This window comes from Endozoicomonas atrinae, from assembly GCF_001647025.1.
Taxonomy (GTDB): Bacteria; Pseudomonadota; Gammaproteobacteria; order Pseudomonadales; family Endozoicomonadaceae; genus Endozoicomonas; species Endozoicomonas atrinae.
In genome coordinates, this window is record NZ_LUKQ02000021.1 from 1 (window position 1) to 41,008 (window position 41,008).

A 41,008-nucleotide genomic window follows, 5' to 3' on the forward strand; every position below is an offset into this window, starting at 1 on the left:
TTTTATGTCTGAATATCTGAGATGTAAGCAATAGTTGTGATGTTAAATAAATATATGCCGTCACGTTTGATCTAAATGGTTCAAATTTTTTACTGGACACAAATAGCAATAGATGAGCCATTATTTACCACCTCAGTAGAAAGGCTATCCTTTGCCACAGAAAAACCTAAAATAATCTGTTTTAAAGTAGTTATCTCTCTTGTTGAGAAAACTTTTTATATATTTTAAACGAATTTAATGTTTTTTTATCATAATTAATTGAGATATTTTTTTTGTTTTTATTTCATTTATATTTCTCATAAACATATTAATTGATGCTTATATGTGATTTTTGAAAAAGGCTCTATGAGTTAATTCATGGTTTTGACAGGGCAGGGAGCTAATTTTCAGTAAATATATCTATGCGGTAACGGATCGTATCCGCCAGGAAATATTCAGACCAGCTTTCGGGTTCTGCTTCCATATATTGAAGTATTGGTTTTTGTATAGAGTGTGCTGCCCAAATACCATATCTTTGGAGAACGGGTGATATCAAGTGGGTAACGGCACCAAGCACCATCCCTTCATAGGCGGTGTCAAACAGCTTAAAAACTGGGGATGACACATCATAACCGGCAGCAACATTAGCAACTTTAAATACACCATATAAAACAGCGGGTATTGTGACACCAAGAGCCAGCAGCTGAAGATCAGATAACTCAGGAAATGCCAGGCTTTTATTAATTGATACGCCTATTGCTTCGGCTCGCTTGGTGAATGAATGAATCTGATGAGCCTGGTCCCGGCCTGTCATGCTCTGTTGAGCATACAACCTCAACAGGATTTCAATAACACCAGCGCCGGTGGCAAGTGGCAGAGCGTAGTGCTCACTGAGGTTGTGATATTTAAGCTGACCTTTGAAGAAATCTTCATAGCCTGCTTGAAGGGTATATTGGGCCGCTTTAACGATTGACCGGTCCAGGTCCGTCTGCAACGAAAGATCGTTAGCGGCATTAGAAAAACCAATGGTTTTCTTTAGTACTTTGAAGAAGTCTCCAGCTTCAAAAGCAAACGTATTAAAGCCATATCCGACCATGATTTTTGAAAGGCCATTGATTGATTCTTTGTTCAGTTCTTTCAAATATCGCCACTCATCACCTATTTGATTTTTCTGAATATCAAGAAGTGTTGATGATACCGTGTTTGACATACAGTCCATGAGCCTTTTGAATGGTGCGCTCATAACATACGCCCGGAATGTTTGAGTTTTTGTTCTTATAGATGCTGAAGTTTCACCATAATTAGCCGCTTCGAAAAGCAGGAAGCCTTCGATAAAATCAGCTGAACATTGCGCTAATAAAGGCTTGTTTTTGCCAAATGTTTGATTCAGAACAAGGTTTCGAATCGATTTAACAATATCACTTCCTAATACTTTATAATTCCATCTCATCAGTGCGTCATAGAAAATCACTGGCTTCGGACCCCATGCAACTTCATCCATCAGGATGACAGGAATCATTTGAGGAAAAAAAGCAGCCAGTGCTGATAGCCTGGAAAGATCCTCTTCTTTTCGTATTCTTATTTTTATAATCTTGTCGAGTTCATTTGGATCCGGGGTGAATTTCACATAAACACGTGAATCATTATTTACTGTATCATTCTTTCCTTTATTTAGTGTGTTAGTTCTATTACTCCATAATATCTGCTGTTCGCCATTCTCAAATATTATGTTTTCATTTTCCAATATAAGTTGTACAGGAATATTACCTTGCAGATCTTCCTCAAAACCTTTTGTCTCTATGGCGATTGTGATTTCCCTCTGTTCCGAAGCCACTATTTCTAAATCGGATTTACTTTCCGGTGATAGGAGATAAACTTCATTTTGATGAAATGAAAAAGCCAGTGAAGGTATAAATAATAAGTAATTTAAAAAAAATAAACAGGTATACTGAAATGATTGTAAGCACTTGAAGCGGCTATTAGGCAAAGTTATTCTTGGCATACCTACCATCCTGAATGGGAAGCATTCCATTGCCATTTCACTCTAAGGCTAAATATTTCAGGCTACCTGTTATATAGCCTGAAATAATCCGATTAAAATAAACGGTGTTTGCTTGTTTTAGTCTATGAATCAGTCAAAAAGTTTCTCAATATGAGAAATATCACTATTGCTTCCAGTTAAAACCACAATATCGCCGGCATTCAAAATCATTCCGGCTTGTGGCTGCAGTACCATATTATCTCGACGAACCTCGACAATTGATACGTCTGTACCTTTAAAATCAAGGGACTCAATGGTTTTCTGCTCTGCTGAGCAATTTTTACTCAGGGTAACCGCATGGCGATAGGCTTTCTTATCATTCTCCAGCAGGTAATCGCTGATGCCTGGATAAAAGCCATTAAGGATTTCATACCCTTTTGTCCTTGCTTCATGGACTCTTTGACGAACATGGGCAGGGTTCATGCCAAGCATCAGAAGAGCATGCTTAACGATAACCAGACTTGACTCGAGTACTTCAGGAATAACAACGGTTGCACCTGCTTTTCTCAAATCTTCAGATTGACTGTCATCCCTGGTACGGACCAGCACAGGCACCTGAGGTGACTGCTGCCGAATGGCTTGCAAAATTTTCAGGGCATTTTCAGGGCGATCGATACAGATAACCACCTGACTGGCCCGCTCCAATCCAACCGCCATTAACAGTTCTAACTTTCTGCAGTCACCGAAGAAGACCGGATCTCCTGCAAGGCCAGCTTCGTGGACGTGCAAAGGGTCATCATCAATGGCTACAAAAGCCTTGTTTTCCTGAGTCAAGAAGCGGGCAATGGTCTGGCCAACACGACCGTAGCCACAGATCAGGGTGTGGTGATGTATGTGGGCTGTTTGCTTACGGACTTCCTCTTCTTTAACACGATGAATGCTCTGTTCGGATTTATCAAACTTGACCAGTTTTACGATAGCATTGCTGTTTCTGATCAGAAGCGGAGCAATAATCATCGATAAAATAGTGACCGCGAGAACGACTGAAGTGAGGTTTCCGCCACTTTCACCGTATTGTGATGCCAGGGCAACCAGTGCAAAGCAAAACTCCCCACCCTGTGCCAGTGAAAGACTGGTTCTCAGAGAGATATTTTTCGACTCCGCAAAAGTTCTGGCCAATGTGTAAATCACCAGGAACTTAAAGACAATTAATGCCACTGTGCCCAATAGAATTTCTTTCCAGAAAGCGACGAGAACATCCATATCCAGCATTAAGCCCACGGATACGAAAAACAGTCCAAGGAGCACATCCCGGAAAGGTTTGATGTCGGCTTCAACCTGATGCTTGTAGTGGCTTTCACCCATCATCATGCCTGCAACAAAGCCGCCCAGTGCCATGGATAAGTCCATTGCATGAGAGAGCCAGGCCGCCATCAGGGCAATCACCAGCGCCATGAGAACAAACAGTTCTTCAGACCTGGCCTTGGCAACCTCGTGAAAAATAAGAGGTAGAACCCATTTGCCAATAGCCAGCATGATTACAACAAACACAACACCTTCGGCAAAGGCAAATCCAAGAGAGGAGGCAATAGAGTCACTGCCTCCCCCAATCAGGGCTGGAATCATAATCAGGAAGACAACGGCGGCAATATCCTGAAAAAGAAGGACACCAATTGCCAGCTGCCCCTGGCGGGAGCGTATTTCATTACTCTGGGTGAGTTCCTTGGACACAATCGCAGTGGAGGAGAGGGCAAGTGCTGATGCACAGACAAAGGATGTAAGTACTGCAAAATCAAAAGCGATCAGAACGCCAAAAATCCCAACTCCTGTCAGGAGTACCTGCAGACCACCAAGGCCAAATACCTCTTTTTTCATGGCCATAATGGTTTTCATGGAGAACTCGAGGCCAAGTGTAAAGAGTAGGAAGACCACACCAATTTCAGCCAGCAGGGCAATATCAAAGTCCTGTTGTATAAGCCCTGAGGTTGTAGGCCCGAGAATGATGCCGACAAATAAATAACCAAGACTTTCAGGCAGTTGAAATCGCTTGAAAAAGGCAATAGTCACGGCTGACAGAGCCAGAATAAGCATGAGTTGATTGAAAAATGTAAAGTCCATGGGATCGCCAGCTGAATTTATTAGTGCCCAGTGAGAGTATAAGCAAAAACACTATGCTGTAGTTATATCTACATAATCTTTACTAACTCTATGGTTATATTATCGCTATCATAGACCCCCTTTTTAGGGGATAGTTTATGATTCAACTGACTTTATATACCACTTCCGGATGTCACCTGTGTGAAGAAGCTGAAGAAATGCTCAATTTTCTGCAAAATCAGCAGGTCTGTCGCTGGGTGGCTATAGAGATCAGTGAAGATGATCGTCTGGTTGATCTTTATGGGGTACGAATTCCTGTCATAGCGACGGAAGAGGGCAGGGAGCTTGGATGGCCATTCACGCTCGAGGCTTTGAATGACTGGCTGATCCAACCCGTTTCAGGATAGGATAGAAAGATCGACGGTTGTTAATTGGCAGGGATCGCATGATTAACTACGCTCTGGCTCAAAGACGGGCTCAAAGACAAGAGTCTCGTGATAGGATGACATCGTCTGAGCTTAATGACAGCAACTCTGGAAAGCACGTGTCTGAAGACAAAAACCGCCTCCTCAAACTGGCAACCTACGCTTCGGTTGCTACTGCAAGCATCCTGATTATCGCTAAGCTCGCCGCCTGGTTCATGACCGGTTCCATGAGCCTGCTAGCTACTTTGCTGGATTCCACAATGGATATTCTGGCTTCCCTGATCACATTATTTGCCGTCAGGATTGCCATTGCGCCAGCGGATGAGGATCATCATTTTGGCCACGGGAAGGCTGAGCAGCTTGCCGTATTGGCTCAGTCTGCCTTTATTGGCGGTTCGGCCATTGTTCTGGTGCTGAACACGCTTGACCGGATAACGGGTGAAGATGTTGTGCTGGGTAATGAAAGCGCCGGTATCATGGTGATGATCTTTTCGATCATTGCCACACTGATCCTGCTAACCATTCAGCGCTATGTCATTCGAAAAACCAACTCAGCAGCCATTAAATCAGACTCACTTCATTATCAGGTAGACCTTCTGACCAATATTGCGGTGCTGGCCGCATTGATTGGCGCCAGCTATGGCTATCAGCAGGTGGATAATATTCTTGCCCTGCTGATTGGCGGTTATATGTTGTTCAGTGTCAGGAGTCTTGCCTGGGAGGCGATTCAGCAATTGATGGATCAGGCGCTGCCTGAGGAAGAACTTCAGGAGATTGAGCGGCGAGCCCTCTCGGTAGACGGTGTTCTGGGTATTCATGACGTCAGAACCCGGGTATCAGGTTCAATTCCGTTTATTCAGATGCATCTGGACCTTGAACCCAATACGCCACTGATTCACGCCCATGAACTCGGGGTTCTGGCAAAGCGGGCAGTGCTTGAATACCTGCCCGAAGCGGACGTTATTGTCCATCTTGACCCTGAAGGTCATGATGACGAGCCGTGAGATTAAAGAATTCCAGTGATGTTTCCCTGGTTTGCCGGGCAACCTGTTCCAGTGATTGCCCGGTGTGAGTAGCAATCATCTGAACAACCTCAAGCAGAAAGGCCGGTTGATTTCTCCGGTTTTTCGGCTTTTTCACCAACGATCTTGGCAGTAACCATGGTGAATCGGTTTCCACCATCAACCGATTTGCCGGAATATCCTTCATCAGCGGATGGAGGTGGGTTCCCCGTCGTTCATCACAGATCCATCCGGTAATGCCAATATGGCAGTCCAGATCCAGGTATCGATACAGAGCTTTCTTATCCGCTGTGAAGCAGTGTACGACCAGTTTGTTGATCTGATCCCGATAGCTTCTGATGATTTCTGCAAAGCGCTCTGATGCATCTCTCTCATGACAGAACAAGGGCAGCCCACTCTCAATAGCCAGCTCCAACTGACGCTCAAACACTTTCTCCTGAACGGGCCGTGGAGAAAAGTCACGGTTAAAATCCAGCCCTGTCTCTCCAACAGCAACCACCTCTGGTTCATTGAACAAGCTCTTCAGCTCATTAAAGGCCTGGACATTTGCATCTTTAGCCCCGTGAGGGTGGATACCGGCGGTACAAAAGCAGTGGCCAGCGTGGGTTCTTGCCAGACCTAACACCTCCTGAGACTCTGCCAGAGAGGTGCCGGTGAGGATCATGGTGGTAACACCGTGCTCAACAGCGCGACTGACGACCTCGTCGCGATCCTTGTCAAAAGCCTTATCACTGAGGTTAACGCCTATATCAACCAGCTGCAGTGTCATTGAGAATCCTGTTATCACCAAAATCATTTGCAGGATATTTTGATTCCCATTGTTCTCATAAACAAGGGATAGCCGTATCCTTGGTGGTAATAATGTTATGGTCATATAAAGTACAGGAGCTGGAGCTGATGGAAGTAACCGGGCTGACGGTCTATCCGATCAAATCAACCAGGGCAATCCCCCTTGAACGTGCCCATGTAACCCTGAGAGGCTTTGAGCATGATCGTCGCTGGCTGCTGACTGATGAAAATGGAAAGTTTATTACTCAGCGACAATACCCAGTCCTGGCAACTGTGGTCACCTCCATCGTTGATGGAGGATTGCAGATCACACGACCAGAGACTGAGAGTCTCCGTGTATCAACACCGTCAGCCGGAGCTTATTCTGCAACAGTCACCGTCTGGAAAGATGATTGCCATGCCCTTGATGCCGGGGATGATGCCGCTCAGTGGTTCAGTGATTTTCTGAATATGAAATGCAGACTGTTTTATCAGCCAGAACAGTCAATACGATCCACCGATGCCCGGTATTCAAAACCAGAAGATCACACCAGTTTTGCCGACGGTTTCCCATTTCTTCTGACGAATGAAGCGTCTTTAGCCGATTTGAATCAACGCCTGACCGATACCGTGTCCATGTCACGCTTCCGACCCAATATCGTTGTCAGTGGTCAACAACCCTATGAAGAAGACACCTGGTCAGTGATCAAGGTGGGAGATATCACCTTCCGGGCAGCCAAACCCTGTTCCCGGTGTGTAATGACCACCGTCAACCCTGAAACCGGAGAGAAAGAGGGAAGGGAGCCACTGTTCACACTGGCTCAATATCGTCGAACAGAGATGGGCGTTATCTTTGGTCAGAATCTTATCCCGGATCAGGAAGGCATGATCCGGGTCGGAGATAAGGTGACCATTATGGAATAAGTGATCTTCAATAATTCAGGCAATAGCTTCTGCTATTGCCTGTGTTTGATGGTTTACTGAGCCATTTTTCTGTCCTGCCTGCGACCTGCAATGACCAGAAGACACGGTGTCAGAACCAAGGTCAGCAGGGTGGCAAATGCCAGACCTCCGGCAATGGAGGTCGATAACTGATTCCACCACTGAGCGGTGGGACCACCAATCTCAAGCCGGTGGTTGAACAGATCAATATTGGTGGAGAGCACCATCGGCATCAGGCCCAGAATGGTGGTGATGGTAGTCAACATTACCGGACGCAGACGCTGGGCACCGGTTCGAAGAATGGCTTCTTCGGCTTTCATTCCCTGTTTGCGCAACAGATTGTAGGTATCAATCAACACGATATTGTTGTTCACGACGATGCCTGCCAGAGAAATGACCCCGATACCACACATCACAATGCCAAAGGGTTTGCCGGCCACGAGTAGTCCAAGCAACACACCACCGGTAGAAAGGACAACAGCTGACATAATCAGGAACGCCTGGTAGAAACTGTTGAACTGAGTCACCAGGATCATGGCCATCACGAACAGGGCGATTGCGAATGCCTTAATCAGGAACTGACTGCTTTCCTGCTGGTCTTCATTCTGACCTTTAATGGTGAAACTGACTTCCTGAGGTACATCCAATGTATCAAGCTTTGCTTTTAACTCAGGCAGGAGGTCATTCAGTAGGGCCCCTTCGGCCAGATTGGCACCGACGCTGACTGTTCGTTTACCGTCGAGGTGCTTGATGCTGTCAACCTTGGGGGCAATCTCACGTGTTGTGAAGTTGTTGATAGGTACCAGGCCCGACTGGGTCATCAATCGAAGTTGATCGATACTCTCAAGGTGACGGTCTGACTCAGGAAAACGAATACGAATATCCACTTCATCACTGCTGTCATCCGGACGATAACTGCCCACCGTTAAACCAGAAGTAACCAGACGGACAAGGCCGCCGGCACTGCTGACATCCGCACCATAACGGGCAGCTCCGGCACGGTCTACATCAATGCGCCATTCATAGCCGGGAGTAGGGCCGTCGTCTTCTAAATTGGTAAAGCCATCAATGCCCGCCAGAACGGTTCTGACTTTGCCAACCGTTTCGTGCAGCACATCAAGGTCATTGGCACTGATCACGAGTTCCAGGGGTTTCCCCTGGGGAGGGCCATCTTTTCTTCGCTCAACAGTGATGTCCAGTCCGGCAAAGTGTGAAAGCTTCTGATTAATCTCTTCTGCGACAAGGGCTGCTTTTCGGCGATATTTCCAGTCCACCATATTCAGACGAATGGTACCCACTTCCTGGTTGTCACCGGTGCGGGCATACAGCGTTTTTAATTCTGGTTGCCGGAGCAGAATTGATTCTACCTTTCTAAGGATTTCATCTTTTTCATCAATGGACAGGTTGCTGGAATTTACCCGTACCTTAACCATGATGTTATTGGTATCGACATCTGGGAAGAACTCAAAGCCTTTACCAAAGCTAATGAAGGCAAAATAAATGACTGCCACCATAGCCATACCCGAGAACAGAATTTTTAAAGGGTGCTGAATCGCCTTGGACAGTGTGCGGATATATACACCCGCCCAACCGGGAACATTCTGCAAATCTCCTGTTTCCGCTTCGGTGATCGATCGCTTTTCAAGCTCGCTGAGCTTTCTGGGCTTGCCAATAAGAGAGCCGATGGTCGGTATAAAAATCAGTGCCATCACCAGAGATGCGGAGAGGGTCGCAATCAGGGTTAATGGCAGGTAGGTCATCATCTCACCCATAATGCCAGGCCAGAACATCAGCGGGAAAAAGGCGGCTAGAGTCGTTGCTGTCGATGCAATGATTGGCCACGCCATTCGTAATGAGGCTTCCTGATACGCCTGTTTGCGGGCAACGCCTTCACTCATTTTCCGGTCGGCATATTCGGTAACCACAATAGCGCCATCAACCAGCATGCCCACAGCCATCATCAGTGAGATAAGAACCACCATATTGATGGTTAAACCCATCATGGCAATGATCAGAATACCGGTAAGAAAAGAGCCTGGAATGGCAATGGCTGCCAATACGGCGCTGCGAAAGCCCAATGCCCCGACAATAACCGTAACCACCAGAATAATGGCCGCCAGAACACTGTTCTGCAGGTCGTTGACCATATCCACCACATCAACCGACTGATCACCTACGTAGTCAACATTCAGGGTTTTAGGTGAAAGCTTCTGGCCTTCAGCAATAATGGCTTTGGCCAGTCCCACCGTTTCAATGATGTTTTCATCGGGGCGCTTTTTGATTTCCAGGGCGATACTGTTCTTTCCGTTCATTCTGGCGTAACCGCCACCATCCTTAAACGTACTGAGAACGCTGGCAATATCACCGAAGGTAATCACCCGATCACTGTCTGCTTTCACGGGCTGAGAGAGAATATCTGCCGCTGTTTTATAGACAGCGGGGACCTTGACTGAAAATCGCCCCTTACCATTGTCCAGGTTGCCGGCCGCAACCAGCTGGTTGTTCTGAGAGACCAGGTTAATAACATCAGCAGGAACCAGCCCATAACTTTCCAGCTTGAGTGGGTCGATGATAACATCAACGACTTCCTCTCGGTCGCCTGCGATATCCACCTCCAGAATCTGCTTTCTGGATTCCAGCTCATCTCTGAGCTCACGGGCTATTTTAACCAGCGCACGTTCGGGTAAGTTGCCAGAAAGTACGGCTGTAATCACCGGTTCCATACTGGCAAAGGAGATCTGGTTGATAATAGGCTCATCCGTATCCTGAGGCAGTTTGCTCTTGGCCAGATTCACCTTGTCCCTGACGTCTGCGAGAACCTCATCCGTATCGAGACCAGCAATAAACTCCAGGGTAATGGAAGCATGAGACTGGGATGCGGTTGCCTTAAGTTCCTTAACACCTTCAATAGCCCTAAGTTCATTCTCCAGGGGGAGTACCAGCAACCGTTCGGCATCTTCCGGTGAAATACCTTCGTGTGATACGGAAATATAAATGACCGGAATCGTAATATCAGGGCTCGATTCTTTGGGAATAGTAAGATAGCTGGCAAGGCCGGTAACCAGGATTAGCGCCAGCAGCATCATAACGGTACGGGTTCGCATCAGTGATGCAGCAATCAGACTTCGCATTGGTCATTACTCCCCGGCAACCAGAGACACATCAGGGTTGATAACATCAACCTGATCACCGGATCGGACAAAGCCCTGACCCCTAGTGATGACTCTGGCCTGTTCGGGAATTCCAGCGACCCAGAGACGATTGCTTTCAGACTTGACCACATCCACAGGGGTGAATTGGACCCGATTGCCGGTAGTTACCCACTTGATACCGGGTTCTCCATCTTCACTCAACGCGAGCCATGCTGGGCTGATTTCAAGCGCCAGTACTTCTTCCATCAGCAGGTCGGCTTCAACGCTTAGGCCTGCGGGAATTTTCATATCGGGATTAGGGATCGTTAACTCGACAGAAAATGTCCGGGTGGATACATTTGCCTGTCGATCAATAAAACGAATAGTTGCTTCGCTGATTGCTCCACCAAGAAATCGGACAACCGCTTTCTGGCCAGACTTAAAGTAATTAATGTGATTCTGGGGAACATCGACATGGACCACCAGAGGGTCAAGGTCGAGAATTTCAGCGACAGGCTTGCCTTTATCAATAAAGTCACCGACTTCCACGTGGCGCTTATTCAGAATGCCGGAAACGGGCGCCTTAATCAGCGTATTTTCCCATTGAGTCTGGAGCTGTTCTTTTTGCGACAGTGCCTCAGCCAGGGAAGCCTCAAGTTGAGTGATCTGATTATCGGCAATGTGTTTTTTCTTTTGCAGTGAAAGGGCTGACTGGTAATCCTGCTCAGCCTGTCTTACGCGAGCCTCAGCCGATTTCAATTGAGCTTTCAGGCTGCCTTCACGCAGGCGGATCATTTCATCTCCTGCAGCCATCAGCTGCCCGCGTTCAGCACTGATAGTAATAACTCGGGCTGCCAGTTCAGCACTGACCGTGACGGTTCAATCAGTTTCCGTTGTACCATAGAGTGTCAGTGTACGTTTTACCGCTACTTGCTCAAAGTGAGAAGCCTGAACGACGGGAATCACCGTATTCTCATGGCTGTCCTGGTCAGGAGGGGTAACTTTTTCAGTATCGTTGATATTAACGACATCAGCGGTCAACAGGTAGATACCAATGCCAGCCGCAATAACACCGGCGGCTATCCATGAGCCGTTCACATTGACTAACTTTTGCACTCTTGTATTACCCCAGTATCACATTCTTATTCTGAGTTGGCAGTCATTGCCCTGACGTGTGTTCGTTTTTTTAGCGTCTACCCGGCGAGTTACTGAAGCATTTATAGAAAAAATACAACGCCGGACGCGTACTCATGTCCTTAAGGTCTGCAATTCTCGCAATATCTCATTAGAAATGCGACCAGTTTCTTATAGTTCGACAGGACGATGAAGGGGGAGGGTGACTCTGAACACCGTTTAATAGTGATCAGAGTGCTAAGTGAATGTAATGAGCTAGTTCAGATTACTGGAATCAAGAGAAGATTGACTCTGGGAATGTATTACAGGGCGTAAAACCTCTGTCATTGAATATTCATAATAATGATGTGGAACATGGTGATAGCCAAAGCTTGCGAAGGTTAAAACAGTTTGAATGACATGTGCTGGAGAAGGATGAGTTGCCACTTCATAGATTGTGTGCCCTAAATGCATGTAACCAAAAATATCTCCCATTACACCATGATCATGATCATGATAGTGCTTCTGACCTCCATAAATAAACTCAGCCACGCCATGAGTATGGTCAATAATCTCCGCTATATGAAAACCAGCGCCAATAAAACTGTGAGCATGACCAGCATGTTTACCAAAGCCTAATACCGCACTACCGTAATCAATAAAATCTAATCCATGCAGTACTAGCCCGAACAAATCACCATAGCCAATAATTGTTTTAAAAATTGGATCTCTATACAGTTTCCAGCGGTCAAGCACATAAATGGATTCTGGTATATTATCCTGATTGAAAATAACAACCATCGAGTAGCTTTCACCAATATCAAGCACTAAGTAATCCCCATTGATAGAGTTTGCCAGCTTCTCAGTATCTTTATAAGAAAGCATGTGTGGTTCAGGCTTAAATAGATGAAGGGTTTCAGAATTTTTTGCTGCACCAGTCAGATAGTCTGAAATCTCAGTGATATGCTCTAACTCTTTCTTGGCATGACTGATTATGGAAGGGTGCAGATGGGTGATAACAGCCCTTGTTATTGAGTTATCTTTATCACCAAGGGGCAATTCGTCATAATCAACACTCAAAGGAATTCTGGTTTTTTCACTGCCTTTTTGTACGGTTATTGAACCAAGCTCAGATGAGTCATTTATATCCCTTTGAAAATGTCCCTGAAACTTCATTGCTCTTAAACCAGCCGGTGCAACGCTGAATTGGTAATCAGCATCCTGCTCAAACTCCAACATTGATTCACAAAAATCATTTTGCTCAGAGCATAGAACACTAACATGACCTTTTAATGTCCCCATATTAAGGTAATTTAATGATATTTCATGCTTTTTAATGCTGTCATCCAGCCCCGCCAGCAAATACCCAGGTAATGAAGCAAAGAAAATTATAAAAAAAACTCTGCTTTTTTGAAAAGCGGTCATATTTATATCCCAATCATTTGTTATTGATTGGGCTTAGAATAGTCTGGCTTTTAAATGATGCAAATGCGAATGATTGTCATTAAAAAGAAAAGAGGCGAAAATTATCAGTATCTTATAAAAACGAATTTATATTAAATCTGAAAATTCAGCAATTACAGGTGCATGATCAGAGGGTTTTTCCATTGCTCTGATTTTATAATCGATAAAAATGGATCTGCATCTCGACATTAAAGTGTTTGTTGCAAGAATAGAATCTATTCTCAAACCACGCTTTGGCTCACTCTCAAAACCACGGCTGCGATAATCAAACCAGCTGAAGAGGCTGTCTTCATTAGGATATAGCTTTCTAAAACAATCAGTTAATCCCCAGGAAAGAAGTCTGTCAAACCATTCCCGCTCTTCTGGCAAAAAGCTGCATTTACCCGTTCTGAGCCATCGCCTGGCATTATCAGCTCCAATTGTCATCACCAATGCCAATATCCAGATCCGTATGAGAGATATTAAAGTCACCGATAACTAAAATATTGGAGGAGGGGGAACATGTGTTTTGCAGATAAGCCTGTAAATCATTGTAAAACTTCTCTTTGTCTGCAAACTTGGTCTCGTGACTGCGATTTTCTCCCTGGGGAAAATACCCATTAATCACTCTCAACATCTGTCCGTTAAGCTCATAGTCTCCAATAATAATCCGACGCTGAGCTTCAGAAAAGTCTGAAGAAAACCCTTTCTGTACATTCAATGCAGGAGATTTACTGAGTAATGCAACGCCATAATGGGTTTTCTGACCATGAAACAAGACGTGATAGCCCATATCCTCAATAACGTTAACCGGGAAGTGTTCATCAGATACTTTGATTTCCTGAAGCTCTATAAAATCAGGACTATGGTCATCAATTACCTGGGACAGTAGATGTAAACGTGCCCGCAAACCATTCACATTAAAGCTGACAATTTTCATCGTTTTATCATGACCTTAGGCGTGGTATTGATTTTGTCATACATAGTATATTACAAGATATCTATATTTAACATAATATATATTATGCGAGGTTAGACTATAATTCATTGGACTTTGTTATTTGATAGATGAAAACTATCAATATTCACATTCTTGGAAATTGATAAATGTCAAACCAGCTACTCGCCATCTATGTAGCCGGTGTGCTGCCTTGGGAATCCTTCGAAGGCTTCAGGATTATGGACGACGGCAAGATGATTGATACTGTAGGACACAATCACAGCTTCGCCGAGATCCAAGAGCGAGGTCATTACTGGGCAGAAAATCAGCGCCTGAGAGCATTACTGGAAGCCTACAAAGCGACATTCAAGGAACAGGAGACTAAAGAAAGGCCAGTTCGTGCGAAACCCACCTTACGACTGGTGAAATAAACCAAAGCCCGTGTTCTTGTTGAATACGGGTTTCAATATAAAAAGATGTCACTAAAAGAAACAGAAGTAATAAAAAAGCCTGTGCGAACACAGGCTTAGGGATTATTTTTTATTTTTGGCTTTAACTATCCGCCCTCCTTTCAGGTATTTAAAGCCTTTTTTCAGTTTCCCCTTGCCCTTAGTGCCTGTCTTTTTTGAGACGCTTTTGCGAGCCATGGTCAGTCCTCCCGTTGCTCCAGTTGGTTAATGCGGTATTCCGTGATTCCCCGCCATGCGTTCAGGTCACTGAGTTTCTGATTGATGGCGTCACTCTTGTTCAGGTTCAGCCCGCTCCCCCCCAGTAACAGAATCATCAGTACGTACATCGGGCCTTGGTTTTTCCCCTGTTCCATAAACCACCCCATGCTACCCTCCCCGTGCTTTCCAGCCTGCCCAGCTATCCAATACCCGATGCAGCAGACGACGGAAGCCGAACACGTAAACGAAGATCAGACCGATCGCCCCCTGATAAGCAACGGGCGTTTCTTTCAAGGCTTCAAAGCCTGCCATGACCGCTTGAGTAATCTGCCCTGCTTCTGGCCAGATCAGGCCGAGCAATGGTGCAAAGAACAACAGCAACAGAGGCAAGGTAAACAGGAGAATCAAATAACCATCCTCCCATGTGATATTGTCCCTTGTCTGGTTGTCCAGCTTGCCCGCTGCTTCTGCCCTTGCCTTTCGCTGGTTAATCTGTGCCTGCTGGTCGATCTCTTTGAGTTTCGCCTTATGCTGTGAGCGCTCACGCCACCATGAAAGGGCACCGCCCAGCAAACTGGCAATCACTGTAGCCCCCATACCTGCCTCGCATACTGTTTTCGATAATCGGGCGCCCATGGGTTGATCAGGTCTAACCCGCCGTAGATGTGGTTAAACAGGTTCTGGGTTGCTTTGGGGTTGCCGGTAATGGCCTCCCCCAGACCAATCGCACCTTGATTGAAGATGTTGTTCTCATCTGTTGGATTGATGGCGGCAGCGGTTTTCTTAGCGCCTTTGTAGAGGACGTAAGCACCGAGCGCCCCAATGCCCAAGACGATAAAAAACTGTTTGTCATTCAGTACGCTCATGCCATCGCTACCCCTGCACTGATAACGGAATGGCTGTAAGGCTGCACCCCGTTTTCATGGTGGATAATGGCCGCTATCAGTTCGGGATAGTCCCGCTGCTCAATAGGTGTATCAGGACTTACGCCCAATTTATGCGCCACATGGTTGATATAACTGCCAGTGTCGTTTTCAACCGGTGGTGCCCATGTAGAAATGATTTCTTCCACGGTATCCACGCCACGCCTTTTGTAGCTTTGCAGAATGCGAGCCATTGCCCTGATACCGTATTCAGGCTGAATAAAGGTAATGAACGATGGATCACGTTGGTTGTCCGCCATGCCCTGCCAGTTGTCCCCGTGCCTGATGTTGCCGGGGTTATGGTTGCGGATGCCCCTTGGCTGATCCGCTAATCGTGCGGTTTTGTTGCTGAACATCAGGAAGCCTCCTGCCACCAGTGCCAGTAAAGTTAGTTTTGCGCCGGTATCCATAGCCGTGTCTGTTCCTCACCCGCCGCCCTCAGTGCCCGCTTCAGTTGCTCAATGGTGACGGTGGCCTTGCCGTCGTCCGCCATCACCCAGAGCGTGGTTTCCGTGTCGCTACTGCTGGCGGTAATGGCTCTGGCCATTCTTGTCTGGCTTATCTCGTCACCGTCGAAGGTCATACCATCAATAGTGACTTTGATTCGGGCGACGGCATCAGGCCGACTGGCTTTAAATTCTGCTTCTGTATCTTTTACCCATTCGCCGCTTGGAGTAGCAATGTAAAAGTCACCCGGCCTTGGGGATGTCATTTCAATGCAGCCATCAGGGCACTCGCCGCCGATCTGCTGGAAAGCGTCGCCCACCTTGGCGTAAATTTTCATGCAACCACCCTCCAGACATGAACCCGGCAGGACGTTGGGTTTGGAAAGGTTGCCCCGGCGTAATTATGCCCGCCTCCCCCATAAGCCGATGCTGACGCCAGACGAAAGACGGCGGTCTGAAGCACAATACCTTCACCTTCCACGTAGTTGGCCTTCATGCCATGCACGCCGCTGCCGTAAAACACCATATCAAGGGATGACCATTTGCCGTTAAACCAGACTTCCGCCACCACGTCGACCGGGGTGTTATTCCCAAACGGGTTCGTCTGCACGTAGCGGGTATTGGTGTAGACCGATCCAAAATCCAACAGGGCGTAATCCAGATCGGGCTTGCCGTTAATCAACGGCCACTGAATGTCCATCAGTCTCATTCGTTGATCTCCATCAGATACACGGTCTGTGTCCCTGCCCCATCGCCACACAGCTGCACAGCCCCGGAGAATTCGGTAATGTCGTGGGCGTGCCCTGCCATCAGGGGCAGACCCAGATTTTTAGCCCCGGCCAACCAGACTTTGCCGGTATTGGCCGCATCGGCGTATAAGGTAAGTTTCTGGCGGGCATTGTTGGCGGCGATGGTATGCACCTGAGCGTCACTCAGTGCCACCGGTGCGATGGGATTCAAGGAACTGGCGTTTTTGATGGCAATTTCACCGGTCACCGCCGAGTCTTCAATATCGCCCCAGCCGTAGACCAGTGTTGCTACCAGATCACCACTGCCGGTATTGATCACCCTAAGATTCGCCGTGGAATCCCCCAGTTGCAGCTTGCGCCCGGCGATCATGTCCGAGCGTGAACCGGCATCGGTGGCAATGCGAAAGCCCATGTTGGCGGACTGGACGTAGACCAGCCGTGCCGAGATTTTCAGATTTTCCTCTTCGCCCTCTTTGACCCGGACGTTGAGCGATGAAATGTTAAAGCCCTGCTGGATCATTCCTTTATCTCCTCAGTGCTAAATAAGCCAGCGCCACCATGGCCGAGCCGTAAACAATCGGTTTAATCAGCCGCTCACTCTGGCCGTTGTCCGGCAGGTTCTGGGTTTCCACAAAGGCCAGCGACTGCGCCAGATTGTCCTCAATGGCCTGATAGCTTTCGCTCTGGTTTCGGTTGATCAGCTCTAAGGTTTCACCGGCCAGTGTAAAGGCGGCATCAATGGCGCCCTTGTCGGTCACTTCAATACTGGTTCCGCTGACATTGGAAAGCAGTAGCCCCTCGTTACTACCATCCACACCAATACTCGAATTGGTGTTGTGGGTCGTATTGCTACTGCTGGAACTTGAACTGCCCTTACCCATGAATCACCATCCTTAGCACCCGTTCCCCGCCCTGTTTGATGTCGATCAGCTGAAAGGGAAAGTGCCGTTGAATCAGTCGAACGAAGGCCGGTTTCAGGGTATGAAAGCGGATGCTGTGCAAGCCCTGCATTCTGGCGGCGGCCAGCAGGTAGACGCAGGCGTCGATCAATTCACGCCCGACAGCGCAGACAATGACCAGCTCTTTTTTTTCAATGCGGGTCAATAACAACAGGGCGTTTCGATTAACCGACCAGAGCTGAGCAGTAGCGGCCTTGATCTCCTCATCCGGGCACCAGTCCATGACCGTCCGAAACCGTCGGCGAGCTGTCCCCGTCAGTCGCTTGAGTCGTTTGAAGGTTAGCCTTTTTTCCATATCACCAACCCCACCAAGGCCAATACCCCGATCAACAGGTAGTCCTCGGTATTCATCCCGCCGAAGTTGATGCCCGCCAGTGCGTTACTGGCGGAGGCCGAACCGCCTGCCTGAGACGGCCCCCGTTGCCGATATTGCCGGGGATGTCCCCGGTGGTCAGACTGCCAATGTCTGGCAACATACCCTGCCCCCTTCCCTATTTTTTCATGACCGCATAGCCGATGCCCAACAGCAACAGCCCGCCACCGACATACAGCAACCGCTGATCCATGCCACTAAAAAGCGAGGGAGCACGGATGTCGTCCAGTACGTCTTTGGTTTCGGTGGTCTGGCTGACCTTTTCGGCGTCCAGCATGGCGGCCGCCTGTGCCTGTCCCTGCTTAAAGGAATCCAGACTGTTCTGCGCCTTCTCGGACTCGACGCTGACGTACGCACCGAGAATGTCCGACAGGCCAATATCCAGAAAATCAGCCATGTTAAATCCCTCCGAGACCGCTCCAGTACTCTGGGTAGATAATGATGGAGTCGGCGGCGCTCATCTCGATGATCAGACGGAAATCCTGTTTCCCCTCTAAGGAGAGCTGGTTACCGATCTCATTAGTGGTCATCCAGTCGAGGTGATACCAACCGGTTTGTGGCGTACGGCCTTTGCGCTGAAGGAACGCAGCCATCCGTGCTTTGGTCATCTCCCACACTACCTGACCGTCGATCTCCAGACGAACTTCGTCGATGTTGGCGCTTTTCAGGTGCAGTGCCTGAAGGAACGCTTCTCTGGGAAGATCGGAGATTTCGAAACGACCGGCCACACTGGTGGCATGGACGAAATTACGAATCTTAGTGATGGCGCCCAGACCGTTAGCCCGTGCCGCTTGAGTACCTACATGGCTATAACGGGGCGCCATGGCCTGAACCGCTGGCGAACCGGTCACCGTGCCGATATCGAAACGCACTTCCGCAGTGGAAACGTCGTTCACCCCGAAGTTGAACATTCTGCCTTGGCCGGAATTGGTGAAATGCTCTCGGTAAAACGGAATTTCCACTTCATCCGCTTCAATGTGATAGCCGTAATAGGCGCTGATCGCTTCCAGATCGGCCACCGACTTGTAGGACTGGATCGGTTTCCCGTTGGCCAGTACGTCAATGTTGGTAACTTTATCCTTGGTGATGTCGGTCAGCTTCAGATTCACACTCTCATAGGTGTGATTGCCGACGGGCATACCGATGGTAGCGGTCTGGTCACTGCCCACGTTAGAAACATTAGGCAGACGCAGGGGACGAACAAAAGACATGGTCGAGTCCCCTCTCAGTTAGAACCAGTGATTTTTTTAACAGCGGCGCTTTTGTTGTTCAGGTAAATGGTTACCAGCGCAACAACGGCAACAGAGCCGACGAATTTAAGATCAGTGAGTTTGCTGAACATGTGGGTTTTCTCCCTGTGGTTTTTTTTGTGTCACTGGGAGAAGGTTTAACACGGGGGCTCTAGGGAACAGTCAAGGGGGTATCCCTAGGAAACTCTAGGGATTATTTACAAAATACTTACCGATCTCTTAACTTCGATGATATGGTTCTTGCAGAATCTTCTTTTCTTTTTTTTAGCATCTTCTTCTGTGACAAGCTCACTTTGATGAAATACATGAAATTTAATATCTTTCCCGTCAAACCATGTACATAATACACCATCGCCTTTAAGGTGCCAGCAATAGTATTAAAGCAATAAGTCCAATAAGTTTCAGCATTCTATTTTTCCTACATTCTAGCCGTCCCAAGAATCCTATGTAAAAGCATGATGATTTCACAACAAATTTCTTTACATCTACTCAACTGATTTTTTACACCCACTTCACCCCCTGTAGTTGTTTGTACTTCAGTTTTTTCAACACTGGCCGACTGGTTGCCTGCCCGTCATCGTAATAAAACTGCAATGGCTGTAAGGCAGAAATATCAGCCCCCGTAAGATCACTGGCCAGATAATCCGCCATCAGGCTTGCATTTTTACCACGAAATACCCCGATGTATTTGCGCTCGCACTGGTCAAAATAGGTTTTACTGATCTCTTGGGGCTTCTGGCTGACTCCATGAAAAACTAGCCCATATTTTCTGCCCTGATTCAACAGTACGGCGGCATTGTTGGAGGCTTTGCCAGCATGTTTGCAGACCTGACTCAGTTCTTCAGCGATGACGTGGGTTTTATGGTTACCATCCAGCACCGCCCAGACCACACCACAGAACCACTCGTAATCCTCCACAGTGGAGCCAGCGTAAGCGACCCGGAACGAGCCGTGCTTGATGCCTGCCTTTAACAGCTTGAGAAACTCCCGCTTATCCTCGGTATGAATCCCGGCATGATCACCAGAAGCATCCCAGAGGATAACACGCCCCTTTTTGGGAATGGCGGCATTACTGATCACCGCCTGAGATTTACCGGCACCGGAGCCACCCAGATAGAGCGTGTGCTCGTTCTTATGCTGAGTATTGGGGTTGATCGGCTTCAGAGTCATTTTTCTTTTCCTGTTGTTCCTCGGCTTCCTTGGCTTCCTTGGCTTTGACCTGACTGTAGATACCGAAACCGGCTACAGCCACCACGACCCCTAACTCGATCTCTTCCCTATAGGGTTGCAGCCATGACGGCAGGTCACCGCCGTACTTACGAAATACGGGTACCGCCTTTTCAGTAATGTCCTGTTTGATGCCCTCGTCGATCTGCACGAATGCCCATTTCAGTTTCACCAGCGATTCAACCATACCAACGGCAAAGGCCGCCCCCTGCTGAGCGGCCAAATCGGCCGCCTCGCTTTGCTGTTCCTGCTGGGTTTCGGCTTCCACCGCCTGAAGCAAATCAGCGTTCTCTTTCGCTTCGATACTGTCGAGAATGTCCAGATTGTCTAACGTCTCCTGACTCATCACATGCCCCCTTTTAACGGTAATAGGATCAGTGCAGCGATACCGGCAAGAATGGCCAGCCCGCCTTTTTTATGAGTGCCTTCCCTAGGCGAACCTATAGGGTTTTCCCTAGCATCATCCCTAGGAGTTTCCCTAGAACCGTCCCTAGGGATTTCTCCAGAGTCATCCCTAGGATTATCCCTATAACTGTCCCTAGGTTTTTCTTCATCCATGATCATATTGGGGGGAAGTTTTGGCGTCACACCATCTAACCATTGTGACTCCCTATAGAGTCGGGTTTGCAGTCTTGCCCCCTTGCGCATATCTACCCCGCAATCCTGACAACCGACATACAGGTATTGCTTGGCATTCTGCTTAACACTGGCTGGATTCCCGCAAAGGTCACAGGCGATGGTACCCAGTTTTGGATTATTCACTCTTGGCATTCCCTGCCACCTCTTTGTTGACCAATAGTGTTAATAGTTCTGATGCACGAAGCAAACGGCGTTTATAATCGCTCGGTATCAGCGGGTTGAGCTTTGCTATTTTCACTTCCGTTTCCGTCTCTTTTGCAATCCTTACCATTTCATCCAATGAAAAATTTTCCATGGTTCCCCCTACCCTGCCCCGGCCTGAATCGACCCCGTACAGTTATTTACACAAGTCCAAGAGTCGGCGCTTTGCGCCTCCTGATCGTTCGCCCGAATCGGGCGAACCGTCCATACCAAGAAACGGGTCATGATGTTTTTAACTTCTTCAACACCCGACAACACAACCCCTTTCACGGATTCTAATAATTCGTAGTAATCGTTTATTTCCAGATTAGGAACGCGCCACGATTGCAGCGGGTATTCAGCCCGTTTTAATGTCGGTCCACCCATCGCCAGAACAAATGCCGCCCAGTCTGCCGCGTCGGCTGCTTCCTTGATTTGCTGTAAACAGGCCTGTTCAGAATCCCGCATGGTTTCCGCTTCAGGTAATAGCGCCTGCATTTCTTCGATTTGCTCATCATCCACGCGCCGCAATTCACGCCACACAGAAACCGATGGACCACCGATAAATTGAAACTGACGGATACCCCAACAGGTCGCCCAGGCTTCAACCCTGCTTTGTCCCTCTTTCACAAACATTTCCTGCTGACCTTTACTTTCAAGGTCTAATTCCTTTTCCATGCCTTGAGCGCCATCAATGTTTTTAGTGAGGTATTTAACCAGATAGGCGGTTGCCCCCTTTTCAGGGTCTAATTTCATGGCATCTAAACGCCGTTCTTTTGCGCCTTTTTCGTCCGGTGAATCCTTTAGGGCATACTCCCTGAAAATAGCCTTGGCTTTTTCCGCCTGATCGGGTCGAAAGAATAAGGACATATGCCAATGGGGACACCCGTCATGGTGCGGTTCTGAAACCCTGAGCCCATAGCATCGAATATCTTCCCTGTCCCACTTCGCCCGAACCCTAGCCCAAACCCTACATAACCAGTCCTGTGCATCCCTAGGAGTTGCACCTTCCCACTGGCTATTTGCATAACAGTTGTTAGCGCCCTTCTTCATCCGGTGAAACCGGCTAGGGGTTGTCAGGGTAAAGAACCAGCCAACATGGCCTAACTGTTGCGCGACCAGATCAAACCCTTTTGAACGGGTAATCAATTCTGCAAATCGGTTCCTAGGGTTGGCTAGGCCACAGTCCGCTAAATCCGCTAGGGTGTACACGTCCCCATGCTGGTTTTCAGCTTCTAGGTTTTCTAGCAATTCTTGGTTGCGCTGCTTCTGGCGCTTACGGTTAGCCAATCGAATATCAGAGCAATACAGCCCTTTTTCAGCCGATACTATGCGAATATCCCTAGCCACGATCTCTAGGTTACGGTTTAGGGTTTTGCGTACCTGCCGCCGCCACCATTTAGCGTCACAAACCCTAGCCAATGCCCTAAGCCATGCCTGCCTTTCTTCCTGTTCCGTCATTTCCTGTTTCATCTGCAACGGGAATTTAATTCCCTGTTCTGTGACGTACAGTTCAACCGGCTTTCTCACACTGATTTCATTACCACCATTTAAAAAGGAATCCACCAACATGCCGCAATGGTGCGCCCGATCTTCTGCCCAGGACTTCACCTGATTGTCTGGCGCGCTGGCTGATAACGGGTTGCTTTTGTCGCCTATGGTCATCTGCTTATCAAGCGCCGCTAAACGCCGGTTAGCTTCTACATAACCGAGCCGCTTATACGTCGCTGAATAGTCGTGAGAAAGTGCAGACGCTATCGGGCGATAGCGGGAAAGGATAGAGCGCCGGAAAATATCACAATCCGGCATTCCAAGGCTTTTTAAATCGTCTGCGAGGTCTATTAATCGCATAATCAGAAAGGCAGGCCATCACCACAAGAAAAACAAAGCTCATCACCGTTAAAACAATCAGGGGAACCGCACTCTATACAATTACCGGTTCTCAGTTCCTCTAATTCCTTTAACCGCTGTTCTTCTTCCTGCTTTTGTTTTTCTTGATACTTCGCCCGTAAATCTTCTCTATGCCTTACTTCCCTTGGCAGTAATACGCCAACCGGCACAACATCATATTTAATTTTTTTCTTTTCCAGACCTTCAATTGCTTCATTCAGCGAGCAATGAGAATTAAATAACTGAGCCCCCGCCAAAGACCAAGCAGACTGTAACCGCTTCTTTTTCCCAAAACCTGTAAACCATCGTGCAGTATCAAGAATAAAAACGGCCTTAGCCTCAATTAACGGCTCATCGACATTGTGGAAGCTCATACCACACCCCCGCTATTCATCCAGACCGATGCCGCCATACCGAACGCATAGCCATAGATAACCACTTCGCACACTCTTTCGGCGAACCGGATTAAATGGCGGGTAACTGTTTTTTTCTGACCGATTTTTGTGATGAATGGAGGCATTTTATTTAACCCCCCTTTCAATTTCGTCTTTCAGGAATTTCAGTACATTTTTAGAGAGTTCATAAGCATCGGATTTGCCCCGATAATATGCATCATCCATCTTTAATGATGTTTCTTTATTTTCTTTTACGAGACTCTCAAGAAAAGCTATTTGATCTTCAATTAACGTTATTACTTTCATTTCACGCCCTCCCCCTGCAAAATCCCTTCAGCCCATTTCACCGACGAATTGAGTTTTAGGCCAATATTCATTAGCTGGCCGTCGCTTAATTCATCCTTGAATAGAATTTCCTGGCTGTATTTGCCGATCTGGCACCCGATGAAATGACGGTAAAAAAACAGACCGTCACCCAATGCCCAGTAATTCAAAACGGCTTTTTGGGCGCCTTCGATGCTTTCTAAGGCTTGTTGGAAAAAGAAGGGATTTAACAGGGCAACAATGAATTTGGCTTTTTCTTTTCGAAGGGACTTGTACGCCAATTGAACGGTTTTCAATAAATCGACTTGTTGTTCAATGTCGGAGTCAATGGCGTCGGCTTGGGCTTTTTGCCAAACCTGATCAAACAGGTCTGAAGCTTTATGTGGTTCTGGCTGTCTGGCGCTTTCCAGAGCGACCACGTTATGAGCGGTTTCCATGTTCTTATATCACCTATCTTATTTGCGAGTCGTTGCGGAAGTAAAACGGGAGGAGCAACCCTCCCAACCTCGCAACAGGTGATTTAACTATAGTAACATTTTGCCGCTGGTGGCAAATAGTTACTATTTACAAAATACCCCTATCCTCTAAGCTAGCTATTAATAGAAAATATTAATTGAGCTTGGTCGCAAAATGGATAAACCAGCCGCTGAAATAGTCACCACAAAAGACCTTTTATTGAGGATAAAGGCCAAACATAACCTTCAATCTACCTATGCCCTTTGCAAACTCATGGGAGAAAATAGACGTTCAATAGACCGTTATTTATCCGGTGATACTATTAAGAAAGCCTCCGTAATGATTACTGTCGCAAGGTTATTGGACGCTGACTTAAGTTGGGTTGCTTACAATATAATGGCTGAAGAAGCCGAGAATGACGGCGAGCACGACGTTGCCCGATCGTTTGCAGAGACAGCACAGTTATACGCCACTACCGGCTTAGCGATAAGTGCTTGTTTATGTTTGTTTTTCTCCCACCTCCCTCCCCTCTTCTAAAACCCATGGTTATATAAAAGGTTCTCTACGGGCGTATTTGGTCTATACGCCTTCTTTTTTCTAATCTCTCCCTAATCCCCTGTTATTACTGGCTTTTCTATTTATATTAGAAACATCTAATTTAACGATAATATATATTATGCGAATAATAATATCGTCGATATAAACCCGATCTCTCAGGGAAAAAAACACCTGTCAAGAGCTTTGTTCACGACAATATGTGCGTAATGTTTTTTTTTAGAGAATTTTTTCAAAAAGTAGTTGTCCAACACTTCACCAATATTAAGGAAGCTCTACTCATTAGACGTCATCGTACTCTATCCGGCTTCAGTCGTAATAATTGGCGGGCTAAATGGCAATCTGGATACTCTATTACGGGACGGAAATTCATTTGAATGTTTGTTTCCTAACGTAACAGTTTTGTTACCCATTGCCGAAATATTTAACGACTGAGAACGGAAACTTGCTATAACAGTAGAAAACTGTCTAACATTTATTCTGGTATAGCAGTCGCCGTAACAGTTGTACAGACTAGGCTTTAGCCTAATAGCATGGAAAGTAAACGACGCTACTAGTCCACAACAAACCTCATAACTAACTAGAGAAAGGTAACTGCCAATGACTTTAAAAGGTCTTATCAAATTAACTCAGTTGATGCAGGAACAGCCACTGACGGTTATCCAGTGGCAAATTCTCCTCGTGGTTGCAGAAAACCCTGGGGAAACCATTACAGATCTTGTCAATGCTGAAAAGCTCACCTGCGGCACCCCAAGTGATATCGCAGTCAGTGTTAAACGTCTGGGTGAAGGTCGACACGACAGGCCTGGTCTTGGGCTGATAAAAAAGGTTCAGCACGAAGATGATGGTCGCTACTTCAAGCTGACATTAACTGCGAAAGGCAAAAAGCTGGTTGAAAAAATCAAGCAGAAAGCTCGATATCTGAAATGAGCAAGCCTGTGTTACAAGGGCTCTACGCGGTTTTGAGAGTATTATAGAAGTTACTCTTTAGGGGCCCTAATCCTCTCCTGTATTTTCCCTCTGTGTATCCAGGTCTTAACTCAACAAGCATTCTTTATCTATTTTTGTTTTTATTTCAATCAGCTAACTAATCTCCCCCCCTTTTTTTTTTCACCTAGCACTTCCTTCATGACATCCATGGGCCCCCATGTGACGAGATTTATACAAATTCATTAAATTACTGCCGGTAAGTTCAGTTACCAGCAGTAAAGTTTTATCTGGAGAAACTGATAATACTGGTATTAAAATACTGGTATCATTAGTTCTATATTTATTTAGGATAAGCGGCAAATGAAGGGTTCAGAGCAGGATAAAGTGAGAAGACAGCACATTTTCAGCATTCTTGATGACTTGAAAGAGAAAGGAGAGAGAATTAATGCTGACAAGGTCGCCCGTATAGGGAAAATGGGGAAACAGACCGTACTGCCTTATTACAATGAATGGCGTTACTTAGGCGCTCTTGGTGAAGCTGAGGAGCTTGAGTTACCGGATGACCTGGTCAGAGGCCTGAAAAGAGGCATTGCTCAGTGGAAGCATCAACTATCAGAAAAGCAGCGGTCTTTTGAAGAGTCTGCAAACCAGGAGATTGATGAGCTAAAAGAAAGCTTGAATCAGCTTTTAGAAAAGAACAGTCAACTGTCCCGAAGCAATTCTGAGCTTCAGGATCAGGTACAGCAGCTCAGTAAAGAGCTCGATGATACGAAGCTCAATTTGGAGCAGAGTAACCAGAGCCTGAAGGAGATGGAATCACTCTTGAAATCAGAGCAGATACAAACTGAACAGCTACAGTCAGCTGCTGCTGAGCAAAAAGCACATCACCTCCAGGCTATAAGCAGTCTTGAGAGGCAGATGGACCAGAGGAGTCAGGAGCAGCTGAACCACTGGATTAGCGTTGTTGATGACGAGCGAAGGTTAAAGCAGGGGCTGGAAAAGAAGATAAGCAACCAGCTTCAGGAACAGCAGGAATTAAAAAAACATAATCTGGAGTTACAAAGCCGGTTGGACAGCAAATCGAAGGCATATATTCAAGTGTGTGAAGAAAGAAATGACCTGTCTTCAGAGAAAAGAAAAGTAGAAGGTGTTGTCCAGATTGCCAACCAGTTAATGGTACTGCTGGATTGCGATCAGGACAGCCTGTTGGGTTCCGCGCGCAGCCTTCTGGTCGGCTCAAGAGAATCCTATCTGGTGCAAGAGCAATACAAAGCGGCAAAGTCGGACAAGGAAAAGCTGGAAAACCGGCTCCTGGAAGCTGAAGAGCAGCTTGATGAGATCGCCACCCTTCGGCTTGAACTTGAAAGGACTCGCGGTATTGCAGAGGCTTTTGAAAAAGCACTGTCTAAAAGAACCGAGAGCTCTGAGGTGATGCAGTGAGTCAGCCTGTTCCCCCTTCCATTTTTTTAAACGCCTTCCCCACCCTGCCCGCTCATCATCATAACGACAATATGTTGGGTGCAAAAAGTGATGGTGAAGCAATGACGCTTTTTCTGAACAAGTCTGGTGCTCGTTCAGAAGAAACTTTGCGTCGTTATGAGAGGGAAATAACCCGACTGACTGCATTTTTGTACTTAGAATTGGGAGTCAGCTATAAAGATGTTCGCCTTAAACACCTGCAAGCTTATGTAAACTTTATACAAAATTTACCGTCGCGATGGCTTATGCCTGGAGTTCTTCCAGGTCAGCCAGAAAGGATTATGTTCAGGGCGCCCATAAAGCCTGGAAAAAGTACCGATCAGGTTATTGATGTGCTGTCCTCTTTTTTCTCTTTCCTTGAAAAAAATAGTTATACCCAGGGTAATCCGGCGGCATCATTAATTCGGTCTGGTGAAAAGGTAGCCCGAGGTAGCACCATTATCAGATATTTTTATGATAATGAGTGGCAGTTTATTAAAGAGAGTCTGGAAAACCTGCCTGTAGGCACTGAAAGAGAGCGGCGTGAATCGGCTCGAACCCGCCTGATCCTTTCACTGAGCTATGGGCTGGCCCTAAGGGAATCAGAGCTGACGGGGCATACTTGTTCAGACATACATCCAGATAATGATAATGGTTTTTATCTCAGTGTTTTGGGTAAGGGCAGAAAAAGAAGGCAGATCCCATTAAATAAAGTGCTTCAACAGCAAATTATTGAATACAGGGGGATGAATGGATTCTCAGGCCTGTATGGAGACAGCTTTCCGCTGGCTCCAAAAACACGCAAAACCGACGGGCTTATTGCTTCGCTTTCAGCCAGAGGGCTTCGATATTGGTGGCGAACCTTCATAGCTAATTGTCAGAGTATGGCTCCACCGGATATCAGGCACAGGTTACAGGATCTTCCGTTTCATACGCTGCGCCATACAGCGCTGACGCATCTGGCCCGAAAAATGGACATCGAAGACCTTGCTATATTTGCAGGTCATGATTCAATCAATACCACAAGCCAATACTACCATGCAGAAGCAAGTAGACTGAAAAAGATGGCTGCCGATCATCATATCTGATCAAGCAGGAAAAGAAGACCATATCACCATGAAGAATTGTTGTTACGATCAATGAAGGGGGCATTCTTCCGTTAATGGTCTGGGGACTGATTACTCATGCATCAGGGAAGGTCATGAACTATTGCCAGGGCTGTAAAAAACCACTCAGGGGCCAATGCGTTAAGGCAATGGGTGTTCGATGGCATCCGAGTTGTTTCAAGTGCAATGGCTGCAAGAAACCATTTGGTGGAAAGGCTTTTGTTGTATTCAGAAACCGGGCCTTCCATCCTGACTGCCTGAGATGCCCAAGTTGCAGAAAGCCCGTCAAGGGCAATTATGTAGAACTTGATAAGATGCCCTGGCACCCGGTTTGCGCGCAGAAGCAGACCGCCCCACTCTGCTCTGTCTGTCGAAACCCTCTTACTCAAAACTACTTTGTGGACTTCTGGGGCAATGCCTTTTGCAATAATCATGATGGTCATCCGGAATGCTCCAGCTGTAGCCGGCTTGTTTGTGAAAATCTTACTAATGGAGGCATGCAGTATCCGGACGGTGTTGTTATCTGCAACAAATGCAGCCTCAATGGCGTTTCAACTCAGGAACGCGCTGACAGTATTGCCATTGAAATGCGATCGGCCCTGGCATCAGTCGGGCTTAAACTGAACTCCACGCAAACTCCTGTAAAGCTCTGCGGTCGTGATGAACTAAATGATGCCAGCCATCATGACTTTCATGAAAACCACCCTATTCTTGGGGTTACTCGGACCACGACAACTCACCAGAAAGGACGGATATTGGCCAGAAATTTTGACTGCATACTAATCCAGATAAACCTGCCGGAAGAACATTTTCGGACCGTGATGATTCATGAACTCACTCATGCCTGGTTTTTTTACAATTATTATGAAAACCTGCCATTAAAGGTAGAGGAAGGAATGTGTGTGCTGATGGAGTACATTTGGTTGAGAAACCTTGATACCAAAGATGCTGAATTCCGGAGAAAGCAGATAGAGCTCAGTACAGACCCTATTTATGGGGATGGATTTCGGGAGGCCAGAGAGTCATTGAGGCATATGCCGCTTACCTCACTTTTAGAGTTCATCAGGGAGAAAAAAAAGTTTCCTGGTCGCTGGAGCTCTTTCTTTTTCTAAAGCTGGATTTTGGCTTTCTGTTCTACTCATACCAGTTGTGAACTTCGAAATAAATATATTGTCCAACCGGGTTAAGTTAACTGCTAAGACTGGTGGATATGACTTTCTCTATACCCGAAATTTGCACTGCGGCGTTTTTGAAAAAAAGAATTTCCCATTGTGCTTTTCTGTTCGTTTTTACTGCATTATTTTTCTCAATCAACACTTTTGCCTCTGACAGTTACCTTGAAAACTCGCTGAAAACAGATCAAGGCAGTCAGGCAAAACAGCTATCACGAAAAACGTATGACAATAGCCGGATGAGCACTGGTTCTATGGATGGTATCTATGCTCTCGGTCTAGAGATTATCTGGCCATTGACTTATTTCAAGCATGGTGCGACGGTCATCAGATCTCTGGCCTCGGCTCTTTCAACATTTGATGGTTTCTGTGGTGCACTGGAGCTACAAACCCAGGATAACTGGCTGATAAAGGAGGTAATCGTCAAAAATGGCAGCATTGTTAACCAATTTCAATTTTTAAAGGGAGGTGACAATTTCTTTTCGCCTAAAGAGCCTAGAAACGCCAGAGTTATACAGTTAAGACCCACTCAGGCTTATCTGGAGTATTACCGTCTCTATCCTTCTGGCAATCCGATAGATGCTGATGTGATTGTTTATAATTCTGAGGAGCCTGACGAAGAGTCCAGACTACATATTACCAAATCCGTATGCAGTCCTGCACAGCTAGGGCGTGTAAGTGCTGGTATAGTGACTGGTGAGAAAATACCGTTCTATGTAAGACATTCAGAGCTTTACGCCGATGCATGGGCTATAAACCAAATTTCTTCTGAATACTATACGAGTTCTTATATTTTGATTCCGCATAAAAGGTCTAAATTTCCTGATTTAAACGATGACGATTAGCTCCTGTGTATCGAAATGCAATACTGCGCCGGCAAGCTATATTTCTTCCATGCATTGTCGGCGCAAAAAAATAAAATTATTCCTTTATCAAGATCTTTTTATTCACGGGTCTTGATGTAATAAACATATCCGGGTTTCGCTTGGTAACTTGCTCAAACAGACGATCATATTCAGAAAAAGCAATTTTCCATCCATCATTCTCACGAACATACCTGTCTTGATAGATAGCACTCCCTTCAAAGGTTATACCTTCATCCAGGTTCACAAATTTATCATGCAGGTACCAGATCCCTCTGGCCTGGTTTTCATTCACAGAGATTTCGGGATGATGGCCAGTGTGAATGCCAAACTTGGTTTTGGTAAAGCATTCAAGAAAAAAATCAGCCAGCTCATTCCAGCCATTTTTTTTGAATTCATAGCTGGGGCTTCTATAGTGTATTCCGGCATCTTGGGTAAAGACTGTTTTGAGACCGTCAATATCTGCGGTATCCAGGAAGCGAAAATAACGCGATTTCAGCTGTTTTATTTCTTCTATTGCAACCAGGTCAAGCATTATTATTTTCCTTTTTTGACTGGTATCGAAACGATGGACACGAGTAATAGGTATTAGCCTGCTTTTCGTGGCTAACATTTTACCCTACTGAGCCTGGAAATGCCCATAATGCCAGACAAAAGGAAACAAATTCATCGCATAAAGCAATGAGAAAAATAAAAAAATAAGAGGAGAAATGGAGGCGAGTACCGGAGTCGAACCGGTCTAAATGGAGTTGCAGTCCACTGCATAACCGCTTTGCTAACTCGCCCTTCTGAAAAGAAGAAAACTGGATGGTGCCCGAGGCCGGACTCGAACCGGCACGATCTTGCGATCGAGGGATTTTAAGTCCCTTGTGTCTACCAATTTCACCACTCGGGCAGTACTTGAATAGTACAGAGTAAAGTCATAAAAAAACAGGCTCAGCCTGTAAATTTATTCTGGAGGCGAGTACCGGAGTCGAACCGGTCTAAATGGAGTTGCAGTCCACTGCATAACCGCTTTGCTAACTCGCCAGAATCTTGAGCAGAAACCAGGTTCTTTCTTATTAAGAGAAAAGCAACCTAAACATTTGAAACATCAATGCTTCATACTCACGTTTGTGTAATAAACGTACACAAACTTAGTAATTGGAGCGGGAAACGAGGTTCGAACTCGCGACCTCAACCTTGGCAAGGTTGCGCTCTACCAACTGAGCTATTCCCGCAATCTCGTGCTAGACGACTTGGGCTAACTGCCTGTCAGCGCCCGAGCACGAAGCGTATTGTAGGTTTTTTTGCTTTGATGTCAACCGCTTTCCGTCACATCAGTCAGGCTTGTTGAACGGAGAAAGGTCTGGCCAGGCTGCCTTCAGATAAATATACATAGACCATAGTGTCAGAATGGCGGAAAGGTACAGTAGAAGAATACCAAGAAAACCAATCCAGGAATCAACGGGCACTGGTGATAATAACAGTAAGGTAATTGCTGCCATTTGAGCCATGGTTTTCGCTTTGCCAATCATGCTAACTGCAACACTGGTTCGCTTGCCTAGTTCAGCCATCCACTCTCTCAGGGCAGAGATTACGATCTCTCGACCAATAATAATTAGAGCAGGCACCGTCACCCAGAATGAGCGAAACTCATCAATCAGCAGGCATAGCGCCGTTGCAACCATAATTTTATCAGCAACTGGATCAAAAAATGCACCGAACGGGGTTGTCTGGTTGAGTCGGCGTGCGAGATACCCATCAAACCAGTCCGTTGCTGCAGCGAAGGCAAATATTCCAGCACAGGCAAGATAGCTCCATTCAAATGGGAGATAAAAAATAACGACGAGAAATGGAACCAGAACAATTCGTGTTAGTGTTAGAAAATTCGGGACGTTCATAACTACTTACTTAAGCCCTTGTGCTGCAAGGCTATGAAGCATTCAGCTAGCAGCCTTGGGACGTTTTTGGGACGGTCTAAAATATCGCCTTGCTCTTTCAGGATGTTCATATGGAGCCAGAAATCAAAGCAGGGAATTCTCTGGGGCATACGGTACACAGTACTGCCCCCGGGTGCTAGTCATTATGCAAATATTCATGTATCTGCTGTGCCAGCCTCAAACTGATGCCTTCAACTTTCTTTAATTCTTCGACAGTTGCATTACTCACTCCATCTCTACCGCCAAAGAACTTTAGTAGTGCAGATCGTCTTTTGCTGCCAATACCTGGAATATCTTCCAGTACGGAACGCTTTCTTGCCTTTTGTCTACGCTGTCGATGACCAGTGATCGCAAAGCGGTGAGCTTCATCTCTGATCTGCTGTATCAACAGTAATGCCGCCTCAGCACCTTCAGGGTTGAGCTCCTGATTTTGGTAAATCAGCGTTTCAAGCCCTGGCTTTCGTGTCACCCCCTTAGCTACTCCGAGCAGGGGGATCTTCAGGTGAAGTTTTGTCATCACCTCTGAAGCCTTTCCTAACTGCCCCTTGCCCCCATCAATGATGATAAGATCCGGCCTTGCCCCCTCCCCTGCACTTGCCTGAGAAAGTTTCTGATAACGCTTTTCAAGAGCAAGTGCCATGGCGGCATAATCATCGCCTGGCTCTATACCTGTGATATTGTAACGGCGGTATTCACTGAAAACAGGGCCATCTGGACCAAATACCACACAGGATGCGACGGTTGCCTCCCCCATGGTATGACTGATGTCGAAACACTCCATGCGCTGAATAGGGTTCTCAATGCCCAGCAAGTCTTTAAGTTGTGTATATCGCTGGTTTAAATGGCTCTTACTCGCCAGGTGACTTTCAAGATTTTGTACCGCATTTTTATTGGCCAGGCTCAACCAATCATGTCGTTCGGACCGAACTTTGCTCTTGATTTTGATTCGCTTGCCAGATACCGCCTTGATCGCTTCTTCAATAGTATCTGCACCGGCCAACTCAAATGGAACCACGATCTCCTCGGGAAGGTCGCGACTGCCAAACAGCCTTACATAGAACTGGGCCATAAAATCTTCCAGATAATCAGATCGTTCAGCTTCCAGCTTAAAATCAGGGAAATAATACTTATGGCCAAGCACCCTGCCAGAACGAACAAAAAGGACGTCAAAACAGGTATTACCACTAATTTGAGCAAACCCAATCACATCAATATCACCTGCCGATTTGGTAACCGTCTGTTGCTCCTGAACAGCTCTGAGGTGATTGATTTTATCCCGAGTTGCAGCCGCCTCTTCAAAATCCAGTGACTCTGCAGCGACTTCCATGCGCTTTATCAGTGAGCGGATTAACTGCTGATTTTTCCCATCAAGGAATTGCCGGGTATCCTCAAGATCCTGCTGATATTCTTCTTTTGAGACCAGGCCTACACAGGGCGCCTTGCAACGGTTGATTTGATATTGCAAACAGGGTCTGGTTCTATTTTTGAAATAGGTGTCAGTACACTGACGTATTTTAAAAATCTTCTGAAGTAAATGAAGGCTTTCTCGAACCGCTCCGCCACTGGGGTAAGGTCCATAATACTGGCCTTTCTTCCGCTTGCGTCCGCGACATGAGTCCATCCTGGGAAAATCGTCATCGCCAGAGATATAGATATAGGGATATGACTTGTCGTCCCTCAGTAATATGTTATATGGCGGCTTTCTGTCTTTGATAAGGTTTTGCTCAAGCAGCAGCGCCTCAGTTTCAGTATGGGTGATTGTAAGCTGAATATCAGCAATCTTACTCACCAAAGCCATGGTTTTGGTGGTAAGACCTGTTGCTCTGAAGTAACTTGAGAGACGATTTTTAAGATTTTTAGCTTTACCTATATAGAGTGTTTTGCCGCTCTGATCACGCATATCATAGACGCCCGGGCGGCTCGAAACCTTCTCCAGAAACGATTTGTGATCAAACTTTTTGCTTTCTTCACTACCTGTCATGAACCACCAGACAACGGTTATCAAGTCATCGGTTAATTATATCTTCACAGAGCTATAGAAACGAATAAGCCTTTAGATATTAAGCGCTGGTAGTAGAGGAAGGAACGCAACCAGAAGAGGCTCATCAGAGCCTAGAAGAAAACATTCACTGTATGGTATCTACCAGATCATGGCGAATAGCCAAATGTGTCAGCTCTACATCACTGGCAATATTCAGCTTTTCAAACATCCGGTAGCGATAGCTGTTCACAGTCTTGGGGCTGAGACAGAGCTTATCCGATATTGTCTGTACTTTCTCACAATTAACAATCATAAGGGCAATCTGCATTTCGCGATGTGAGAGCTGGCTGAATGGTGATGCACTGTCTGGCTCAATAGCTTTCAAAGCCATTTGCTGAGCAATTTCAGGGGAAATGAATTTCTTTCCTGTAAATACCGTTCGGATGGCCGTAACCATTTCTGTAATATTTGAACTTTTGGTGACGTAACCGGAAGCTCCGGCTTCAAGCAGCTTGGTTGGAAATGGGTCATCCATGCAAACGGTTACTGCAATAACTTTCGCATGAGGGTTAATCTGGCAGATTTTCCGGGTTGCTTCTAATCCGCCAATTCCGGGCATTCTTACATCCATTAAAGTAACATCCGGAGTGAATTCCCGATAAAGGCTGATAGCCTCTTCTCCGCTGACGGCCTGGGCAACGATTTCAATGCCGTCAACATCGGCCAACATGCGAGAGATTCCAGTTCTCACCAAATCATGATCATCCGCAACCAGAACTCTTATCACAATCTACTCCGGTACGTTTCTTATAGTTTTACTGTGAATGATTATGCACAGAGTTGATGTGTCTTGAAACCCCCAGAGAGAAAAAAGACAGAAGACTGATAGAAAACTCTATTTTTAATTAATAAAAAAATACCACTCTCAAAGAAAGTGGTATTTATTTAAAAGGCAGTTGCCTTATTAATTAGAGTTTGCCTTCAAGCTCTGGAATTGCTTCAAACAGATCTGCCACCAAACCATAGTCTGCAACCTGGAATATTGGCGCTTCTTCATCTTTATTGATAGCAACAATGACTTTACTGTCCTTCATTCCAGCCAGATGCTGAATAGCTCCTGAGATACCAACAGCAACATACAGGTTGGGGGCAACAATCTTACCGGTCTGACCGACCTGCATGTCGTTGGGTACATAGCCGGCATCCACAGCTGCACGGGATGCACCGACCGCAGCGCCAAGCTTATCGGCTACTTTGTAAAGTAACTCAAAATTTTCACCATTACCCATTCCACGACCACCGGACACAATGATGTCCGCAGCTGCAAGTTCTGGACGGTCAGACTGGGCCAGCTCTTCACTGACAAAGCTCGATATCCCTGCATCATGACTGCTGGCGACGGTTTCTACACCTGCAGAACCACCTTCAGCAGATACTGGATCGAAACCAGTGCTTCGAACGGTAATAACCTTGATTGATGCGCTGGATTGAACCGTGGCAATAGCATTACCAGCGTAGATCGGACGCGCAAAAGTATCTTCACCTTCTACACGTATGATATCGGATATCTGATCAACATCCAGTATAGCTGCCACTCGCGGCATCATATTTCTGGCATCTGTTGAGGTTGATGCCAATATATGAGAATAATCCTTGCCCAGTTCAGCAACCAGCAGACTCACATTTTCTGCAAGTCGGTTTTCCAGTGCTGAATTCTCAGCCAGCAAGACTTTTGATACACCTGATACTGCAGAAGCCTGCTCTGCCACTCCACTACACCCGGATCCTGCAACCAGCAGGTGAATCTCCCCTCCGATTGCGGTGGCAGCCGCGACCGTATTCAGAGTTCCCGCTCCGAGAGTACTGTTATCATGATCAGCAACGACTAGTATGGCCATTAGATCACCTTCGCCTCATTTTTTAATTTTTCTACCAGCTCATCCACGCTGGCCACCTTGATACCAGCCTGTCGCTCAGCAGGTGGCTCTACTTTGATAGTCGTTAAAGTAGACGACACCGCTACGCCCAGATCTTCTGGTGATTTGACATCCAGAGGCTTACGCTTGGCTTTCATAATGTTGGGCAGTGATGCATAACGCGGCTCATTCAGGCGCAAATCCGTCGTGATCACTGCAGGCAGCTTCAGGCTTAACGTCTGTAAACCACCATCCACTTCACGGGTAACATTTACCTTGTCACCATCAACATTTACTTCTGAGGCATAAGTTGCCTGAGACATGCCTGCAAGTGCAGCAAGCATCTGACCTGTCTGGCCATTGTCACTATCGATGGATTGTTTACCCAGAAGAACAAGGTCAGGCTTTTCTTCATCCACAATGGCCTTGAGCAGTTTGGCAACTGCCAGAGAACCCAGGGGCTGATCAGTCTGAACCTGAATGCCACGGTCTGCACCAAGAGCCAGCGCTGTTCGTATCTGCTCCTGGCACTCTTTGGCGCCAAGGGATACTGCAACGATTTCTGTAGCGACACCTTTCTCTTTGAGTCTTACTGCTTCTTCAACAGCAATTTCACAGAAAGGGTTGATTGCCATTTTGACGTTGGTGAGATCGACGTCAGTGTTATCCGCCTTCACTCGAACCTTGACGTTATAGTCAATGACTCTTTTGACGGCTACTAATATTTTCATGAGTTCGCAGCCTTCCCTTCTCGTTATTGGCTTGATCTTGAATTATCGAACAGATAACGAACAACCGGTTTTTGGGAACCAGACAGATTTTATTATCATTCAGCAACCTGTGTTCACACATCTGCGCAAGCGCAGTCTACCAGCACGTCAATAAGGGTTCAAACGTATGTTCCAACTAGTTCATACAAACGATCTCTTTAAAGACACATGTCTGTTACTATGCACAATCTGAAATACACCTATTTCTGCTGGCTGCAGGAAAGTAGTGGAAACAAGATAGCAGCTGTTTGGCCGCCAGATTTTTTTGCGCATAGGTATTAATAACTAATGACGTGTTGTCCATTCGGGGAAACACTGAGTATAATGCCAAGCAAATTCAAACAGTTGTTTGAATGTCACTCTGAAAAATAACACTCCGACAGGGAGGAAGTTCATCATGGAACGCGAATCCATGGCATTTGATGTCGTTATCGTGGGTGCAGGCCCTTCCGGTTTGTCGGCCGCCTGTCGTCTGATGCAATTGTCTCAGGAGCAGGATAAAGAGCTCAGCGTCTGCGTTGTAGAGAAAGGTTCGGAAGTTGGAGCTCATATCCTCTCAGGTGCAGTTTTTGAACCAACGGCTCTTAATGAGTTGTTTCCCAACTGGAAAGAACTGGGTGCACCGTTAAATACGCCAGTTTCATCCGATGATATTTATGTGCTTCGTTCTGAAGAAAAATCAATAAAAGTACCCAACCTTTTTGTGCCTAAAACCATGCACAACGAAGGTAATTACATTATAAGTCTTGGCAATCTCACCCGTTGGCTGGCTGAGCAGGCAGAGTCTCTCGGGGTAGAAATTTTTCCGGGATTTGCCGCCCAGGAAGTACTCTTTAATGATGATGGTAGTGTAAAGGGGATAGCAACTGGAGACATGGGCGTTTCAGCCTCCGGCGAAGAGAAAGACAGCTTTATGCCAGGTATGGAGCTGCACGCCAAATACACTCTCTTTTCTGAAGGGTGCCGTGGGCATTTGGGTAAAGAGCTCATCAGTCACTTTAGTCTTGATGAGGGGCGTGATCCTCAACATTACGGCATTGGCATTAAAGAGCTGTGGGATATTGAACCAGAGAAGCACCAGCAGGGCCTGGTAGTTCACACAGCTGGCTGGCCATTGGCTGAAAGCGGCTCTACCGGTGGCGGATTCCTCTACCATCTCGAGAATAATCAGGTGGTACTGGGCTTGATTACCGATTTGAGCTATTCAAATCCGCACCTTAGCCCCTTTGAAGAGTTCCAGCGATTCAAAAAGAGTCCAGTTATCAAGCAATACCTGGAAGGTGGAAAACGGGTTTCTTATGGGGCAAGAGCACTGGCTAAAGGTGGTCCGCAGTCATTACCAGAAATGACGTTCCCAGGGGGGGTATTGATTGGTTGTGATGCCGGAACCATGAACGGGGCAAAAATAAAAGGCTCTCATACCGCAATGAAGTCAGGAATGATTGCGGCTGAAGAAGTCTTCAAGGCGGTCAGCGCAGGCTCTGAAGGCGGCAAGCTGGAATCGTTTGATGAGGCATTCAAAGCATCCTGGCTTTATAAAGAACTGCATCAGCAGCGGAATTTTGGTCCTGCCATGCATAAGTTTGGCAATATCTTTGGTGCCGCCTTTGCCTTTGCAGACCTCAATATTTTCAATGGCAAACTGCCATTCACCCTGCACGATACGGTTCCGGATTACGCCCAGCTTAAGCACGCGGCAGAGTCCAGTCCCATCAACTATCCGAAACCGGATGGGGTTATCACTTTTGACCGTTTGAGTTCAGTTTTCCTCTCCAACACTAATCATGAGGAGGATCAGCCGTGCCACTTGAAGCTTGCAGACGCGACCATTCCGTTAAAGCAAAATCTTCCGGTTTATGATGAGCCTGCACAAAGGTACTGCCCTGCTGGGGTTTATGAAATTGTTGTTGACGAGGAAAGCGGTGACAACCGGTTCCAGATAAACAGCCAGAACTGTGTTCACTGCAAGACGTGTGACATCAAAGACCCAGCCCAGAATATTACCTGGGTTGCGCCAGAAGGTGCTGGCGGCCCGAACTACCCTAATATGTAATCATCATGAGTGAGGGTGGATTAACCGCCCTCTATTACTCCCAACGAATATTCTCTTCCCTGACTGCTGATTCTTAGCTCGACACCACCTTCTACATCTACTTCTATAGCTTCTTCAACTAATTGATAAAAGACATTTCGGCTCACTAATGCATTCAATCGATCTCTGACCCTGATATACGGTATAGACTCACCACTTTCTTTGTGTTTCATCATTACCAGAGGGTGCTCACTATCCAGCACTACCTCATCGCCTACATTGGTACTGAACAAATACTCAGGCCCGTTGTCTCCATCGCGAACCTCTGCAGAAACAGCAACAAACGGCACGTCATCGACCTGAATTCTCACTTTTTCTACCGGAGTGACCAGATAGTAATAGCCGTCATCATCATGCCTGAGAACTGAAGCAAATAGTTTTACCATCGACTCCCTGCCAATGGGGGAACCATTGTAGTGCCACCGGCCATCCCGACTGATGCGCATATCAATATCACCACAAAAAGGAGGGTTCCAGCTGTGCACGGGAGGCAACCCTGTCTTTTTTTTCAAAAACTGCAGATTTGAAACAATATTTTCCGGCCTTGATTGATTGCTCACAAAGCACTCTCCCACGCTTGCTGGCTATTCAGCCCATTATTCCGCCTTATGCGGAAATAACAAATTTTTGATGTTTTTCAGGGTACTTGCCATTAAGCAGGTGATCTCATGAAAAAATGTCAATTTTATCTCTATTTATAATTTAAAAAATAACAAATGCTAACATAAAGAAATAAGAATTGGCTCAGGATTGGAGCATGGAACTCTTTAAAATAGTTGCGGGTTGTCTTACAGACTGGCTAAGCCGCAACACTCAGGAAAAGACAAGCCCCTTGTGTGATTTTGAGCGTGTCAGGCATGAGATTAAACCCTGCGATGTTCTGTTGGTTGAAGGAAGGTCCAGAGTCAGTCAGGTTATTAAGCAAACTACTCAAAGTCCCTGGTCCCATGCCATGTTGTACATCGGGCGACTTCACGATATTGAGGATGACAGAATTCGTCAGGTGGTCAGTGAATCCTACGGTGGCTCCCCTGACGAACAGCTGATTATTGAGAGTGAGCTGGGAATCGGCACCGCTATCCAACCCCTGAAAAACTATGAAGGGGAGCATTTGCGCATTTGCCGCCCAAAAGGGCTGAGCTATAGCGATAGTCAGAAAGTAATACATTACGCGACCAGTCGTCTAGGTATGGATTATAACGTCCGACAGATACTCGATCTTGCCAGGTTCTTCTTCCCTTACTCTTTTCTACCCAGAAGGCTTGGCTCTTCATTGTTCCAGCACTCTCCAGGCCAGGAAACAAAAACCGTCTGCTCAACCATGATTGCAGAAGCTTTTAGTTTTATTCACTTTCCCATTCTGCCTCTGGTTAAACATGATGGGGGTTCTGGCGTACAGCTCTTTCAACGAAACCCAAAGCTTTGCACTCCCAGCGACTTTGATTATTCTCCCTACTTTCAGATTATCAAGTATCCATTTCTGGATTACAGTCATCACGCTGATTATCGGTTACTGCCCTGGCATGGCCAGAGGGTTCTGGAGGGGCGGGAAGCGGATTTTTATATGTCTTCCCAGCAAATAGAGCAGCTACAGAAAGAAAGTACAGTAGATCACGAGGTTTTGGGTGATGCAGCCTCTTTCTCCCCAGGTAATAAAAACGGTGGTGAGAATGACACTGTTTCAACCCATTAAGTAAAAGGCGGAAGCTTTCATCTGTTTTGGTTGCTTAATTTCTGTTTATTTGGGGCAAAGTTTTAGTACATAACCAGTGTAAGCCTGGTCTAGATTTTGATTAATACCAATCGCATTTTCTAAATCCTTAAGCTGCCGCCAACTATGCTTAGGCATCATTACCATGCATTATCTAGAACAGATGTCTCGTCGACCACAGCTACCCGAAGGTTTTAATGATGTTGATTTTC

At 46.4% G+C, this 41,008-nt stretch carries 46 protein-coding genes, 4 tRNA genes and 3 pseudogenes; 13 read left to right on the forward strand and 40 right to left on the reverse strand.

All coding sequences use genetic code 11. The features are described from left to right. Positions 1-379: 379 nt before the first annotated feature. Positions 380-1,981, reverse strand: coding sequence for a hypothetical protein (locus tag AK963_RS04730; RefSeq protein WP_066014323.1), 1,602 nt, complete (start codon positions 1,979-1,981; stop codon positions 380-382). 129 nt (positions 1,982-2,110) lie between these two features. Further along, entirely contained in the window at positions 2,111-4,078 is a 1,968-nt protein-coding gene (locus tag AK963_RS04735; protein ID WP_066014324.1) for a cation:proton antiporter domain-containing protein, read from the reverse strand. A 137-nt stretch (positions 4,079-4,215) separates the two neighbouring features. On the opposite strand from AK963_RS04735, the gene AK963_RS04740 reads away from it, so the two are divergent. Together AK963_RS04740 and AK963_RS04745 are read left to right on the forward strand one after the other, a co-directional pair. Further along, the gene (locus AK963_RS04740; protein ID WP_066014325.1) at positions 4,216-4,464 is read left to right on the forward strand and encodes a glutaredoxin family protein; all 249 of its coding nucleotides are present in this window, start codon (positions 4,216-4,218) and stop codon (positions 4,462-4,464) included. 137 nt (positions 4,465-4,601) lie between these two features. Continuing rightward, entirely contained in the window at positions 4,602-5,486 is an 885-nt protein-coding gene (locus AK963_RS04745; protein WP_238593642.1) for a cation diffusion facilitator family transporter, read from the forward strand. Here the strand turns inward: AK963_RS04745 and AK963_RS04750 are convergent. Continuing rightward, positions 5,443-6,273, reverse strand: a complete 831-nt coding sequence (locus tag AK963_RS04750) for a TatD family hydrolase (RefSeq protein WP_202969720.1) — start codon at positions 6,271-6,273, stop codon at positions 5,443-5,445. The genes AK963_RS04745 and AK963_RS04750 overlap by 44 nt on opposite strands. A 92-nt stretch (positions 6,274-6,365) precedes the next feature. Between AK963_RS04750 and AK963_RS04755 the strand changes: the two genes are divergently transcribed. After that, entirely contained in the window at positions 6,366-7,196 is an 831-nt protein-coding gene (locus tag AK963_RS04755) for an MOSC domain-containing protein (RefSeq protein WP_083232467.1), read from the forward strand. Positions 7,197-7,249: 53 nt separating this feature from the next. On the opposite strand, the gene AK963_RS04760 is transcribed toward AK963_RS04755, so the two are convergent. The 5 genes and pseudogenes from AK963_RS04760 to xthA all read right to left on the reverse strand — a co-directional run bounded on the left by AK963_RS04760 (position 7,250) and on the right by xthA (position 13,841). After that, entirely contained in the window at positions 7,250-10,345 is a 3,096-nt protein-coding gene (locus AK963_RS04760) for an efflux RND transporter permease subunit (protein ID WP_083232468.1), read from the reverse strand. Between the two features lie 6 nt (positions 10,346-10,351). Then, a pseudogene (locus AK963_RS04765) lies at positions 10,352-11,209 on the reverse strand (efflux RND transporter periplasmic adaptor subunit); the annotation flags it as partial. 15 nt (positions 11,210-11,224) lie between these two features. After that, positions 11,225-11,461: a hypothetical protein gene (locus tag AK963_RS04770; protein WP_066014327.1), complete on the reverse strand. Its 237-nt coding sequence runs from the start codon at positions 11,459-11,461 to the stop codon at positions 11,225-11,227. Between the two features lie 273 nt (positions 11,462-11,734). Further along, positions 11,735-12,883 carry a hypothetical protein gene (locus tag AK963_RS04775; RefSeq protein ID WP_066014328.1) on the reverse strand — a complete coding sequence of 383 codons (1,149 nt, stop codon included), beginning with the start codon at positions 12,881-12,883 and terminating at the stop codon, positions 11,735-11,737. Positions 12,884-13,009: 126 nt separating this feature from the next. Beyond that, positions 13,010-13,841 (reverse strand): annotated as a pseudogene (gene xthA, locus AK963_RS04780) (exodeoxyribonuclease III). Between the two features lie 167 nt (positions 13,842-14,008). On the opposite strand from xthA, the gene AK963_RS04785 reads away from it, so the two are divergent. Continuing rightward, positions 14,009-14,272 (forward strand): hypothetical protein, encoded by a 264-nt coding sequence (locus AK963_RS04785; protein ID WP_066014329.1) that lies wholly within the window; start codon positions 14,009-14,011, stop codon positions 14,270-14,272. Positions 14,273-14,490: 218 nt separating this feature from the next. On the opposite strand, the gene AK963_RS04790 is transcribed toward AK963_RS04785, so the two are convergent. From AK963_RS04790 to AK963_RS04880, 21 genes are all read right to left on the reverse strand, one after another. Next, positions 14,491-14,676 (reverse strand): hypothetical protein, encoded by a 186-nt coding sequence (locus AK963_RS04790; RefSeq protein WP_066014330.1) that lies wholly within the window; start codon positions 14,674-14,676, stop codon positions 14,491-14,493. A gap of 1 nt (position 14,677) precedes the next feature. Next, positions 14,678-15,094 (reverse strand): hypothetical protein, encoded by a 417-nt coding sequence (locus AK963_RS04795; RefSeq protein WP_066014331.1) that lies wholly within the window; start codon positions 15,092-15,094, stop codon positions 14,678-14,680. Then, the gene (locus AK963_RS04800; RefSeq protein ID WP_066014332.1) at positions 15,091-15,375 is read right to left on the reverse strand and encodes a hypothetical protein; all 285 of its coding nucleotides are present in this window, start codon (positions 15,373-15,375) and stop codon (positions 15,091-15,093) included. The genes AK963_RS04795 and AK963_RS04800 overlap by 4 nt, the downstream gene beginning before the upstream one ends. Then, complete coding sequence (locus AK963_RS04805) at positions 15,372-15,842, reverse strand: structural protein (RefSeq protein ID WP_202969721.1); 471 nt, start codon at positions 15,840-15,842, stop codon at positions 15,372-15,374. The genes AK963_RS04800 and AK963_RS04805 overlap by 4 nt, the downstream gene beginning before the upstream one ends. After that, positions 15,821-16,216 (reverse strand): DUF4376 domain-containing protein, encoded by a 396-nt coding sequence (locus AK963_RS04810; RefSeq protein WP_066014333.1) that lies wholly within the window; start codon positions 16,214-16,216, stop codon positions 15,821-15,823. Before AK963_RS04810 ends, AK963_RS04805 begins: the two co-directional genes overlap by 22 nt. Continuing rightward, on the reverse strand, positions 16,213-16,638 hold the full coding sequence (locus tag AK963_RS04815) for a hypothetical protein (RefSeq protein WP_139117250.1): 426 nt from the start codon (positions 16,636-16,638) through the stop codon (positions 16,213-16,215). Before AK963_RS04815 ends, AK963_RS04810 begins: the two co-directional genes overlap by 4 nt. Beyond that, a complete protein-coding gene (locus tag AK963_RS04820) occupies positions 16,584-17,147 on the reverse strand; it encodes a hypothetical protein (RefSeq protein ID WP_066014335.1) in 564 nt (187 codons plus the stop codon). The genes AK963_RS04815 and AK963_RS04820 overlap by 55 nt, the downstream gene beginning before the upstream one ends. A 4-nt stretch (positions 17,148-17,151) precedes the next feature. Further along, positions 17,152-17,508 (reverse strand): hypothetical protein, encoded by a 357-nt coding sequence (locus AK963_RS04825; protein WP_066014336.1) that lies wholly within the window; start codon positions 17,506-17,508, stop codon positions 17,152-17,154. Then, positions 17,501-17,881, reverse strand: a complete 381-nt coding sequence (locus tag AK963_RS04830; RefSeq protein ID WP_139117251.1) for a hypothetical protein — start codon at positions 17,879-17,881, stop codon at positions 17,501-17,503. The genes AK963_RS04825 and AK963_RS04830 overlap by 8 nt, the downstream gene beginning before the upstream one ends. Before the next feature lie 52 nt (positions 17,882-17,933). Then, positions 17,934-18,062 (reverse strand): hypothetical protein, encoded by a 129-nt coding sequence (locus AK963_RS36550; protein WP_274520495.1) that lies wholly within the window; start codon positions 18,060-18,062, stop codon positions 17,934-17,936. Between the two features lie 15 nt (positions 18,063-18,077). Further along, positions 18,078-18,356, reverse strand: coding sequence for a hypothetical protein (locus AK963_RS04835; RefSeq protein WP_066014338.1), 279 nt, complete (start codon positions 18,354-18,356; stop codon positions 18,078-18,080). Between the two features lies 1 nt (position 18,357). Next, on the reverse strand, positions 18,358-19,170 hold the full coding sequence (locus AK963_RS04840) for a major capsid protein P2 (RefSeq protein ID WP_066014339.1): 813 nt from the start codon (positions 19,168-19,170) through the stop codon (positions 18,358-18,360). A 540-nt stretch (positions 19,171-19,710) separates the two neighbouring features. Next, complete coding sequence (locus AK963_RS04845) at positions 19,711-20,379, reverse strand: hypothetical protein (protein ID WP_066014340.1); 669 nt, start codon at positions 20,377-20,379, stop codon at positions 19,711-19,713. Further along, entirely contained in the window at positions 20,342-20,782 is a 441-nt protein-coding gene (locus AK963_RS04850; RefSeq protein WP_066014341.1) for a hypothetical protein, read from the reverse strand. Before AK963_RS04850 ends, AK963_RS04845 begins: the two co-directional genes overlap by 38 nt. Continuing rightward, entirely contained in the window at positions 20,782-21,207 is a 426-nt protein-coding gene (locus tag AK963_RS04855) for a hypothetical protein (protein ID WP_175404438.1), read from the reverse strand. Before AK963_RS04855 ends, AK963_RS04850 begins: the two co-directional genes overlap by 1 nt. After that, positions 21,191-21,370, reverse strand: a complete 180-nt coding sequence (locus AK963_RS04860) for a hypothetical protein (RefSeq protein ID WP_066014343.1) — start codon at positions 21,368-21,370, stop codon at positions 21,191-21,193. The genes AK963_RS04855 and AK963_RS04860 overlap by 17 nt, the downstream gene beginning before the upstream one ends. A gap of 8 nt (positions 21,371-21,378) precedes the next feature. Then, positions 21,379-23,106 (reverse strand): replication endonuclease, encoded by a 1,728-nt coding sequence (locus AK963_RS04865; RefSeq protein WP_066014344.1) that lies wholly within the window; start codon positions 23,104-23,106, stop codon positions 21,379-21,381. A gap of 2 nt (positions 23,107-23,108) precedes the next feature. After that, on the reverse strand, positions 23,109-23,519 hold the full coding sequence (locus tag AK963_RS04870) for a hypothetical protein (RefSeq protein WP_066014345.1): 411 nt from the start codon (positions 23,517-23,519) through the stop codon (positions 23,109-23,111). Beyond that, positions 23,516-23,665, reverse strand: a complete 150-nt coding sequence (locus AK963_RS33115) for a hypothetical protein (protein ID WP_175404439.1) — start codon at positions 23,663-23,665, stop codon at positions 23,516-23,518. Before AK963_RS33115 ends, AK963_RS04870 begins: the two co-directional genes overlap by 4 nt. 1 nt (position 23,666) lies before the next feature. Then, on the reverse strand, positions 23,667-23,846 hold the full coding sequence (locus tag AK963_RS04875) for a hypothetical protein (RefSeq protein WP_066014346.1): 180 nt from the start codon (positions 23,844-23,846) through the stop codon (positions 23,667-23,669). Next, positions 23,843-24,301, reverse strand: a complete 459-nt coding sequence (locus AK963_RS04880; RefSeq protein WP_066014347.1) for a hypothetical protein — start codon at positions 24,299-24,301, stop codon at positions 23,843-23,845. Before AK963_RS04880 ends, AK963_RS04875 begins: the two co-directional genes overlap by 4 nt. A gap of 193 nt (positions 24,302-24,494) precedes the next feature. On the opposite strand from AK963_RS04880, the gene AK963_RS04885 reads away from it, so the two are divergent. The 7 genes and pseudogenes from AK963_RS04885 (at position 24,495) to AK963_RS04915 (ending at position 30,386) form a co-directional block, all read left to right on the forward strand. Then, a complete protein-coding gene (locus AK963_RS04885) occupies positions 24,495-24,857 on the forward strand; it encodes a hypothetical protein (protein WP_066014348.1) in 363 nt (120 codons plus the stop codon). 618 nt (positions 24,858-25,475) lie between these two features. Further along, the gene (locus tag AK963_RS04890) at positions 25,476-25,805 is read left to right on the forward strand and encodes a MarR family winged helix-turn-helix transcriptional regulator (RefSeq protein WP_020583484.1); all 330 of its coding nucleotides are present in this window, start codon (positions 25,476-25,478) and stop codon (positions 25,803-25,805) included. A gap of 360 nt (positions 25,806-26,165) precedes the next feature. Further along, a complete protein-coding gene (locus AK963_RS04895; protein ID WP_066014349.1) occupies positions 26,166-27,245 on the forward strand; it encodes a DNA-binding protein in 1,080 nt (359 codons plus the stop codon). Next, the gene (locus tag AK963_RS04900; protein ID WP_066014350.1) at positions 27,242-28,351 is read left to right on the forward strand and encodes a tyrosine-type recombinase/integrase; all 1,110 of its coding nucleotides are present in this window, start codon (positions 27,242-27,244) and stop codon (positions 28,349-28,351) included. The genes AK963_RS04895 and AK963_RS04900 overlap by 4 nt, the downstream gene beginning before the upstream one ends. Before the next feature lie 167 nt (positions 28,352-28,518). Further along, positions 28,519-28,653: pseudogene (locus AK963_RS36830) on the forward strand (LIM domain-containing protein); the annotation flags it as partial. Positions 28,654-28,866: 213 nt separating this feature from the next. Further along, positions 28,867-29,481 carry a protein DA1 gene (locus tag AK963_RS35075; RefSeq protein WP_066014352.1) on the forward strand — a complete coding sequence of 205 codons (615 nt, stop codon included), beginning with the start codon at positions 28,867-28,869 and terminating at the stop codon, positions 29,479-29,481. Positions 29,482-29,573: 92 nt separating this feature from the next. Further along, on the forward strand, positions 29,574-30,386 hold the full coding sequence (locus AK963_RS04915; protein ID WP_139117252.1) for a hypothetical protein: 813 nt from the start codon (positions 29,574-29,576) through the stop codon (positions 30,384-30,386). A 76-nt stretch (positions 30,387-30,462) separates the two neighbouring features. On the opposite strand, the gene AK963_RS04920 is transcribed toward AK963_RS04915, so the two are convergent. The 10 genes from AK963_RS04920 to AK963_RS04965 all read right to left on the reverse strand — a co-directional run bounded on the left by AK963_RS04920 (position 30,463) and on the right by AK963_RS04965 (position 36,954). Beyond that, positions 30,463-30,939 (reverse strand): nuclear transport factor 2 family protein, encoded by a 477-nt coding sequence (locus AK963_RS04920; RefSeq protein WP_066014354.1) that lies wholly within the window; start codon positions 30,937-30,939, stop codon positions 30,463-30,465. Between the two features lie 176 nt (positions 30,940-31,115). Next, positions 31,116-31,189 (reverse strand) — tRNA-Cys (locus AK963_RS04925). A 23-nt stretch (positions 31,190-31,212) separates the two neighbouring features. Next, positions 31,213-31,299: transfer RNA gene (locus AK963_RS04930), tRNA-Leu, on the reverse strand. Positions 31,300-31,359: 60 nt separating this feature from the next. Then, a tRNA-Cys gene (locus AK963_RS04935) sits at positions 31,360-31,433 on the reverse strand. Between the two features lie 115 nt (positions 31,434-31,548). Next, positions 31,549-31,624, reverse strand: a tRNA-Gly gene (locus AK963_RS04940). Positions 31,625-31,723: 99 nt separating this feature from the next. Then, positions 31,724-32,287, reverse strand: coding sequence for a CDP-diacylglycerol--glycerol-3-phosphate 3-phosphatidyltransferase (pgsA, locus tag AK963_RS04945; RefSeq protein WP_066014355.1), 564 nt, complete (start codon positions 32,285-32,287; stop codon positions 31,724-31,726). Between the two features lie 175 nt (positions 32,288-32,462). Beyond that, a complete protein-coding gene (uvrC, locus tag AK963_RS04950; protein WP_066014356.1) occupies positions 32,463-34,307 on the reverse strand; it encodes an excinuclease ABC subunit UvrC in 1,845 nt (614 codons plus the stop codon). A 145-nt stretch (positions 34,308-34,452) separates the two neighbouring features. Continuing rightward, complete coding sequence (uvrY, locus tag AK963_RS04955; protein ID WP_066014357.1) at positions 34,453-35,094, reverse strand: UvrY/SirA/GacA family response regulator transcription factor; 642 nt, start codon at positions 35,092-35,094, stop codon at positions 34,453-34,455. 181 nt (positions 35,095-35,275) lie between these two features. Next, on the reverse strand, positions 35,276-36,205 hold the full coding sequence (locus AK963_RS04960; RefSeq protein WP_066014358.1) for an electron transfer flavoprotein subunit alpha/FixB family protein: 930 nt from the start codon (positions 36,203-36,205) through the stop codon (positions 35,276-35,278). Next, positions 36,205-36,954 carry an electron transfer flavoprotein subunit beta/FixA family protein gene (locus AK963_RS04965; protein ID WP_066014359.1) on the reverse strand — a complete coding sequence of 250 codons (750 nt, stop codon included), beginning with the start codon at positions 36,952-36,954 and terminating at the stop codon, positions 36,205-36,207. Before AK963_RS04965 ends, AK963_RS04960 begins: the two co-directional genes overlap by 1 nt. Positions 36,955-37,390: 436 nt before the next feature. Between AK963_RS04965 and AK963_RS04970 the strand changes: the two genes are divergently transcribed. Next, positions 37,391-39,046: an electron transfer flavoprotein-ubiquinone oxidoreductase gene (locus AK963_RS04970; protein ID WP_066014360.1), complete on the forward strand. Its 1,656-nt coding sequence runs from the start codon at positions 37,391-37,393 to the stop codon at positions 39,044-39,046. A 20-nt stretch (positions 39,047-39,066) separates the two neighbouring features. On the opposite strand, the gene AK963_RS04975 is transcribed toward AK963_RS04970, so the two are convergent. Continuing rightward, entirely contained in the window at positions 39,067-39,645 is a 579-nt protein-coding gene (locus AK963_RS04975; protein WP_066014367.1) for a DUF1285 domain-containing protein, read from the reverse strand. A 197-nt stretch (positions 39,646-39,842) separates the two neighbouring features. Here AK963_RS04975 and AK963_RS04980 point away from each other — a divergent pair, with 197 nt between their 5' ends. Continuing rightward, positions 39,843-40,778 carry a YiiX/YebB-like N1pC/P60 family cysteine hydrolase gene (locus tag AK963_RS04980; RefSeq protein WP_066014361.1) on the forward strand — a complete coding sequence of 312 codons (936 nt, stop codon included), beginning with the start codon at positions 39,843-39,845 and terminating at the stop codon, positions 40,776-40,778. The last annotated feature ends 230 nt before the right edge of the window (positions 40,779-41,008 follow it).

Excerpts from the sequence above, each read along its gene's own strand:
- AK963_RS04730 (WP_066014323.1), bottom strand. The coding sequence starts at position 1,981 with ATGCCAAGAATAACTTTGCCTAATAGCCGCTTCAAGTGCTTACAATCA.
- AK963_RS04735 (WP_066014324.1), bottom strand. The coding sequence starts at position 4,078 with ATGGACTTTACATTTTTCAATCAACTCATGCTTATTCTGGCTCTGTCA.
- AK963_RS04740 (WP_066014325.1), top strand. The coding sequence starts at position 4,216 with ATGATTCAACTGACTTTATATACCACTTCCGGATGTCACCTGTGTGAA.
- AK963_RS04750 (WP_202969720.1), bottom strand. The coding sequence starts at position 6,273 with ATGACACTGCAGCTGGTTGATATAGGCGTTAACCTCAGTGATAAGGCT.
- AK963_RS04755 (WP_083232467.1), top strand. The coding sequence starts at position 6,366 with ATGTTATGGTCATATAAAGTACAGGAGCTGGAGCTGATGGAAGTAACC.
- AK963_RS04760 (WP_083232468.1), bottom strand. The coding sequence starts at position 10,345 with ATGCGAAGTCTGATTGCTGCATCACTGATGCGAACCCGTACCGTTATG.
- AK963_RS04775 (WP_066014328.1), bottom strand. The coding sequence starts at position 12,883 with ATGACCGCTTTTCAAAAAAGCAGAGTTTTTTTTATAATTTTCTTTGCT.
- AK963_RS04785 (WP_066014329.1), top strand. The coding sequence starts at position 14,009 with ATGTCAAACCAGCTACTCGCCATCTATGTAGCCGGTGTGCTGCCTTGG.
- AK963_RS04790 (WP_066014330.1), bottom strand. The coding sequence starts at position 14,676 with ATGGGGTGGTTTATGGAACAGGGGAAAAACCAAGGCCCGATGTACGTA.
- AK963_RS04800 (WP_066014332.1), bottom strand. The coding sequence starts at position 15,375 with ATGAGCGTACTGAATGACAAACAGTTTTTTATCGTCTTGGGCATTGGG.
- AK963_RS04805 (WP_202969721.1), bottom strand. The coding sequence starts at position 15,842 with ATGGATACCGGCGCAAAACTAACTTTACTGGCACTGGTGGCAGGAGGC.
- AK963_RS04810 (WP_066014333.1), bottom strand. The coding sequence starts at position 16,216 with ATGAAAATTTACGCCAAGGTGGGCGACGCTTTCCAGCAGATCGGCGGC.
- AK963_RS04820 (WP_066014335.1), bottom strand. The coding sequence starts at position 17,147 with ATGATCCAGCAGGGCTTTAACATTTCATCGCTCAACGTCCGGGTCAAA.
- AK963_RS04825 (WP_066014336.1), bottom strand. The coding sequence starts at position 17,508 with ATGGGTAAGGGCAGTTCAAGTTCCAGCAGTAGCAATACGACCCACAAC.
- AK963_RS04830 (WP_139117251.1), bottom strand. The coding sequence starts at position 17,881 with ATGGAAAAAAGGCTAACCTTCAAACGACTCAAGCGACTGACGGGGACA.
- AK963_RS36550 (WP_274520495.1), bottom strand. The coding sequence starts at position 18,062 with ATGTTGCCAGACATTGGCAGTCTGACCACCGGGGACATCCCCGGCAAT.
- AK963_RS04835 (WP_066014338.1), bottom strand. The coding sequence starts at position 18,356 with ATGGCTGATTTTCTGGATATTGGCCTGTCGGACATTCTCGGTGCGTAC.
- AK963_RS04840 (WP_066014339.1), bottom strand. The coding sequence starts at position 19,170 with ATGTCTTTTGTTCGTCCCCTGCGTCTGCCTAATGTTTCTAACGTGGGC.
- AK963_RS04845 (WP_066014340.1), bottom strand. The coding sequence starts at position 20,379 with ATGACTCTGAAGCCGATCAACCCCAATACTCAGCATAAGAACGAGCAC.
- AK963_RS04850 (WP_066014341.1), bottom strand. The coding sequence starts at position 20,782 with ATGAGTCAGGAGACGTTAGACAATCTGGACATTCTCGACAGTATCGAA.
- AK963_RS04855 (WP_175404438.1), bottom strand. The coding sequence starts at position 21,207 with ATGCCAAGAGTGAATAATCCAAAACTGGGTACCATCGCCTGTGACCTT.
- AK963_RS04860 (WP_066014343.1), bottom strand. The coding sequence starts at position 21,370 with ATGGAAAATTTTTCATTGGATGAAATGGTAAGGATTGCAAAAGAGACG.
- AK963_RS04865 (WP_066014344.1), bottom strand. The coding sequence starts at position 23,106 with ATGCGATTAATAGACCTCGCAGACGATTTAAAAAGCCTTGGAATGCCG.
- AK963_RS04870 (WP_066014345.1), bottom strand. The coding sequence starts at position 23,519 with ATGAGCTTCCACAATGTCGATGAGCCGTTAATTGAGGCTAAGGCCGTT.
- AK963_RS33115 (WP_175404439.1), bottom strand. The coding sequence starts at position 23,665 with ATGCCTCCATTCATCACAAAAATCGGTCAGAAAAAAACAGTTACCCGC.
- AK963_RS04875 (WP_066014346.1), bottom strand. The coding sequence starts at position 23,846 with ATGAAAGTAATAACGTTAATTGAAGATCAAATAGCTTTTCTTGAGAGT.
- AK963_RS04880 (WP_066014347.1), bottom strand. The coding sequence starts at position 24,301 with ATGGAAACCGCTCATAACGTGGTCGCTCTGGAAAGCGCCAGACAGCCA.
- AK963_RS04885 (WP_066014348.1), top strand. The coding sequence starts at position 24,495 with ATGGATAAACCAGCCGCTGAAATAGTCACCACAAAAGACCTTTTATTG.
- AK963_RS04890 (WP_020583484.1), top strand. The coding sequence starts at position 25,476 with ATGACTTTAAAAGGTCTTATCAAATTAACTCAGTTGATGCAGGAACAG.
- AK963_RS04895 (WP_066014349.1), top strand. The coding sequence starts at position 26,166 with ATGAAGGGTTCAGAGCAGGATAAAGTGAGAAGACAGCACATTTTCAGC.
- AK963_RS35075 (WP_066014352.1), top strand. The coding sequence starts at position 28,867 with ATGCAGTATCCGGACGGTGTTGTTATCTGCAACAAATGCAGCCTCAAT.
- AK963_RS04920 (WP_066014354.1), bottom strand. The coding sequence starts at position 30,939 with ATGCTTGACCTGGTTGCAATAGAAGAAATAAAACAGCTGAAATCGCGT.
- pgsA (WP_066014355.1), bottom strand. The coding sequence starts at position 32,287 with ATGAACGTCCCGAATTTTCTAACACTAACACGAATTGTTCTGGTTCCA.
- uvrC (WP_066014356.1), bottom strand. The coding sequence starts at position 34,307 with ATGACAGGTAGTGAAGAAAGCAAAAAGTTTGATCACAAATCGTTTCTG.
- AK963_RS04960 (WP_066014358.1), bottom strand. The coding sequence starts at position 36,205 with ATGGCCATACTAGTCGTTGCTGATCATGATAACAGTACTCTCGGAGCG.
- AK963_RS04965 (WP_066014359.1), bottom strand. The coding sequence starts at position 36,954 with ATGAAAATATTAGTAGCCGTCAAAAGAGTCATTGACTATAACGTCAAG.
- AK963_RS04970 (WP_066014360.1), top strand. The coding sequence starts at position 37,391 with ATGGAACGCGAATCCATGGCATTTGATGTCGTTATCGTGGGTGCAGGC.
- AK963_RS04980 (WP_066014361.1), top strand. The coding sequence starts at position 39,843 with ATGGAACTCTTTAAAATAGTTGCGGGTTGTCTTACAGACTGGCTAAGC.